The sequence below is a fragment of the Nocardiopsis codii genome, from assembly GCF_036327455.1.
Classification (GTDB): domain Bacteria; phylum Actinomycetota; class Actinomycetes; order Streptosporangiales; family Streptosporangiaceae; genus Nocardiopsis; species Nocardiopsis codii.
Genome location: NZ_JAUZMY010000018.1, coordinates 115,344 through 158,981, shown reverse-complemented (window position 1 = coordinate 158,981; position 43,638 = coordinate 115,344). Strand labels below are relative to the sequence as shown.

At 71.1% G+C, this 43,638-nt stretch carries 43 protein-coding genes and 1 pseudogene (1 of these 44 cut by a window edge); 29 read left to right on the top strand and 15 right to left on the bottom strand.

Annotated features, from left to right (window positions below; all coding sequences use genetic code 11):
• Window positions 1-295, top strand: a pseudogene (locus Q8791_RS18930) (ABC transporter ATP-binding protein); the annotation flags it as partial.
• Window positions 296-390: 95 nt separating this feature from the next.
• On the opposite strand, the gene Q8791_RS18925 reads toward Q8791_RS18930, so the two are convergent.
• Window positions 391-1,008, bottom strand: coding sequence for a TetR/AcrR family transcriptional regulator (locus tag Q8791_RS18925; RefSeq protein WP_330093069.1), 618 nt, complete (start codon window positions 1,006-1,008; stop codon window positions 391-393).
• A 65-nt stretch (window positions 1,009-1,073) separates the two neighbouring features.
• Here Q8791_RS18925 and Q8791_RS18920 point away from each other — a divergent pair, with 65 nt between their 5' ends.
• From Q8791_RS18920 to rpmF, 5 genes are all read left to right on the top strand, one after another.
• On the top strand, window positions 1,074-2,375 hold the full coding sequence (locus tag Q8791_RS18920; RefSeq protein WP_330093068.1) for an amidohydrolase family protein: 1,302 nt from the start codon (window positions 1,074-1,076) through the stop codon (window positions 2,373-2,375).
• Window positions 2,372-3,103: a YqeB family protein gene (locus Q8791_RS18915; RefSeq protein ID WP_330093067.1), complete on the top strand. Its 732-nt coding sequence runs from the start codon at window positions 2,372-2,374 to the stop codon at window positions 3,101-3,103. The genes Q8791_RS18920 and Q8791_RS18915 overlap by 4 nt, the downstream gene beginning before the upstream one ends.
• Window positions 3,104-3,278: 175 nt before the next feature.
• On the top strand, window positions 3,279-3,443 hold the full coding sequence (rpmG, locus tag Q8791_RS18910) for a 50S ribosomal protein L33 (protein WP_330093066.1): 165 nt from the start codon (window positions 3,279-3,281) through the stop codon (window positions 3,441-3,443).
• 77 nt (window positions 3,444-3,520) lie between these two features.
• Window positions 3,521-3,769, top strand: a complete 249-nt coding sequence (locus Q8791_RS18905; protein ID WP_330093065.1) for a type B 50S ribosomal protein L31 — start codon at window positions 3,521-3,523, stop codon at window positions 3,767-3,769.
• 70 nt (window positions 3,770-3,839) lie between these two features.
• Complete coding sequence (rpmF, locus tag Q8791_RS18900; protein WP_330093064.1) at window positions 3,840-4,010, top strand: 50S ribosomal protein L32; 171 nt, start codon at window positions 3,840-3,842, stop codon at window positions 4,008-4,010.
• A 65-nt stretch (window positions 4,011-4,075) separates the two neighbouring features.
• On the opposite strand, the gene Q8791_RS18895 is transcribed toward rpmF, so the two are convergent.
• Window positions 4,076-5,014 carry an NAD(P)-dependent alcohol dehydrogenase gene (locus Q8791_RS18895; protein WP_407942026.1) on the bottom strand — a complete coding sequence of 313 codons (939 nt, stop codon included), beginning with the start codon at window positions 5,012-5,014 and terminating at the stop codon, window positions 4,076-4,078.
• Between the two features lie 141 nt (window positions 5,015-5,155).
• Here Q8791_RS18895 and Q8791_RS18890 point away from each other — a divergent pair, with 141 nt between their 5' ends.
• From Q8791_RS18890 to Q8791_RS18880, 3 genes are all read left to right on the top strand, one after another.
• Entirely contained in the window at window positions 5,156-5,890 is a 735-nt protein-coding gene (locus Q8791_RS18890; protein ID WP_330093062.1) for a TetR/AcrR family transcriptional regulator, read from the top strand.
• 89 nt (window positions 5,891-5,979) lie between these two features.
• Entirely contained in the window at window positions 5,980-8,373 is a 2,394-nt protein-coding gene (locus Q8791_RS18885; protein ID WP_330093061.1) for a lysylphosphatidylglycerol synthase transmembrane domain-containing protein, read from the top strand.
• A 449-nt stretch (window positions 8,374-8,822) separates the two neighbouring features.
• Window positions 8,823-9,656 carry a MetQ/NlpA family ABC transporter substrate-binding protein gene (locus Q8791_RS18880; protein ID WP_330093060.1) on the top strand — a complete coding sequence of 278 codons (834 nt, stop codon included), beginning with the start codon at window positions 8,823-8,825 and terminating at the stop codon, window positions 9,654-9,656.
• 279 nt (window positions 9,657-9,935) lie between these two features.
• Here the strand turns inward: Q8791_RS18880 and Q8791_RS18875 are convergent, their stop codons facing one another.
• Window positions 9,936-10,865 (bottom strand): alpha/beta hydrolase fold domain-containing protein, encoded by a 930-nt coding sequence (locus Q8791_RS18875; protein ID WP_330093059.1) that lies wholly within the window; start codon window positions 10,863-10,865, stop codon window positions 9,936-9,938.
• Window positions 10,866-11,532: 667 nt separating this feature from the next.
• On the opposite strand from Q8791_RS18875, the gene rox reads away from it, so the two are divergent.
• A complete protein-coding gene (gene rox, locus Q8791_RS18870; protein WP_330093058.1) occupies window positions 11,533-12,969 on the top strand; it encodes a rifampin monooxygenase in 1,437 nt (478 codons plus the stop codon).
• Between the two features lie 27 nt (window positions 12,970-12,996).
• Here rox and Q8791_RS18865 read toward each other — a convergent pair whose 3' ends face one another.
• From Q8791_RS18865 to Q8791_RS18855, 3 genes are all read right to left on the bottom strand, one after another.
• Window positions 12,997-13,899, bottom strand: a complete 903-nt coding sequence (locus Q8791_RS18865) for an aminoglycoside phosphotransferase family protein (RefSeq protein ID WP_330093057.1) — start codon at window positions 13,897-13,899, stop codon at window positions 12,997-12,999.
• A 315-nt stretch (window positions 13,900-14,214) separates the two neighbouring features.
• Complete coding sequence (locus tag Q8791_RS18860) at window positions 14,215-15,234, bottom strand: LLM class flavin-dependent oxidoreductase (protein ID WP_330093056.1); 1,020 nt, start codon at window positions 15,232-15,234, stop codon at window positions 14,215-14,217.
• Between the two features lie 45 nt (window positions 15,235-15,279).
• Entirely contained in the window at window positions 15,280-16,500 is a 1,221-nt protein-coding gene (locus Q8791_RS18855) for an MFS transporter (protein ID WP_330093055.1), read from the bottom strand.
• A 217-nt stretch (window positions 16,501-16,717) separates the two neighbouring features.
• On the opposite strand from Q8791_RS18855, the gene Q8791_RS18850 reads away from it, so the two are divergent.
• Window positions 16,718-17,989, top strand: a complete 1,272-nt coding sequence (locus Q8791_RS18850; protein WP_330093054.1) for a TetR family transcriptional regulator — start codon at window positions 16,718-16,720, stop codon at window positions 17,987-17,989.
• Between the two features lie 29 nt (window positions 17,990-18,018).
• Here the strand turns inward: Q8791_RS18850 and Q8791_RS18845 are convergent, their stop codons facing one another.
• Window positions 18,019-19,002 carry a phosphotransferase family protein gene (locus tag Q8791_RS18845; RefSeq protein ID WP_330093053.1) on the bottom strand — a complete coding sequence of 328 codons (984 nt, stop codon included), beginning with the start codon at window positions 19,000-19,002 and terminating at the stop codon, window positions 18,019-18,021.
• Between the two features lie 361 nt (window positions 19,003-19,363).
• Between Q8791_RS18845 and Q8791_RS18840 the strand changes: the two genes are divergently transcribed.
• Complete coding sequence (locus tag Q8791_RS18840) at window positions 19,364-19,678, top strand: hypothetical protein (RefSeq protein WP_330093052.1); 315 nt, start codon at window positions 19,364-19,366, stop codon at window positions 19,676-19,678.
• Window positions 19,679-19,919: 241 nt separating this feature from the next.
• On the opposite strand, the gene Q8791_RS18835 is transcribed toward Q8791_RS18840, so the two are convergent.
• From Q8791_RS18835 to Q8791_RS18820, 4 genes are read right to left on the bottom strand one after another with little or no spacing between them, the layout of a single operon-like run.
• Window positions 19,920-20,666 carry a sulfite exporter TauE/SafE family protein gene (locus Q8791_RS18835; protein ID WP_330093051.1) on the bottom strand — a complete coding sequence of 249 codons (747 nt, stop codon included), beginning with the start codon at window positions 20,664-20,666 and terminating at the stop codon, window positions 19,920-19,922.
• Entirely contained in the window at window positions 20,650-21,564 is a 915-nt protein-coding gene (locus Q8791_RS18830) for a sulfotransferase family protein (RefSeq protein ID WP_330093050.1), read from the bottom strand. The genes Q8791_RS18835 and Q8791_RS18830 overlap by 17 nt, the downstream gene beginning before the upstream one ends.
• Window positions 21,561-22,871, bottom strand: coding sequence for an aminotransferase class III-fold pyridoxal phosphate-dependent enzyme (locus Q8791_RS18825; RefSeq protein WP_330093049.1), 1,311 nt, complete (start codon window positions 22,869-22,871; stop codon window positions 21,561-21,563). Before Q8791_RS18825 ends, Q8791_RS18830 begins: the two co-directional genes overlap by 4 nt.
• 9 nt (window positions 22,872-22,880) lie before the next feature.
• Complete coding sequence (locus Q8791_RS18820) at window positions 22,881-24,377, bottom strand: GMC family oxidoreductase (protein ID WP_330093048.1); 1,497 nt, start codon at window positions 24,375-24,377, stop codon at window positions 22,881-22,883.
• Window positions 24,378-24,827: 450 nt separating this feature from the next.
• Between Q8791_RS18820 and Q8791_RS18815 the strand changes: the two genes are divergently transcribed.
• Together Q8791_RS18815 and Q8791_RS18810 are read left to right on the top strand one after the other, a co-directional pair.
• Window positions 24,828-25,250, top strand: coding sequence for a Scr1 family TA system antitoxin-like transcriptional regulator (locus Q8791_RS18815; protein ID WP_330093074.1), 423 nt, complete (start codon window positions 24,828-24,830; stop codon window positions 25,248-25,250).
• On the top strand, window positions 25,243-25,419 hold the full coding sequence (locus tag Q8791_RS18810; RefSeq protein ID WP_330093047.1) for a DUF397 domain-containing protein: 177 nt from the start codon (window positions 25,243-25,245) through the stop codon (window positions 25,417-25,419). The genes Q8791_RS18815 and Q8791_RS18810 overlap by 8 nt, the downstream gene beginning before the upstream one ends.
• A gap of 371 nt (window positions 25,420-25,790) precedes the next feature.
• On the opposite strand, the gene Q8791_RS18805 is transcribed toward Q8791_RS18810, so the two are convergent.
• Complete coding sequence (locus Q8791_RS18805) at window positions 25,791-26,435, bottom strand: hypothetical protein (RefSeq protein WP_330093046.1); 645 nt, start codon at window positions 26,433-26,435, stop codon at window positions 25,791-25,793.
• 523 nt (window positions 26,436-26,958) lie between these two features.
• Between Q8791_RS18805 and Q8791_RS18800 the strand changes: the two genes are divergently transcribed.
• The 9 genes from Q8791_RS18800 to Q8791_RS18760 all read left to right on the top strand — a co-directional run bounded on the left by Q8791_RS18800 (window position 26,959) and on the right by Q8791_RS18760 (window position 33,804).
• Window positions 26,959-27,294 carry an ArsR/SmtB family transcription factor gene (locus tag Q8791_RS18800; protein ID WP_330093045.1) on the top strand — a complete coding sequence of 112 codons (336 nt, stop codon included), beginning with the start codon at window positions 26,959-26,961 and terminating at the stop codon, window positions 27,292-27,294.
• Entirely contained in the window at window positions 27,291-27,680 is a 390-nt protein-coding gene (locus Q8791_RS18795; RefSeq protein ID WP_330093044.1) for a VOC family protein, read from the top strand. Before Q8791_RS18800 ends, Q8791_RS18795 begins: the two co-directional genes overlap by 4 nt.
• 150 nt (window positions 27,681-27,830) lie before the next feature.
• Entirely contained in the window at window positions 27,831-28,460 is a 630-nt protein-coding gene (locus Q8791_RS18790; RefSeq protein ID WP_330093043.1) for a dihydrofolate reductase family protein, read from the top strand.
• A gap of 298 nt (window positions 28,461-28,758) precedes the next feature.
• On the top strand, window positions 28,759-28,956 hold the full coding sequence (locus tag Q8791_RS18785; protein WP_330093042.1) for a hypothetical protein: 198 nt from the start codon (window positions 28,759-28,761) through the stop codon (window positions 28,954-28,956).
• Between the two features lie 99 nt (window positions 28,957-29,055).
• A complete protein-coding gene (locus Q8791_RS18780; RefSeq protein WP_330093041.1) occupies window positions 29,056-29,589 on the top strand; it encodes a PadR family transcriptional regulator in 534 nt (177 codons plus the stop codon).
• The gene (locus tag Q8791_RS18775; protein WP_330093040.1) at window positions 29,573-30,205 is read left to right on the top strand and encodes a GyrI-like domain-containing protein; all 633 of its coding nucleotides are present in this window, start codon (window positions 29,573-29,575) and stop codon (window positions 30,203-30,205) included. The genes Q8791_RS18780 and Q8791_RS18775 overlap by 17 nt, the downstream gene beginning before the upstream one ends.
• 322 nt (window positions 30,206-30,527) lie before the next feature.
• Window positions 30,528-31,658, top strand: coding sequence for a methyltransferase domain-containing protein (locus tag Q8791_RS18770; RefSeq protein WP_330093039.1), 1,131 nt, complete (start codon window positions 30,528-30,530; stop codon window positions 31,656-31,658).
• Between the two features lie 174 nt (window positions 31,659-31,832).
• A complete protein-coding gene (locus Q8791_RS18765) occupies window positions 31,833-32,513 on the top strand; it encodes a DJ-1/PfpI family protein (protein WP_330093038.1) in 681 nt (226 codons plus the stop codon).
• A gap of 184 nt (window positions 32,514-32,697) precedes the next feature.
• Window positions 32,698-33,804, top strand: a complete 1,107-nt coding sequence (locus Q8791_RS18760) for a methyltransferase domain-containing protein (protein ID WP_330093037.1) — start codon at window positions 32,698-32,700, stop codon at window positions 33,802-33,804.
• Between the two features lie 66 nt (window positions 33,805-33,870).
• On the opposite strand, the gene Q8791_RS18755 is transcribed toward Q8791_RS18760, so the two are convergent.
• Window positions 33,871-34,347: a MarR family transcriptional regulator gene (locus Q8791_RS18755; protein ID WP_330093036.1), complete on the bottom strand. Its 477-nt coding sequence runs from the start codon at window positions 34,345-34,347 to the stop codon at window positions 33,871-33,873.
• A gap of 224 nt (window positions 34,348-34,571) precedes the next feature.
• Between Q8791_RS18755 and Q8791_RS18750 the strand changes: the two genes are divergently transcribed.
• The 4 genes from Q8791_RS18750 (at window position 34,572) to Q8791_RS18735 (ending at window position 39,112) form a co-directional block, all read left to right on the top strand.
• Complete coding sequence (locus Q8791_RS18750; RefSeq protein ID WP_330093035.1) at window positions 34,572-36,389, top strand: flavin-containing monooxygenase; 1,818 nt, start codon at window positions 34,572-34,574, stop codon at window positions 36,387-36,389.
• Between the two features lie 93 nt (window positions 36,390-36,482).
• Window positions 36,483-37,487 carry an SMP-30/gluconolactonase/LRE family protein gene (locus Q8791_RS18745; protein ID WP_330093034.1) on the top strand — a complete coding sequence of 335 codons (1,005 nt, stop codon included), beginning with the start codon at window positions 36,483-36,485 and terminating at the stop codon, window positions 37,485-37,487.
• Window positions 37,488-38,035: 548 nt separating this feature from the next.
• A complete protein-coding gene (locus Q8791_RS18740; RefSeq protein ID WP_330093033.1) occupies window positions 38,036-38,329 on the top strand; it encodes an RHS repeat-associated core domain-containing protein in 294 nt (97 codons plus the stop codon).
• Between the two features lie 36 nt (window positions 38,330-38,365).
• Window positions 38,366-39,112: a hypothetical protein gene (locus tag Q8791_RS18735; RefSeq protein ID WP_330093032.1), complete on the top strand. Its 747-nt coding sequence runs from the start codon at window positions 38,366-38,368 to the stop codon at window positions 39,110-39,112.
• Window positions 39,113-39,201: 89 nt separating this feature from the next.
• Here the strand turns inward: Q8791_RS18735 and Q8791_RS18730 are convergent, their stop codons facing one another.
• Window positions 39,202-39,843 carry a TetR/AcrR family transcriptional regulator gene (locus tag Q8791_RS18730; protein ID WP_330093031.1) on the bottom strand — a complete coding sequence of 214 codons (642 nt, stop codon included), beginning with the start codon at window positions 39,841-39,843 and terminating at the stop codon, window positions 39,202-39,204.
• A 213-nt stretch (window positions 39,844-40,056) separates the two neighbouring features.
• Here Q8791_RS18730 and Q8791_RS18725 point away from each other — a divergent pair, with 213 nt between their 5' ends.
• Complete coding sequence (locus tag Q8791_RS18725) at window positions 40,057-42,321, top strand: glycoside hydrolase family 3 C-terminal domain-containing protein (protein WP_330093030.1); 2,265 nt, start codon at window positions 40,057-40,059, stop codon at window positions 42,319-42,321.
• A gap of 396 nt (window positions 42,322-42,717) precedes the next feature.
• Complete coding sequence (locus Q8791_RS18720; RefSeq protein WP_330093029.1) at window positions 42,718-42,864, top strand: hypothetical protein; 147 nt, start codon at window positions 42,718-42,720, stop codon at window positions 42,862-42,864.
• Between the two features lie 269 nt (window positions 42,865-43,133).
• On the opposite strand, the gene Q8791_RS18715 is transcribed toward Q8791_RS18720, so the two are convergent.
• On the bottom strand, window positions 43,134-43,638 hold the 3' portion of the coding sequence (locus Q8791_RS18715; protein WP_330093028.1) for an aldo/keto reductase. 485 nt of this gene lie beyond the right edge of the window; only the last 505 of its 990 coding nucleotides appear in the window; the start codon falls outside the window, past its right edge; the stop codon is at window positions 43,134-43,136.

Here is a 43,638-nt window from a genome sequence, read left to right as displayed (position 1 = left end):
CGTGTCGACGCAGGACCAGGTGTTGCGGTTGCTGTCGGAGTTGCAGGACGACTTCGGTCTGACCTACATCTTCGTGGCGCACGATCTGGCGGTGGTGCGCCAGGTCAGCGACCGCGTCGCCGTCATGCGCTCCGGCGAGGTGGTCGAGTCCGGCGACAGCGACTCCGTGTACGAGAACCCGCAGAGCGACTACACGCGCCAGCTGCTCACGGCCGCGCCCGTCCTGGACCCGGACGAGGCCCGCCGCCTGCGCGCCGAGCGCGTGGAGAAGCGCGCCAACAGTGAGGCCGCCTGAGGGCCCGCCCGGAACGGGTGGGCCGTGAGGACGGCTGACCGGCAGGACACCGCGGCGCCGTGGGGAATCCCCCACGGCGCCGCCGTCGTCGCGCCTCACCCCCGGCCGGTGGCCGCCTCGGCGAACAGGTCCGCCATCTCACGGGCGTAGGCCCCGTGCTCCTCGGCCGGACGCCGCCTCACGGACCTCGGGGCGGAGCTGAGCGCGGCGAACAGGGCGTCGGTGAACACCTCGGGGTCGAACGAGCGGAACTCCCCGTGGCGCTGGCCGTCGGTGAGGAAGGCGATCAGCTCGGCGCGGCCCGCGTCATCCCCCCGGGCGACGTGCTCCTGGAGTGCGGGCGGGAGGGCGGCGGAGAGCACCTCCCGGCGTGCCGCCATCTCCTGGGGGTGGCTCGCGCAGTGGGTGATGTGGCCGGTGACGATCCGGCGCAGGCCGTCCTCGAAGCCCTCCAGCGGTTCGGGGCCGCCCTCCATCGCGCGGTCCAGACGGCCCTCGATGTGGGCGAGGACCTCCCTGATCAGCCTCTCCTTGGTCTTGAAGTGGTACGTGATCAGCCCCGGGCTGATCGAGGCCCGTGCGGCGATGCGCACGAAGGACGCGCGGGAGTACCCGTCCTCCGCGATGGCCTCGATCGCCGCCGTGACGATCTGCTTGCGGCGGGCCTCCTCGATGAAGGACCGCTCTCCGTCCGCGTTCTCGGCTGGTTGCATGTATAGAAGACTATATGCTCAACTAGGGTGGTGGCCAACGCCTGGAGAGAGGACCCCACCATCCCGTGACGAACGACCGCGAACTCGCCCTGACCGGAGCGACGGTGCTCGTCGGCGCCTCCCTCGCCCCGCACCGGGACTGCACCGTCCTGATCGGGGACGGCCGCGTCCGCGACGTCGGCGCCGACGTGCGGATCCCGCCCGCCGCCCGGGTCCTCGACCTGACCGGGCACACCGTCCTGCCCGGCCTCATCGACACCCACGTCCACCTGGGCGCACCCGAGACCGCGGCCCGCCGGCCCGCCGGCGGCCGGAGGGGAGGTCCCGGCTCCGAGGGGAGCGGGAGGCCTCGGAAGGCCGGTCCGGGCCTCGCGGACCGGCTCGCGGCCGGAGCCGCCCAGGTCCGGGCGGTCGCCGACTGGCTGCGCTTCCAGCCCCGCAAACGCCGCGCGTTCCTCGGCCACGGGGTCACCACCGTGTGCAGCCTGGGCGACGACAACGCCTGGGTGCACGACTTCCGGCGGCGGACGGCCCAGGGCGGCCTGGTGGGGCCGCGCCTGCTCATCGCCGGACCGGTTTTCACCGCCCCGGGCGGCCACCCCGTCGCCACCCTGGGCGCCGAGCCCGACTCCGACTGGGTCCGGGTGCCCGCCGACCCGGAACAGGCGCGCGACCAGGTCGCGGCGCTGGTCGGCGGCGACGACCCCGTGGACGTGGTCAAGGTCGTGCACGACCGGGGCGACCCCCGCCGACGAGACCTGGAACCGATCGATCCGAGGATCCTGGCCGCGATCGCGGACGAGGCGCACCGGTACGGCAGACCCCTCGTCGCCCACTGGGGGACCGTGGAGGACCTGGCCGAACTCCTCGACGCGGGGGTCGACGTGCTCCAGCACCTCGAACCCCGCGGCCCCCTCAACGGGTGGCCGCCCCACCTGCTCGACGCCATGGTCGAAGGCGGCGTCGCCCTCGCCCCGACCCTGGCCGTCACCGAGGCGCTGCTGGACGCCGCCACCGCGGCGTCCCTGCGCGCGCGGGTGGCCGACTTCCTCGACGCGGGCGGAACCCTCCTGGCGGGCAGCGACGCCGGGATGCCGGCGGTGCGCGCGGGCGCGGGCCTGGTGCGCGAGATCGAACTCCTGGCCTCCTGCGGATCGACTCCGCGCCAGGCGCTCGCCGCCGCCACCTCGGCCGCGGCCGGCGCCTTGGGCGCACACCACCTCGGCGCCGTCGAACCCGGCCGCGCCGCCGACCTCCTCGCCGTGCGCGGGGACCCGCTGACCGGCCTCGACGCGCTGCGCGAGGTGGCGTTGGCACTGCGCGACGGACGAGCCGTCGTCGACCGAACCCGAGAGAAGGCGTCATGAGCGGCCCCGAGCCCGCAACGAACCAGCCGTCCGTCGTCCGCGAGGGCGCGGCGACCCATGTGCTGCTGTGGACCGGTTTCCCCCTCCTCGGAGCGGTGGCGGGCTGGGTCCTGTCCCTGGTCCCCGGGTGGCTCGGGATGCTCCCGGGGTGGGTCGCGGCGCTCCCCGTGCTGCCGGAGCAGGAGCAGCTCGACGACCTGGCCGGGCTCCAGGGTCCTGTCCTCACCGCCGTCCTGGTCGCCGTCGGCGTCCTGGCCGGATGCGTGCTGGCGCTGCTCTCCTACAACGACATGGTCGCCGTGGAGGTCAGCGGCGAAGGGGTGCGGATCACCCGCTCCGGACAGGACGCGGAGTTCGGGCGCGACCGGATCGCGGCGGCCTTCCTGGACGGCGGGAACCTGGTCGTGCTCGGCCCGGACACCGCCGAACTCGCCCGGGAGCGCACCGGCCACGGCGCCGACCGGCTCCGCGCGGCCTTCGAGGCGCACGGCTACCGGTGGTGCGACACCGATCCGCACGCGGACGCGTTCCAGCGCTGGGTGGACGGGATGCCCGGTCTCGAACAGCATGCGCAGGCGGTTCTGAGGGCGCGCCAGACCGCGTTGGAGGCCAAGGACGCCGACGACGGCGCGGAGCTGCGCACCGAGCTCGCCCGGCTCGGGGTGGTCGTGCGCGAGGAGGGCCACCGGCAGTACTGGCGTCCGGTGGGCGGCGCGCACGACCGGTGACCGCCGCGGGGAGCCCCCGCGCACCGGTCCGGCGGTGGTCGCCGCCAGCCGGGACCGGGCGAGCCGTCCCGCAGGGGGAGCGGTGCCGGGGTGGCCGCCGTTGTCGGTCGGGCGATCCGGGAATGAAAACGGTTATCATTGGCTTGTACGACGTGACCACCCCGAGGAGGCATCCATGGCACGCAACGAGGTCCGCCCCATCATCAAGCTCAAGTCCACGGCGGGCACGGGCTACACCTACGTGACCCGCAAGAACCGGCGCAACACCCCCGACCGGCTCACCCTGAGCAAGTACGACCCGCGGGCCCGTCGCCACGTCGAGTTCCGCGAGGAGCGCTGACCCCGCAGGGACGCCCGCACCGCCGCCGGTCCGCCCCCTTCGGGGGCCGTGACCCGAGACACCGCCAGGAGGCACGCATGAAACCCGGAATCCACCCCGCCTACGGGCCCGTCGTCTTCCGCGACCGCGCGGGGGACTTCTCCATCCTCACCAGGTCCACCGCCACGAGCGAGAAGACCATCGAGTGGAGCGACGGCAACACCTACCCGCTGATCGACGTCGAGATCTCCAGCGCCAGCCACCCCTTCTACACCGGCACCAGCCGGGTGGTCGACACGGCCGGCCGCGTGGAGCGCTTCCAGCGCCGCTACCAGCGCAAGGGCTGACACCCGACGGCGGCGGGGCGAGGACCCCGCCGTCCGACCCACCCCCACGACAACGACGAGGACAGGGCCGATGGCCGTACCCAAGCGCAGGATGTCGCGCTCCAACACCCGCACGCGCCGCTCCCAATGGAAGGCCGTCACCCCCGACCTGGTGCGCGTCACCCTCCGGGGGCGCGAGCACCTGGTGCCGCGCAACCTCGTCCGCGCCTACCAGCGCGGACTGATCACCCCGCCCGTGTGACCAGGGCATGAAGCGACCGCAGCCGCGCGCCGGGACGACCACGTCCCGGCACGCGGCGCGTCCGTTCAGAGCACGCGGACGACGTGCTTGCCCCGCACGCCCCCGGCCTCCAGAGCCCGGTACGCGGCGGCGATGTCGGAGAGCGGGTGCACCGTGTCCACCACGGGACGCAGCGCGCCCTCCTCCACGTATCGGGTCAGCTCCGCGAACAGCGCGTGCTTCGGCTGCCCGCTGAAGAACCGCACCCGCCGCGAGCCGAACACGTACGAGGCCAGCACGTAGCCCACCGAGGCCATGGAGTCGAAGGACAGACCGACCATGCGCCCACCGGGCGCCAGCAGCCGCCGGTAGGCGGCGAGGTCCGACCCGGCGGTGTCGACGATGACGTCGAACCTCCCCAGGTCGGCCGGGGACGTCGTGGCGTAGTCGAAGGCCTCCTCGGCGCCGAGATCGCGGACCAGGTCGAGGTTGCGCGCGGACGCGAGCCCGGTGACGCGCCCGCCCATCGCCTTGGCGAGCTGGACCGTCGTGTTGCCCACGCCGCCGCTCGCGCCCCGCACCAGCACCCGTTCCCCCGGCCTGAGCCGGGCCTTGTCGCGCAGGGCGGTGATCGAGGTCGTGCCCACGGGCAGGGCCACGGCCTCGACCAGGTCGAGGCCCTCCGGCGCAAGGGACAGTTGACGGGGCTGAACCGCCACGTACTCCGCCGCGCTGCCGAACCTCATGGTCGGCATCACGCCCCACACCCGGTCGCCCACCCGGTAGCCGGTCGCCCCCGGGCCGGTCGCGGCGACCTCGCCGGTGAAGTCGAGGCCGACCCTCTTGGGGAACCTGCGGCCCGCCACCCACCGGAGCCCGCCCGAGCGCATCAGCCACTCGCCCCCGTTCACGCTGACGGCGTGGACCCGCACCAGCAGTTGCCCGGGGCCTGCCGTCGGGGTCGGGACCCGGCCCTCGTACAGCACCTCCGGGGGGCCGTAACCGTCGTACAGCGCCGCTCTCATCAGGCTCACTGGTCCCATCCCTCACACTTTCGGCTGTGCGCACGATCCACCGCCCGCACGATGTGGGCAGGGTCGTCCGCTTCTCCATCACGCTATCCCTCCAAACGGGCAGTGCCGCCCGTTTGTCGTAAAGTGAGAGGCATGGCAGCTCATACCTCTCGGATGGCGCCCGACGGCGACCCCGCCCCGAAGGACCCCTCGGCCCGAGCGGTGGAACCGGCCGGCTCCCGGGCACTCCCTCCCGACGCGGGGCGCGGGCTGCGGTCCGACGCGCGGCACAACCGCCACCGGATCCTGGAGGCCGCCCGGGAGGCGTACCGCGAACGCGGGATCGACGTGCCGATGGTCGCGATCGCCCGCCGGGCGGGAGTGGGCACCGCGACCCTGTACCGCCGCTTCCCGACCAGGGAGGCCCTGGTCGCCGAGGTCTTCGCCGACGAGATGGCCGAGTGCGCCGGAGCGGTGGACGAGGCCCTCGCCGACCCCGACCCCTGGCGGGGTTTCTGTTCGGTGATCACCAAGGTGTGCTCCATGCAGGCCGCCGACCGCGGGTTCACCGACGCCTTCCTGGCGGCCTTCCCCGACTCGGCCGAGTTCGGGGAGCGGCGCGCACGCGCCGAGGGCGGCCTGGCCGAACTGGTCCGCAGGGCAAAGGAGGCGGGGCGGCTGCGCGCCGACTTCGCGCAGGCCGACCTCGTCCTGTTGCTCCTGGCCAACGGCGGCGTCGTCACGGACACCCGGGAGACGACCGAGGCCGCCTCGCGGCGCCTGGTCGCCTACCTGCTCCGGTCCTTCGAGAGCACAGCCGGGGCCGGGAGCCTGCCGCCGGCGCCTCCGATCGGCCTGGGCCAGCTGTACCGTCTGCCCGGAGACTGAGGCCCTCCGGGAGAACATCCTGAACCGGTCGGACGAAACGCCCTCACCCCTGCCAACCGAATCCCTGCTGGTCGGGCAGGCTTGGAGCCGTGACCAGCCGAACCGATTCTGAGGCCCCCGCCCCCGGCCCCAGTACCGTGCGCACCCCGCGCAGACCCGTCGACCTCCTCCTGGGCGCGGCGGGCCTGCTGCTGGTGACGGCGATCATGCTCGCCGTCAGCGTGGCCACCGGCAGCGACGACGCGACCGACCCCGCCCGCCTGCGCTCCCTCCTGCCTCCCAGCCTGCTCTTCCTCGTCGCGGTGGGCGCCAACCTGCTGCTCATCGTCCTGGTCTGCTACGTCGTCCTGCGCATCCTGTTCACCGGCAACCTCCGGGACCTCGTACGCACCATGACAGCGGGCATCTCCGCCTACACCCTCGCCTCCCTCATCAACGCGGCCCTCATCGCCCTGATCAGTCCCGACCTCGTCCCCAACACCCTCACCGCCGCCCCCGACGACGTCTTCCCCAGCGCCACCCTCGGATACGTGGCGGCGGTCATCGCCTTCCTGCGCACCATGCCCACGGGCCTGCCGCGCACCCGCTCCGTCCTGTGGGCGGGGAACACCACCGTCGCGGTCTGCTCCCTCCTCGCCGGGGTCACCAGCCTGCTCGCCCTCGTCCTCACCGTCCTGGTCGGCATGATCTGCGCCTTCCTCACCTGGTACGCCATCGGAGCGGGCAGCCGCGTCCCGGCCGACGACGGGCTCCTGCACACCGAGTTGCGCCGCTTCGGCCTGACCGCGACCACCGTCGCCCAGGCGGGCACCGACAGGGAGGGCAACCCCCGCCACCTCGCCGAACTCGACGACGGGGGGCGGGCGGAGGTCACCGTGCTCAGCTCCGAGAACACCTCGGGGTTCTGGCGGCGCCTGCGCGACATGGCGTTCCTGCGCGGCCCCGTCGCACCCCGGATGCTCTACGGCGTGCGCCGCCGGGCCGAGCACGCCGCGCTGATGAGCTACTCCGCCCGCGACGCGGGGGTGACCGTCCCCCGGGTCCTGGCCGTCGGCGAACTCGGCCCCGGCACGGTCATCCTCGTCCGTGAACTCCCCGAGGTCCTGCCCCTGGACGAGCTGGACGACGAGGCACTCACCGACGATCTCCTCGACCTGTGCTGGCGCGGTCTCGGGACCCTGCACCGTCACCGCATCGCCCACGGCGGCCTGACGGGGGCCACCGTCGGGGTCCTCGGCACCGTTCCCGAGAGCGCGGGGTTCACGGGCATCGACCGGGGTGCGGTGGCGGCTCCGCAGATGAGGATCGCCCTCGACCACGCCGCCATGGTCACCCTGCTGGCGATGCGGGTCGGCGCGGAACGCGCGGTGGCCTCGGCCGTGCGCTCCCTCGGGGTCCCCGCCACGACGGCGATCCTGCCGTTCCTGCAACCGCCCGGACTGCCCTACCCGCTGCGCGCGGGTCTGCGTGCCGACCGCGGGCTGCTGGGGCGGCTGCGCGAGCGCATGGTCGAGCTCGCCCCCGAGGCCACCTTCGAGCCGGCCCGCCTCGAACGCATGCAGCCCCGCACGATCGTCAGCGTCGTCGTGGCGACCGCCGTCGGACTGGTCCTGCTGTACCAGCTCACCGGGGTCGACTTCAGCACGATCGGCCAGGCGGACCCGCGGTGGGCGGCCGCCGCCTTCGCCATGTCCACGGTGTGCATGGTCGCCGCCGCGATGGTCCTGGTCGGGTTCGTGCCGATCCCGCTGCCCTGGTGGCGCACGGTCATGGCCCAGTACGCGGCGTCGTTCGTGCGGATCGCCGCCCCGGCCGGGCTCGGGTCGATCGCGGTCAACACCCGGTTCGTCACGAGGGCCGGCGCCCCCACCCCGCTGGCGCTGTCGGCCGTGGGCCTCACCCAGCTCGTCGGATTCCTCATCCACGTGCCGCTGCTGCTGGTGTGCGCCTACCTCACCGGTACCTCGTACTGGACGGGTTTCACCCCGTCGCCGACCGTCGTGGTGATCAGCATCGCGGGGACCGCCGCGGTCGCCGTGGTCCTGATCTCGCCCCGCATGCGCCGGACCATCGCCTCCCGGACCCGCCCGTACCTGCGGGGGGTGCTGCCGCGACTGCTGGACATGCTCCAGAGCCCGGCCAGCCTGATCCTGGGCTTCGGCGGGACGGTGCTGCTGACCGTGGCGTTCGTGCTGTGCCTGTACTTCTCGGTGGCCGCCTTCAGCCCTCCGGGCACGCACGTGAGCCTGGTGGCGGTCGCCGTGGTCTTCCTGGCGGGAAACGCGATCGGCTCGGCGGCGCCCACCCCCGGAGGGCTGGGCGCGGTGGAGGCGGCGCTGATCGGCGGGCTCACGACCGTGGCGGGTGTGACCGCGGCCGTCGCACTGCCCGCCGTGCTGCTGTTCCGGCTGCTGACCTTCTGGTTCCCGGTCCTGCCGGGCTGGGCGGCCTTCAGCCACCTCCAACGCCGCGAGGCGATCTGACCCTGCCGAACGCGGCCGGGGCGGTCCGGACCCGCAGGCCGTGCCGGGACCGCGCGGGGGAGTCCGCAGGCCGCCCCGGATAACCTGGAGGGGAGGGGCCTGCACGGGCGGGCGGTGCGCGGCGCGGTCCGCTGTCCGCCGCCCCGGCGGGACCCCGCAGTCCCGGCCCCGTGGGACTTTCGCGAGTGAGGGGCGCCCGCCGACCACTGCGGCGGGACCCGGGCGGGCGACCGCCCCGGCGTCGGGGAGGCGCGTCACCCCGGCCCCCGCACAGCGAAGCGGCCGGTTCTGGCAGGTCAGGCCAGGGGTCCTATCATGTGCCGTTTGTCACTGACGGGCATCGCCCAGGGTAATCCTGAATTAAGATCGGGAAAATAGGAAATTCGGGTGGTAAGTCGGGTTCGTCCCCGGCTTCGCCCGCCGCACCGCACCCGTGAGGATCCCCTTTCATGCGCCGCACCGCCATCGCCGTCCCCGCCACCGCAGTACTCCTGGCGGTGGCCGCCTGTGGCGCCCCGTCCGAGAACGCCGCCGAGTCCAGCGGCAGCGAGGAGACCCTCGTGGTGGGCGCGACGGCCGTCCCCGCCGGGGACATCCTGGAGTTCATCGACGCGGAACTGGCGGAGGGGGCCGGGCTGGACCTGGAGATCGTCGAGTACTCCGACTACATCGCCCCCAACGCCGCACTCGACGAGGGCCAGCTGGACGTCAACCTCTACCAGCACGCCCCGTTCCTCGACGAGTACAACGAGGGCAACGGCACCGACCTGGTCTCGGTCCAGGAGATCTACCTGCCCCCGCTGGGGCTGTACTCCAACAAGGTCGACGCGGTCGAGGACCTGGAGGACGGCGCCGAGGTGGCGCTCCCCAACGACCCCACCAACGAGTTCCGGGCGCTCCTGCTGCTGGAGGAGGGCGGCCTGATCACCCTCGCCGAGGGCGTCGACGAGGCCACGTTCTCGCTGTCGGACATCGAGGACAACCCGAAGGACCTGGAGTTCCGCGAGGTCGAGGCCGCACAGCTGCCCCGCTCGCTGGACGACGTGGACGCCGCCATCGTCAACAACAACTACGCGCAGGAGGCCGGCCTGGACTTCGAGGAGGACAGCATCCTCCTGGAGCAGGTCGAGGGCAACCCGTACGTGAACGTCCTCGCCGCCCGCGCCGACAACGCCGACGACCCGCGCGTGGCCACCCTCGCGGACCTGCTCACCTCCGAGGAGACCGCGGCGTTCATCGAGGAGAAGTACCAGGGCAGCGTCATCCCCGTCACCGGCAGCTGACACCGGGCGTCCGCGCGCCCGACCGGGCGCGCTCCGAAGCCCTCCGCACGGCCGTCCCACCGCACCGGTGGGGCGGCCGTCGGCCGTTGTCACCGGGTCCTGCTCGGATGGCGCCATGACCAGCGTGGACACCACCCTCCCCCTGACCCCGCACCAGGGCAATGGACGGCGGTGCCGGGCGGCCGGGCACGGTCTCCGCTCCCTGTCGGGCGCCCCGCTGCGGCCGCCGCAGAGCCCGAGCGGGGAGGTGGACCGGCCGCGCCCGGTCGCGGCGGGCGGTCAGTCCTTGAGGGCGGCGGCGAAGAAGTCGAGCGAGCGGTCGACCTCGCCCAGGGAGGGGCCCCGGTTCAGGTGCCCGTGGGTCATCCCCGCCGCGACGAAGGTCCGGTGGGGGACCCCCGCCTCCTCCAGCTGCCTGGCGAGGAGCTCGCCGGAGGGCCGCAGGTCGTCGTACTCGGACAGCACGAAACTCGTCGCGGGGAGGCCGGTCAGGTCCGCCGCCCCGGGCATCGCGTCGGACGGGAGCCCGCCCACGCGCCCCACGTAGTTGCGCACCATGCCCTCGATCGACTCGGGGGTGAACCGCAGGAGCGGCGGCAGGGAGTCCATCCGGGCCGCGCTGTCCCCGTCCAGCGCCGGGTTCGGGAAGTGGAGGAACGGGTAGGCGAGCAGCACGGCGCGCGGCAGCGGACGGCCCCGGTCGCGCAGGCGCAGCGCCGTGGACAGGGCCAGGGCGGAGCCCGCGCTCGCACCGCCGATGGCGGCGGCTCCCTCCTCCACCCAACCGGTCTCGGCCAGCCACGTCCACGCGGCGTACGCGTCGTCAACGGGAACCGGGTAGCGGACGCCGCCCACGGCGAGGCGGTAGTCCACCGAGACGACCAGGGCCCGCGCGCGGACGGCCAGTTCGGCGCTGACCGTGTGCGCCTCCGGCATGTCCAGGTCGCCGTGCACGAACCCGCCGCCGTGCAGCCACATCAGAGCGCGGCCGTCGGTCTCCCGCGGGCGGTAGATCCGCACGGGGACCTCCCCGTGGGGGCCGGGAACGGTGCGGTCCTCGACCGAGACGTCCGGCAGCAACCACTCGGCGGGATCGCGCTGGTACTCGGCGAACCGGCTCAGAGCCTCCGGATCGGTCCGCAGGCCGTCCCGGTCGCCGAGGCCCGCGAGGAGGTGGAGCCTGGCGGCCAGGTAGGGGTCGAGGGTCATGCCGTCTCCGAGCTCTCGGTTCAGTGGATCAGGGGGCGTGCTCCGCGCAACCGGTGGGGGAGCGGTCGCGACGCGCGGGAGGAGCGTGTCCGCGGCACGCACGGCCGCGCGGCGGGTCGCGGTGATCCTGTCATACCAGCTGTCCCGGGCCCCGAAACGGTGGCGTGTCGGTGGGGCGCGAGGTCCGGTGCTGTCGCGGCCGGCGCCCCCGGGATCGGATCGGAGATCACGACCGGTCCGGCGTCCCCGTCTCCCGGCGCACCCGAACCGCGGGCGCAGGCGTGCGCACCTGTGGTGGCAGGAGGCAGCACGGGGGAGGACGCGAAGATCGGTGGAGACCCTCCTGGGCCGGCGTGCCGCCGCATCGGGCGCGTCGCCGCCTCGCGAGGAGGATGTCCGTCCTCGACAGGACGGGCGGGGAAGGAAAAACGCTCCCTTCCACTCTCAACGTATAGCGCACCCGGGGGCTTGCGGCAAGACCCCGGTCATGGCGCACAATCATCGATCGTGGCCGGAAGACGCGTGCGCCGGAGTCGGCGCGCACGTGGCGCGGGTACCTCGAACCGACACCGTGACCTGCGGGACTCGGTGCTCGGGCGCCGGTGTGCGCCGGTGAACCGCGCTGAGCGGCCGGCCGAGAACCGAACTCGTTGAATGGGCGTACTGAATGATTGACGTGATCGTGGTCGGCGGCGGACCGACCGGCCTCATGCTGGCCGGCGAGTTGCGGCTGCACGGCGTGCACGTGGTCGTGCTGGAGAAGGACGCGGCGCCGACCGGGCAGTCCCGAGGGCAGGGCCTGCACGCGCGCAGCGTCGAGGTGATGGACCAGCGCGGCCTGTTGGACCGCTTCCTCGCGGTCAGTGAGAAGTTTCGGGTCGGCGGCCTCTTCGGGGGTGTCACAAAGCCGTGGCCCGAGCTGTTGGACACCGCCCACCCGTACGGCCTCGCCGTCCCGCAGCCGGTCACGGAGCGGCTGCTCGGCGAGCGCGCCCTCGAACTCGGCACGGAGATCCGGCGTTCCTGCGAACTGGTCGGTCTGGCCCAGGACGAGCACGGGGTGACCGCGGAGCTGGCCGACGGCACGCGGCTGCGCTCGCGCTACCTCGTCGGCTGCGACGGAGGCCGCAGCACGGTGCGCAAACGGCTCGGGGTCGGCTTCCCGGGCGAGCCCGCCACGGTCGAGACGCTGCTCGGCGCGATGGAGGTGACCGCGGATCCGGAGACGATCGCCGCCGCCGTGGCGGAGGTCCACAAGACCCAGCTGCGGTTCGGTCTCGCCCCCGCCGGAGAGGAGGACGAGGGGGTGTACCGCGTCGTCGTTCCCGCTGACGGCGTGGCCGAGGACCGTGCGACCGGGCCCACCCTGGAGGAGTTCAAGGAGCGGTTGCGGGCCTTCGCGGGCACCGACTTCGGTGTGCACTCGCCGCGCTGGCTGTCCCGGTTCGGCGACGCCACCCGCCAGGCCGAGCGCTACCGGGTCGGGCGGGTGATGCTGGTGGGCGACGCGGCGCACATCCACCCGCCGACCGGCGGGCAGGGGCTCAACCTCGGTGTGCAGGACGCGTTCAACCTCGGCTGGAAGCTGGCCGCCGCGGTCGACGGCTGGGCGCCGGAGGGACTGCTGGACAGCTACCACACCGAACGGCACCCCGTGGGCGCAGACGTCCTCAGGAACACCCGGGCGCAGATCACCCTGCTGGGCGCCGACCCGGGCGCGACCGCCCTGCGGGAGCTGTTCTCGAAGCTGATGGACGTCGAGGAGGTGAACCGGTACGTCACCGGGATCATCACCGCGGTCGACGTCCGCTACGACTTCGGTGAGGGGCACCCACTCCTCGGCAGGCGGATGCGCGACATCGGCCTGAAGCGGGGCCGCCTCTACGACCTGCTGCACGGCGGTCGCGGACTGCTCCTCGACCGGACCGGCCGGCTCTCGGTGGAGGGCTGGTCCGACCGGGTCGACCACGTCATCGACGACAGCGACGAACTGGACGTGCCCGCCGTGCTGCTGCGGCCGGACGGCCACGTGGCGTGGGTCGGTGACGACCAGCAGGATCTGCTCGCCCACCTGCCCGGGTGGTTCGGCGCCGCCGGCGGCTGAGCACGGAGACGTGCCCGCCGCCGCGGCTCACGGCGGCGGGAGGCGCGACGCGAGCAGCCGGGCGAGTCCGGCCTCGCCCGCGGGCTTCCACGTGGGCTTGCCACCTGGAAGCCCCAGGTCACCGGCGTGACCGATGTCGATGAGTATGAGGCAGCGCAGGAGCGCCCATCCCCGCGCCCGGCGGACCGCGGCCGCGTCGGCGGGGGCGTACGCGTCGAAGAACCGCTCGGCCGCGCCCGAGGGCAGCAGGAGCCACGCCGCCGCGAGGTCGATCGCCGGATCACCGGAGGACAGGTCACCGAAGTCGATCACACCCGCCAGGGTCCCGTCCGAGACGACGACGTTCGCCGGGTGCAGGTCGCCGTGGAGCCACACCGCAGGCCGGTCCCACGCCGGGGCCGTCACCGCGTCGCTCCACACCTCCCGCATCCGGGTGATGTCGCTGCGGGAGGCAGCAGCCCGGAGGTGCTCTTCGGCCTCCCCGGCGATGTCCGCCAGGGGGACACCGCGTCCGGGGCTGTCTGGGGCGTTGTCGGGCGCCTCCTGGTGGAGGGCGGTCAGGAAGCCCGCCAAGGCCTCGGCCGCCTGCGGGCCGCGGCAGACCGGGGTGCGGTCCGCCGGTTCGCCGGCGACCCACGTCGTGACGAGCCAGGTCTCGGGGAAGCTCGCGGACGGCGTCCCCAGACGCACGGGGACCGGGACGGGCAGCGGGAGGCGGGGCGCCAGGGCCGGCAGCCATCGGTGTTCCGAACGGAGCAGGGTGGGGGCACGCGGAGTGCGCGGCAGACGAACCGCCAGATCCTCACCGAGGCGCCACATCCGGTTGTCCCAGCCGCCGTCCACGGGCCGCAGCTCCAGCCCCGCGAGGTCCGGGTGCTGTGCGTCCAGCAGGGACCGCACCAGGGTCTCGTCGACCGTCAGGTCCTCCACGCGAAAGCCTTTCGCCTCGGTACCGGAGGCCGCCGACGGCCGCTCCCGCGCCGACGACGGACCCGTGACGGGGCCCAGGGTACCGAGCCCGCGGTCCGCACCCCGTGCGTGCGCCGCCCGCCTGGCGGCTCCCGTACGCGGTGCGGTGGCCGGACTACGGCAGAAGGGTTCGGCAGAGAGAGTTCAGGAGGTCGCACCCACGTCTGCCGGTTCCGTCACGGGGATCCCCGCACCGGTGGTTCGGTGCAGGGCGGGGAGGAGTGCGCCGCAACCCGGTGGGCGCACTCCAGGTCCCGCACCATCGCTGGGTGCGGGTCAGGGGCGCGGGGCGTCGTCCGGAGAGGAGGGCCGGTCGCTGTCCAGGACCCGTCCGAGGGACCTGAGCATGGCCAAGGGGTCCGGTCCGGCGGGTGTGAGCACCACGCTCGTCGCGCCCGCGTCGTGGCGGGCCGCGATTTTGGCGCGCACCTGATCCACGGTCCCGGCCAGCGACAGCTCGTCCACCCAGGCGCGGGGCATGGTCGCGGCGAACTCCTCCGCGGACGCGCACGCGTCACGGTGCTCGGCCAGCTCCCGCGCATACGGCAGAGGGGCGATATGGGGGCTCCACGCCGCCTCCCCGGCACACGCCAACGCGGGCCGGACCTGCTCCAGGGCGGCCTCGCCGTCGTCGTCCACCAGGGCGACGTCGTAGGTGATGACCTCCATGTCGCGTCCGGGGGCTTCCGAACGGGCGTGCCCGAGAGCGGCGGAGACGTAGGCGGGGGCGGAGGGCTCGGCCAGCAGGATGCCGTCGGCGACGCGGCCGGCCACCGCCAGCGACTTGGGACCGCGCACGCCCAGGACGAGCGGGGGCGTGTGGGCGGGGGGTTGGTCGAGCAGCACGTCCTGGGCGTGCACGTACCGTCCCGGGGCGGGCCCGGGGTCGCCCCGGAGCAGGGTGCGCAGGGTGGTGGTGTACTCCTCGATGAGGGTCAGAGGGCTGGCGGGGCGGGCGTCGACCTGCCGCATCCAGTCCTCCATGCCGTGGCCGACGCCCACGGTCAGCCTCCCCGGGAAGAGCTGGGACAGGGTGGCCAGTTCCATGGCGGCGAAGGCGGCGTTGCGCGCCCCCGCGGGCAGGATCCCGATGCCGACGGTGATGCGCGCGGTGCTGGCCAGCGCCGCGCCGGCCTGGGCGACACCGCCCCGGAAGCCCAGGTCCTCCACGACCCACAGTTCGTCGAAGCCCAGGTCCTCGGCCTCGCGGACGAAGGGCAGGACCTGGGCCGAGGGCAGGTCGCGGGGGAGCATGACGCCCACCCGGCCGCGGGGGGTGGAGGGGGAGGTGTTCACGGTGGCTCCTCGTGTGGGGCTTCGGTGTGGCTGAGATCGTACGGCTCAGGGTCGGGGGCGGGAGCTGAGGACCCCGGCCAGGAGGATCGTGACGACTCCGGCGATCGGTACCAGGGCCAGTCCCGTCCGGATGCTGGACGCCTCGGCCACCAGGCCCACCAGGGGCGGCGAGAGCAGGAAGCCCAACCGCATCAGCCAGGAGACCACTGTCAGGCCGGTGCCCGGACGCAGACCGGGAAGCTCGTCGGCCGCGTGCATGGCCGCGGGCACGAGGGTCGCCACCCCCAGGCCGGCGACCGCGAACCCTGCGATCGTTCCGGGCACGCTCGGGAAGGCCAGTGCCAGCCCCATGCCCACAGCGGTGAGCAGGCCGCCGGCGCGCGCCACCGCGCGCTGTCCGAACCGGTCGACGCACCTGTCGCCGACCAGTCGCCCGACGAACTGGGCGCCGACCAGGGCGATGAAACCGGCCGCGGCCACGGCGGCCGGTGCGTGCAGCGAACCCGAGAGGTAGACCGCCGCCCAGGAGCTGCCCGCGTCCTCGACCACAGTGCCCGAGATGGCGAGGAGCACCAGTGCCGCCAGTGTCCACACGACCCACGTGCGGGTCCTCGCCGTGTCGACCGCCTGGTCGGAGAGTTCGCGGGGTGTGGCGACCGTGTTCTCTTCGACCCCCGGGGTGTCGGGGCCGGGCAGGCACCAGCGCAGTGCGAACAGCGCGACCGCCGAGAAGAGCGCGGCGCTCAGACCCAGGTGGATCTGTCGGGGGATCTCCAGAGCGATGGCGCCCGCGGCCATGGTTCCGCCGGTGACGGCGCCGATGGACCACACGGCGTGGAAGTTGTTGAGGATGGAGCGCCCGTAGCGGCGTTGGACCCGCAGCGCATGCGCGTTCTGACCCACGTCGGTGAGCGAGTCCATCGCCCCGGCCACCAGCAGTGCGGCGGCGAACACCCAGAAGCCGGGGGCGAAGGCCGCGGCCCAGGTGCCCAGGCCCGTGGCGAGGGTGCCCAGGACCGCGACCCGTGCCGAGCCGAAGCGGCGGATGAGGACCGCCGCGGTCAGGCCCGCGGCGATCGCGCCGGCGGGGAAGGCCGCCACCGCCAGCCCGTACGCGGCGGCGCCCAGTTCGAGGTCGGCCTTGATCTGGGGGAAACGGGGGACGAGGTTGGCGAACAGCGCTCCGTTGGTGAAGAACAGCGCGCCCACGGCCATGCGTGCGCGTCGGTCCCGCACGTCCGGGCCGGCGGTCTCCTGCAGAATCATGAGTACGATCGTACACATCAGGGGTGGGGTCAGGAAGCCTCCGGACGCACGGATGACGTCCGGCCCCGGGCCGGTGCGCCGCGCGTGCGCCGGGCGGGGAGGCACGTCTCCGGCGGCGACGCCGGGCGGGCGGGTACGGTTTCCACAGCTCCGCCCCTCAGTCCCGCCGGGCTCCGTTCCGGGGGCGGGCGGGCCCTCCGACCGGAAAGGTGTCCTCGTGCCGCGTCGCCGCCACGACCCCCAACGCCGGGACCGCATCGTCGACGCCTGCCTGGAGGTCATCGCCACCGTCGGCGTCGCGGGCACCTCCCACCGAAAGGTCGCCGAGGCCGCCGATGTCCCCCTGGGGTCGATGACCTACCACTTCAGCGGCATGGACGAACTGCTGCGGGAGGCCCTGAGCCGGTTCGCCCAGGAGGTGGGCGACCGATTCGACCAGCGCATGCGGCGGGCCCGTGACCGCACGCAGGCCCTCGACGCGGTCGCCAGGATCATCACCGACGACGTCTTCGCCGCCCCTCGCGACCTGGTTCTCACCCACGAGCTGTACACCCTCGCCGCACGCGACCCCTCCTTCCGCGACATCACGGTGGCGTGGATGGACCGCAGCCGCGCCGCGCTGGAACGGCACTTCGACCCGCTCACCGCACGCATGGTGGACGCGCTGATCGAGGGCCTGACCATCCACAGCGCCCTGGACAGCGACCCCAAGGACCAGGCCGAGATCCGCGAGGCCGCCCTCCGCATCACCACCCTTCCGCCGCCTTCCGGTGCACTCCCCGTCCGGACCGGAGCGCTTCGGGACACCGCCGTCGACTCCGGAGGGGACCGCGGCGAACCGTCGGCGGCCAGGAGCGGGGAGGAGCCGGGAGAGCCGGTCCCGGGTCCGCCGGCGGGCGGCTACGACAAGGGGAGGCAGCGGCGCACCCAGATCCTGCGGGCCGCGCTGAAGGCGTTCGGCACGGTGGGCTACCACCAGGCCAGCATGGTGCGTATCGCCGCCGACTGCGGTGTCTCCCGGGCCGGCCTCCTGCACCACTTCCCGACCAAGGAGTCGCTGCTGGAAGCGGTGCTCACCGAACGCGACCGCGTCAACGGCGACCTGTTCTTCGCCGACCAGGACCCCGCACACGACGGCGCGGAGTACTTCTCCCGGCTGGTGCGGCTGGTGGAGCACAACGCGACCGACCCGGGCATCGTCAGCCTGTTCGCGGTGCTGTCCACCGAGGCGGGCAACCCCGCCCACCCCGCCCACGCCTACTTCCGCCGACGCTACGAGAACCTGTGCCACGACGTGCGCCGGGCCCTGGCCGACCTGGACAGGCGCGGCCTGGTCCGTCCCGGTGTGAGCGTGGAGGGGCTGGAGGTGGAACTGGTGGCGCTCATGGACGGACTGCAGGTCCAGTGGCTGCTGGACCCCGCACGGGTCGACATGGCGGACCGGCTGCGTTCGCGTCTGCGCTCCGTCGCGGAGCTGCCCGACCCCTGACCCGGTCCGCCCCGTTCAGGGTGGGCCGGTCAGCGGCGGTGGCCGAACAGGGCCATCAGGGCGTCGAGCTGTCCGCGCGTCCAGGTGTACTGCCGGTCGTCCCCGTGGCCGCGGTAGACGGTCTCGATGATCATGACCAGGATCAGGTGCAGGCAGTACAGGCGCCGACGCACCGTCTGGGACCCGGTCAGCGGCGGATGGCCGTACCCCTCCATGAACGGGGTCGGGTCACCGAAGCCGGGGAGCTGGGTGCCGGTGAAGCCCGCCTCGGCGAGCGGGTCGCCGTAGAAGGCGCGTTCGTGGTCGATGATGCTCACGATCCCCCCGTCGCGGACCATGACGTTGCCGTCCCACAGGTCCCACTCCACGAAGCGGGGTTCGGCGACCTCGTCCAAGCCCTCACCGTGCTCACGCACCAGGTTCCGCAGAAGTGCGTAGTTCCAGCCCAGGTCGACCTCGCGGTGCTCGCCGTCGCGCAGGACCGCCTCGACCATGCCGGTGAACACCCGTCGCCAACTGTCGTCCCCGGGGCCGGCCAGCGGCCCGAAGTGCGGGCCGGTGATGGAGTTGAACTCCCGGTCGGCCCTGCCCATGGCCCGGTGGTAGGCCGCGCGCTCGGCGTCGCCCAGCGTGGGGCTGATGACGCTCAGGTTGTCGGCGTCGACGTAGGGCATGAAGAAGTAGTCCGCGTCGCACACCTCACGGGTGGTGTCCGCGAAGTCCACCCGCGGCACGGGCACCGAGGTGTGCTGCTCGATCAACGCGACGGCCGCCAGCTCGTTGCGCATCATGTCCCGCTCGTAGGTCATCACCTCGACCCCGGCGGGCGGGGCGACCTTCAGCACCACCTGAGCTCCGTCGCCCAGGGTGATGCGGTAGACGGCGTTGAACCAGCCGTGGTCGAGCTCGACCGCGAAGTCCTCACCGGCGGGAACCCGTGCGCGGCCGTAGGCCCTGGCGATCATCGCGCGCAGGGTTGCGGGCCTCTGCCGGTTCTTGGTGATGCTCTCCATCGGGGGTCCTCACAGGGGGTGGGCCGGGCCGGGTGCAGGTCACCGTACAGCGATCCGTCCACAAAACCAACAGTTGTGTTGGTTTTGGTGCGAAGCTCCGGCCGCCCCATGTCCGGAGGCGCGCATCGACGTGCCCGAGGTGGTCGACGTCTTCAGATCCTTCGGCGATGCCGGGGAACATCCGGGGGAACGGCGCCGGGGTACTCATCGTCAAGAAGCCGGTCACTCCACGTCAATGACGTCGGGGCGGGTGCGAGGAACAATCGACTCAGTCACACATTCTCGCGGTGTGTGAATCCCTATGGCCCTTTCTTGAATGGATGACTTCTTGAGAAACTCGATTCGCCGTGCGGTGGCATCCGTGTCCGCTCTGTTTCTGACCGCGGGCCTGGTCGTGGGTGTGGCGCCCGCTGCCAGTGCCGACGTGCAGGCGCAGGCGACCCGGAGCATCAGCTGCGACAATCCCAGCGGGAACAAGGTCAACTTCTCCTGGAGCAACAGTGGGCTGGTCACCACGACGCTCTACTTCAACAACCACTGTTCGACGAGCCAGAGGGTCACGGTCAAACTCAACAATGCGGTCGTTGACCAGGTGTGCCTGGTGACGGGGGCGGGCGTCAAGAGCAGCGTCCGCTACAACGCCACGTCCATCAGCGATGTCACGAAGGGCTGCTAGCCGCTGCCTGCGGGACCTCGGCCGATGACGGGAGCATCGGAACGGGAACCCGCGCCGCACGGACGGGGCGGGACGCGGCCTCGCGCGTACGTCGTCCCCGGAACCTTGCGCGCCCGCCGCGCCTCCGCCCCCGACACCCGTCGGGGGCGGAGGCGGTTCCCGCGATCGATGCCGCAGAGCGCGCCCGTTTCCCCGGTTTCGGCCTTGTCGTCCTTGGGGGAGGGGACAGCGTGGAGCCAGATCACGTGATGCCGAGCGCGGCCAGTGACACGACGGCCGAGGTGGTGAGCAGCCCGAGGACGATGTGTTCGTACCGGGCGTGGCCGAAGCGGTGGAACGCCTGTGTTCCCGCGACCTGCCCCAGCAGCGCTGCGCCGACGAGTGGCGCCCAGAGGGGGTAGACCTCCCAGGCTCCCGTGACCAGGAGCGCTGTGACGCTGAGCGGCAGGCGCACCAGGGAGAGGGTGACGAGCGTGTCGCGCATGGTGTGCGGGCTCAGGCCCCGGTGGACGAGGTAGTAGACGCTGGGTGGCCCCGCCAGGGACGTCGAGGTACTCAACGCCCCTGACAGGAGGCCGGCCGGAACCGCCCAGGCCGGCTTCAGGACGGTGCCGTTGTCACGGGAGAGAATCCTCAGGACCACCGCGGCGATCACGACGCACGCGACGAACACCTGGAGCCCGAGCGCGGGCAGTGCCGTGAGCAGCCAGGCTCCGGCCAGCATCCCCGGGGCGGACCACAGCCCGAGAGCGTACGTCTCCCGCATCGCGGGCTGCGGCACGCTCCGTCGCATCGCCAGGATGGCGATGTCGCAGGCGGTGCCGGTGATCATGATGGTCGAGACGGCCTGGGGGCCGCCGAGCGTCGCCGTGAGCAGCGGTGCGCTGAGCAGCGCGTAGCCGAACCCCGAGAGGGACTGGACGGCGGCACTGAACAGGATCAGTGCGAACAGGCCCACGAACAGGGTGGTGTCATCGAGGTGGAGCAACTGCGCTCCGCTCGTATCCGCAGTCGGTCAGCAGATCCCCTGCGATGCTCTCGTACTGTGTCGTCCTCGCGTGTCCGAGTTCGTGTCGGAAGCGGCCCACGGAGCCCTGGGTGAGTCGCGCCTTCGTCTGTTCCGAGGCGGGGTGGGACCACGGGTTCCGGTGGAGGGGGTGCTCCAGTTCGTGGTGGCGGATCATGTTCGCCGACCACGCGATGCCGAGGAAGTCGCACATCCGGCGCGTGGCCGTCTCGGGTGAGCCGACCAGGTCCTCGTAGCGGACCTCGAGGTAGCGGTCGTCCGGGGCCCGGTGGCGTGCGAAGGTGATGATCTCCACCCAGTCCCGCGCCGCGATCTCGATGTTCTTGTGCCCCCAGTCGGGCACCGTGTTGAGGTGGGACGTGATGACGTCCCTGCCGTCGCGGACGATGTGGATGAAGCGCGCCCGCGGCCAGATCCTGGCGAACTCGTCCACGTCCTTGATCTTGCGCTGCAGCTTGATGCCCCACATCGTGGCGCCCTGCGCGCGGGCGCGGGCCTCGCACAGGGCCCTGATCAGCTCGCAGCGCTGCGGGAGCGTGACGAGGTTGCCTCCGCCGTGGCCGAGCCGCTCGCGGATCGTGTCGGCCAGCTCGCCGTAACCGATTCCGAACCGTTCGCACTGCTTGACGAAGTGGGCGGAGTCGTACCAGTACGGATCCCCGCTGGAGGTGCCGGGTCCGACGGCTCGCGGGTCACGCGACCGCACCAGCTCGATCGCCTCCAGGACGTGCGTGCCGAGGTTCGGGGGTTCGACGAAGTCGAGTTCCGGGCCGACGCACAGGTCGGGGTGGGAGTTGAGGACGAGGCTGAGCAGTGTGGTGCCGGATCGGTTCTCGCCGCCGAGCAGTACCGGGTTCATCGGGCTTCCCCCTTCTCGTGTGCGGGTGTCACCTGCGCGGCGACTTTGGTGGTCCACCACAGGTCCGCCACGGCGGGCGTCGTGTGGAAGCTGTCGGTACAGAAGTCGGCGAACGGCCGCCGGAGCGAGCTGTCGCCTCGGGCGTCGACGGGTGTCGTGAGGCCGGTCCCCGCCGCCCTCTCCGCGATCCCGCGGGCTGCTCGGACGGCGAGGTCCACGTGCTCCTCCGTCACTCCGGCTCCGGGCAGGACGGTGCCGCCGGTCCCCAGGAAGAGGCCGCGACCGAGCATCGTCCGGTAGAAGTCGTCGGCGAGGTCGTCGCCGGCGAAGACCAGGTGGAGGATCCCGTCGTCCCACACCGCGCACGCCGGGTACCCGGCGGTGGCGAACACGTCGTTGAGCCCGGACCCCAGGGTCGCGGTGGTGCGGTGCAGCCGTTCCGTCTCCTCGATGAGGAGGTCCATGGTCTCCAGCGCCACGACGAAGGGCGTCGTCTCACGGAGATACGTGTTCCCGAGGTCGCCGGCCTCGTGGGCGTCGGCGACCCGTGGGCCGAGCAGTACGGCGGAGAGGGCGCTGCCGTTCGCGAGCCCCTTGCTGAGAACCGTGACGTCGGGCGTGGGGTCCAGGCGCGCCGTCAGCCCGCCGGGGCCGACGCGGAACCCCGTCATCACCTCGTCCAGGACGGCGACGGCGCCGAAGTCGTGCGTGATCGCGATCAACTGCTCCAGGTGCTCCGTCGGCATGACGTCGTGCTCGGGAGAGCTGATGACGGCGGCGAGGTCGTCCGCGAACCTTCGGCAGAGTGCGAGCAGATGGTCGGCGTCGTAGCCGAAGTGGTGGACGCGGGGATCGGACGCACGCTGTCGGGTGTCGCCCTGGTACTGCAGCTGCCAGTCGTGCCACCCGTGGTATCCGCTGGTGAGGACCACGTCCTTGCCGGTCGCCACCCTGGCCAGACGCACCGCCGCGGTGGTCGCGCAGGAGCCGGTCCGCATGAAGGCGACCCTCTCGCTCTGCGGGAACAGGTCGAGAAGCCGTCGCGCCAGGTCGACACGGACCCTGCTCATGGTCCCCGGTAGGACGCCGCCTCCCGCGGTGAGGTGCCGGGTGACGGCTTCGACGATCCGGGGGTGTCCCATGCCGAGGGGTGCGGCGCCGGTACAGGAGGTGAAGTCGACGTACGACCTGCCCTGGACGTCGACGAACGTCGCGCCCCGACCCCGTTCCAGGAGCAGCGGGTTCTTGCGGTCGGCGTCCCGCGTTCGCGTGCAGGTGATGTCGAGTGCTTCTCGTGTTCCTTCCACAGGGTTCCCCTAGGATTGCTGCGCGAGCTGCCTGCTGATGCGCAGTGCGTTGGCGATCAAGGTCATCGTCGGGTTGGCGGAGGCCGCGTACGGGAAATAGGCGGAGTCGGCGACATGGACGTTGTCGCACTGGTGCAGTCGTCCCTCGGGGTCGACCACCGAGGTCCTGGGATCCGTGCCGGCACGACACCCGCCCGCTAGGTGCGCCATGCCCGTGGCGTTGAACTCCTCGTGGACGCGGACGCGGCGGTCGATGCGTGAGAGCGTGCCGACCGCGATGGACCGGAGGGACCGCAGCCGGAGTCGGTCGACCTTGTGGGTCGAATGTCTGATCACGACGTTCGGTCTCGTGGAGGCGGTCGGGCCCGGCGCCACGAAGTTCTCCGACATCGGCGCCTCCGATATGACGAAGTGCAGCCGGAGCGTGTCGGGCCGACCGGGGGCTGACGCGTCGTAGACGAAGCCGCCGCATCCGCCTTCGGGCAGCTGGTGGTAGAAGTCGGTGGTCGCCGTGGTGCTGAACAGGGTCGGGCTCTCACCGTGCAATGCCCGGGCCGGGGCGCGCACCTCGGCGTAGCCGGTGAGCTTGAACTGGATGCCCCGCCCCACCTGGTCGTTCCCGTTGGCCAGGCCTCGCGGATGGAGCCGGCTGGTGGAGCGCAGGAGCAGTGCGCAGCTGTTGAGCGCACCGGCCGCGATGACGAAGTGCCGCGCTCTGACGGTCGCGGGTCGGCCCTCGACCGTGTCCAGGCACTCGACCGAGCTGGCCCGGCCCGTGGAGTCGACACGAAGGGCCTCGGCGGTGACCGCGTGCGCCAGCCGTAGCCGGCGGTTCGAGCCGGAGCCGAGCACGAGCGGGAGCAGTGATGCCTTCGCACCTGTCTGGCAGCGCGTCTCGTTGCAGTGTCCGCAGTGTGTGCAGGCGGGGCGCCGTGCGAAGGGTCGGGAGTTGACGCCGAGAGGGGTGGGGAAGTGCCCGACTCCGAGCTCGTCGAAGGCCTCGTTGATCAGTGCGGCCCGTGCGCTGGTCCGATGCGGGGGCAGGAACGGCGCGCACGAGGGCGGCTCGGTGGGGTCGAGCCCGGAGGCGCGTGCGACCCCGAACCGCTGCTCGACCTCGTCGTAGTACGGCCGCAGGTCCTCGTACTCGATCGGCCAGCGCGGATCGGCCGAGGCGTGCGCGAAGACCGAGGACCTGTCGAAGTCCTGGAGCCGGTAGCGGATGAGGATCCCCGCGTACCGCTCCATGCCGCCGCCGGGACCGCGCAGGGTCCAGGGGTTCGCCGGATGGGTGCCGTGGTCGCTCAGGAGTACGCTGTCGGTCGTCTCGGCGCGCAGGTCCGTGTAGGGGCGTTCGGACGAGGCGACCCCCGCTTCCAGCAGTAGTGTCTCGCCGTGCCTGGAGAGCTCGTACGCGGCCATGAGGCCTGCGGGCCCTCCACCGATGACGCAGTAGTCGTAGTCGGTCTTCCGTGAGATCTGGCTGAGCTGGACGAATCGCTTCACTGGCTCGGTGCCTCCCGGCAGGGCTGGTGGTGTCATCGGCCCCACGCCGAGTCAGCCTCCCCGGCACATCACGCCCGGGCCGAAGAAGCGATGTCGGACTCCCTGGACTTTCCCTGTGAAATGCCGCTGGTTGTTTTTTTCGCTCATGGCTGATGACATTTCTAGCTGATGCCCTGACTGTCAGTCCAATGCGACATTGTGGTCATACTGCGTCAAATAACTCCCCGTACTTCAAAGGTGTCGCGCGTGACAAGTGACTCTTGTGTGTGAAAATCCGACGCACCTGAACTGCTATGAGTTGCTGAGGGTATTGAAGTGATTTCGGAGGGTCATGATGTTGCGAGGGCTCGGTAATAATTACTGACCTGGTGCTTCCTCGAAAAAAGCGGCCGTTGCTAAAAGTCTCGGTATTTGGACTGAACGCCGGTCTTCGGTGAGATGAACAGCGTGATGCTGTTGAGCGATGCGAGGCGGGTCGGCGCACGATCGCAGGGGAGGCCGTTCCACGTCGCTGGGCCCGGGGTCGGTCCGGGGAAGGTGACCGGCCCCGGGGCGGTGGGTTCAGCGGGGGGCGTGATGAAGGAACAACTCGACCACCTGTTGAACCTGGCCAGGCATCCGTTCGTTCAGATCCAGTGCGTGCCGTCTGCGCGGGGAGCGCACTCGGCGATGGACGGCTCGTTCGTCATCCTCGAAATGAGTGAGGCGGAGAGCCTGGTCTACGCTGAAGTTCCGGGTGCGGGGCACGTGATTGTCGACGCTCAGACCGTGGCAAACTCCCTGAGGAAGTTCGGTGCGTTGCGGTCGCAGGCACTCCCACATGAGGAGACCGTACGTTCCATAGAAGCGAGAAGAGGGCATCTCGATGACTGACGACGGAGTGTGGCACACGTCCAGCTACAGCGGTCAGCAGGGCCATTGCGTGGAGGTTGCCGAGGGGTTGTTCACCGGTCTCCGCGACACCCAGAACCGGGAGTCGGGCGAGCTCTCCGCCCCGGCCACCGAGTGGATGGCGCTGCTGGCGGCGGTACGCGCCCCGTAGCGGGTCAGCGCAGAGCGGCCCCGCCCACAGGGCGGGGCCGCTCTCATGTCCGCACCCGAGGGGCTGCGCCGGGTCAGGACTCCTCACCGCGATCCCCCTCCTGTCGGAGCACCGTCCACCGGTCCCGGCCACCTCGCCGAGCAGCGGGAACGGCCCAGGACCGCGCGACGATGGTGATCACCGTGCCGGACCGTGCCCGAAGCCGTATCCGAGGTGGTGGTCGGGGCCGCGTTGTCGCCGGGGGTTCCTCGGCGCCCCACACGCTTCGGCGTTCGGCTGGGCGCTCTGAGGACGGCACACAGGTGGGGCAGCGTTGCGAGGGAGGACCCCGGGCGTGGCTCCGGTCGCCCGGGCCGTGGCGATGACCGGGCTCAGGCAGTTCCCCGGGCAGCGGCACGCAGCAGTCGGGTGCCCGACCGCAGAGCCTCCAAAGCCTCCCGGACCTGGGGGCGTACGTCCTCGACGCTCTCGTCTGCTTCCCGGCCCACCTGGTCCAGCAGGTCGTCGATGTGGTCCGCGGTACTGACGAACGGGCCCTGGTACTCCCTGAGGCGTTGGTCGAGGAGGCCGATGGCCCGGTCGCCGACGTTGCGCAGGTCGTGCACGCGCCCGTCGGCCCGCGCACGCCTGATGTGGTCGATGAACACCAGGCCGACGCGTTGGAGGCTGTGCCCCAGGTTGGTGCCCACGGTGTTGTGCCCCAGCCAGTGGATGAGACTGCTCGGCTCCATCTTGGGGCACCCGGGGAGACAGTCCACGGGCGGGCAGGTCGGCTGACGGTGCACGAGCCGAAGGGTCGTGCCGGTGGGCAGGACTCCGCCCCTGGAGGCGATGATGTGCTCGCTCAGCTCCTGGGGGCTGCTGACGCCGTCCGCTTCCAGGGCGGTGTTCAGGTCGCGCTTCAGGTCGTCGTCGGAGTAGCGCCCGTAGGCGCGGTGGATGTAGTCGTTCCAGGTCTGACCGTTGACGGAGGATTCCACGACGGTCCACCGATGCACGTCCAGTGGGTAGGCCACGGCTCCCTCTCCTTCCTTGGGTCGGATCAGGACGCTAACAGGACGGTCCGCCGCTCGTCAGGCGAATCCGCGAGTCCGGGCGAAGTCTGTGCACCCTGGTGCGGGACGGGACCGTCCCGTCGGCCTCCTCCGGGTGTTCGCAGGGTCTTCCGTCCGGATCGGGCGGAGAGCGGAGGCTGTTCGGCGGTGGTTCGGTGGACATCCGGGGTTGTGCGGGCCGCGGCCGTGGGCGAGTCCCGCGGGACCCAAGGGGTGACTCAACCGGTGGTCAACCGATCTTCGACCCGGAACCAAGCAGGTGCGACCGGTGCGGCCGCCGTCATCAGGCCCGTCGGGTGCTCCGTGTGGTTGTCCTGCGGGCGAGGCCCTCGGACATGTTGTGCGCCTGGTGCCGGGAGCGGCGTTTCGCGGGTTGTGACGGAGACGGATCGTGCGAACGTGAGCCGTGGTCGAGGCCGCGCGGGTTTCGGCTGGGATGTCCGATCTTGACATGCAAGTAATTGCTTGCCTAACATGCTTGAGCATGGGAGACGTCTTCAAGGCACTGGCCGACCCCACGCGGCGCACCATCCTCGACGAGCTGACCGACCGGAACGGGCAGACGCTCTTCGAGCTCTGTGCCCGTCTCACGACCAGGCACCGGCTCAGCTCCTCGCGGCAGGCGATCTCACAGCACCTCGACGTTCTCGAGGCCGCCGACCTGGTCGAGACCAGACGCGAGGGCCGGTACAAGTTCCACTACATCAACACCGGGCCGCTCGAACCGATCGTCGAGCGGTGGCTCGGCAATTCCGACGACGCAACCGGAGGCGGCCCCGACAGCGGCGCCGTCACGGACGAGACAAGGGGACCGACATGAGGATCAACCTGGCGAGTGTGCTCGTCGACGACCAGGAGAAGGCGCTGCGGTTCTACACCGAGGTGTTGGGCTTCGTGAAGAAGCACGACATCCCGATGGGTGAGGCCCGGTGGCTGACCGTGGTGTCCCCGCAGGACCCCGACGGCACCGAGCTGGTGCTCGAACCCAGCGGACACCCGGCGGTGAAGCCGTTCAAGGACGCCCTGGTCGCCGACGGCATCCCGTTCACCTCGTTCGCGGTCGACGACGTCAAGGCCGAGTACGAGCGGATGCGCGGACTCGGTGTGCGCTTCACCCAGGAGCCCGTCGACATGGGACCGGTGACCACGGCCGTCCTCGACGACACCTGCGGCAACCTCATCCAGATCGCCCACCAGGCGGGCTAGCGCCGTGACCGCCTGGGTTCGCCGGGCCGCCGGTCGGCGACCGAAGCGGCCGGCGGGCGGTCGATGCTTCTCTTTCCCGAACGCCGATGATTTTCCTCCCGATGCCTGGTCGATCACGACGTAGGCGGACGAACTGATGGGAGAGGCTCCATGGGGCCGCTGGTCGTGGTCAACTTCGTGTCGCTGGACGGTGTCATGCAGTCGGTCCTCTCCGCGGACGAGGACCGGGACGGCGGGTTCGACGAGGGAGGCTGGGTGCTGCCCTACGTCGACGACGTCGTGGAGCGGGTCATGAGCGAGTCCACGGCCGGAGCAGGCGCGCTGCTCCTCGGCCGCAGGACGTACGAGATCTTCGCCGACACCTGGCCGTACGGCGACATGGACGACCCCGCTGTGGCGGCGATGAACGCGATGCCCAAGTACGTCGCCTCCCGCACCCTCGAGGACCTTCGGTGGGCCAACTCCGTTCTCCTCGGCGCCGACCTGGCGTCGGAGGTCAGCCGGGTCAAGGCCGCGACGCAGGGGGAGACCGTGGTACTGGGCAGCGGCGATCTACTGCGGACGCTGATCGAGCACGACCTCGTCGACGAGTACCGCCTGCTGGTTTTCCCGCTCATCCTGGGCAGCGGCAAGCGGCTCTTCGCCGACGGCAGCACCCCGCGCCGCCTGACCCTGACCGCAGTACGGTCGACACCGTCCGGCGTCCTGATCAACACGTATCACCGCACGTCCGACCGCGCCGACCACGAACACGGCGAACCCACGCGGTCACAGCACTAGGGAGTGTTTTCAGGACGCTTCCGGGTCGGAGAGCGGCCGTCCGGGCGATCTCTCGCAAGACGATGTGCGACGTTCAGCCTGGAGGTGCTTCACGAGCGCAGAGGCGCAGCGAGAGGAAGCCCGGCGGACACGAGCCCGGAAGGAGGCAAAGAACACGACCTAGCCCTCCGCCTCGCTCTCCACCGGGCCCGGACGACCAGGCGGCGAGCTCTTCGAGGACGTCCACTCGCCGGACCTGCTCACCGAGCGGCGAAACCGGCTGGGCAACATCCCCGTCCTCCGGTACGGACTGGGCACCGTGTTCTTCCGGGTCGGTCGGCTCGCCGCGCCGGGAGATCGGCCTGTCACGCTCGTCGGCCACTCGGGGGCGACCGGGACCTGGCTCTTCCACTGCCCGGAACTCGACCTGCACCTGGCCGGCACCGTCGACCAGACCAAGGGGCAGGCCGTCCCCTGCCGGTTCATGGTGCGGTGCCTGGGGGCCTGGCGAACGTGAGGCGAGGAGCCTCTTCCGGTCAGGAGGCCGGTACCCCGACCGGCGGCCCTCACCGGAGCAGGTCTTCACGGCTGGATATTCTAGTACTAGAATAGCCGCGTGGAGCTGACACCCGCCGAACTCACCGTCCTGGGCCTGATCGTCGAACGCCCCCGGCACGGCTACGACCTGGAACAGGTCATCGAGCAGCGCGGCATCCGCCAGTGGACGGACATCGGGTTCTCCTCGATCTACTACCTGCTCACCAAGTTGGAGAAGCGGGGCCTGGCCCACGTCCCGGAGGCCCCCGCTGCGGCGAAGTCCCGCCGCGTCTTCCACCCCACCGCCACCGGCAGGCAGGCCGCCGAACGCGGAGCGCTCGACCTCCTCCGGGAGTTGCGGCCGGTGCCGCACCCGCTGCTGGTGGGAATCGCCAACCTGCCGCTCCTCCCCGAGCACGAGTACACCGAGGCGCTGCGCACCAGGCTGGCCCGGGTGGAGGAGCGCATCGCCTCGGTCCGGGAGGCCGAGCGGGCACAGGCCCCCTTCGCGCCGGCGGCGCGGGAGGTGTTCTCGTTCTCACTGAGCCTCCTGGAGGCGGAAAGGTCGTGGCTCGCCGGTCGAGTCCAGGTGCCCGATGACGAACAAGGCTGACTTCAAGAAGACCCTCGATGCCTACCAGGCGAAACGGGACAGGTTCCGGATCGCGGAGATACCGGATCTGCAGTACCTCATGGTCGACGGCCACGGGGATCCGAACACCTCGCCCGCCTTCGCCGAAGCGGTCGAAGCCCTCTACCCCGTCGCCTACAAGCTGAAGTTCGCCAGCAAGCAGGACCTCGGGCGCGACTACGTCGTCATGCCGCTGGAGGGCCTGTGGTGGGCCGAGGACATGGACGCCTTCACGGCGACGCGTGACAAGTCGCGGTGGGACTGGACGCTGATGATCATGACCCCGGACTGGATCGGCCAGGACATGTTCGCCACCGCCGTCGAGCGGGCCGCGGCGAAGAACAGGCCCGTCCGTCTGCGAGACGTCCGGCTGGAGACGCTGTCCGAGGGCCGTTGCGTGCAGACGCTGCACGTCGGCCCCTTCGACCACGAGGCGGACGTGCTCGCGCGGATGCACCACGGGTTCATCCCGGACAGCGGGCTGCGCATGGTCGGCAGGCACCACGAGATCTACCTCAGCGACTTCCGCAAGGTCGCGCCGGAGAAGCTGCGCACCATCCTCCGGCAACCGGTCGCCGCCGCGGCCTCGGACGGGTAGCCCCCCTGTCCGATGCGCAGGAAGGCGGGGCGGTGACTCCCGGGACCTCCGAAGGTGACCAGGACATATACGCCGGGACCGTGCCGTGCGCGCCGGAGAACCTGGAATGCCAGGAGCACTCCGACTGACCCCACCCGGCCGTTCCTTCTGACAGTCCGCGCACGGTGCGTTACCGTCAGCCTGTCTCGTCTCTCCGAGTGGCAGGACGGTGCCATGAAGGCCGAGCACCAAGGTGCCCCCGAGCCCAGTCAGCCGTACGAATCGTCGCCCCAGTCCCCGGACGCCCCGCCCCGGGCGGCGGTACCCGCGAGAGGCCGGAGCAATGGCCGAACCCGCTGATCTGGTCGCCGCGCTGGTGCGGTCGGGGCATCTGACCGAACCACGGTGGCGCGACGCGTTCCTGGCCGTTCCGCGTGAGCAGTTCGTCCCGCCCGTGGCGTGGGCGGTGCCCACCGACGGCGCCCCGCCCTACCCCATCGACAGGCGGACCGGGCCCGCGCGCTGGCGTGAGGCCGTCTACACCGACACCGCCGTCGTCACCCGGCAGGACGACGGTGAGGGCGACCTCGTCACCGCCACCGTGCCGGGCTCCAGTTCCGCGTCGGCGCCCGGCACGGTGGCGGCGTCCCTCGAACTGCTCGACCCCTACCCGGGCGACCGCGTCCTGGAGATCGGCACCGGTTCCGGGTGGACGGCCGCGCTGCTGTCGAGCGTGCTCGGCTCCGACGCGGTGGCGTCGGTCGAGGTGGACGACCAGCTCGCCGAGCAGGCCTCGGCGAACCTGGGGCGGGCCGGCTTCCTCCCGACCCTCATCAGGGGTGACGTGGCACTCGGGTGGGAGACGGGAACCCTCTACGACGGGATCCACGTCACCTGCGGGGTGCGGGAGGTCCCGATGCCATGGGTGGAGCAGACCCGGCCGGGCGGGACCATCGTGGTGCCGTGGGTGCCCGGGTTCAGCCACGGCCACCAGGTGAAGTTCACCGCCGTCGGTGACGGCCGCGCGGTCGGCCGGTTCGCGGGCGGCAGTACCCGCGTGCTGTTGCGGGCCCGACGACCGGTGAGCCCCGACTTCGAGGGCGACGGCTGGCGCGGGGGAGCGACACTGCTCGACCCCCGCCGGGTGATGCGGGCCGCGCCGGGCGCCCACATCACCATCAGTGGGATGGTGCCCTTCGTCCGGGCACACGGCGCCGCCGGGGCGGAGGGCACTTTCCGGGTGCGGATGTGGGACGGCTCGTCGCAGGCCCGGGTCGCCTACGATCCCGGGTCCGAGAGGGCGGGTGTGGAGCAGCGGGGTCCGCGTGATCTGTGGGACGAGGTGGAGGCCGCCTACCTCACGTGGGCGAGGTGGGGACGACCGGACCGGGACAGGTTCGGCCTCACCGTGACCGCTATCGGCCACCAGGTCTGGCTCGACGAACCCGACAACCGGGTCGCCCCGCCACCGTAGAGCTCCTCGCGTCCGCCCGGTCCGAAGGGATCAGCGTGCGGAGAGCCGGAGCAGGCTTCCGGTCGGCCCTCCGCGCGAGGGGAGGCCGGGCCGCACCGACCTGCACCCCACGATTGCGGACGTGCCGTTCCCATGCCCTTGTCCTCGTACTGCCGCGGACCGGAGACTGGCCGCATGACCAAGACCATCGCCTACGTCCTCTATCCCGGCCTCACCGCCCTGGATCTGGTGGGGCCCCTGACCGTGACCGCCGCCCTCGGACCCGAGTTCGAGACCGTCGTCGTGGCACGCGACCTCGAACCAATCGACTCCGACGCCGCCCTGCGGCTGGCCGCCACGACGACCTTCGCCGACCTGACCGACCCCTACTGCGTCGTGGTGCCCGGCGGCACGATCGGTACTCTCGCCGCCTGCGCCGACGAGGAACTCCTCGACTGGCTGCGCGCCGTTTCGGCGACCGCCGAGGTCATGGCGTCGGTGTGCACGGGTTCGCTGATCCTGGGCGCGGCGGGGCTGCTGGAAGGGCGTCCCGCCACCACCCACTGGGGGTTCCGCGACCTGTTGCCGCGGTTCGGGGCCGTTCCGTCCACGGAGCGCTGGGTGGACGACGGAGACGTCGTGACCGCCGCGGGTGTGTCGGCGGGCATCGACATGGCCCTGCACCTGGCCCGCAGGTTCGCAGGGGAGGACGCGGCCCGCGCCGCGCAGCTGGTGATCGAGTACGACCCCGAGCCGCCGCTGGGGCCCATCGACTGGGAGGCCGCGGACCTGCCCTCGTACCAGCCGATCATGCGGGAGGTCGTGCGCACGGCGCTGGCCGACCACCCCGACCTGCTGGCACGCCTCACCGGCTGAGCCGTGTGAACGGCGGGCCCGAAGTACGGCTACGGCTCACCTGCTGAGCCGTGGTCCGGGACAATGGGCTCGCCGTGTGGTCCTGCGTTGCCGGATCGCCCGCGCCGCCGGCGGTGACAGCGGCGGCAGGCCGGTCGCACAAGGAGGTCGTCACGTGCACCGGCTGCAACGGAACGGGGGAGAAGTGACAGCAGACCTCGCCGCGCTCCACTCCGCCCTGGTGGAGCGCCTCGACACCCGCGACGCGATCCGCGCGGCCTTCGCCGCGCACCCCCGGCACCGCTTCATTCCCGACATGGTCTGGCCCGACGCGACCGGTCTGCCGCTGTACCGGACCACCGACCCCGACCGGTGGACACGGCTGGTCTACGGCACCGACGCGGTCACCACCCAGGCCAACGACGGCGGCCCAGGGCCGCGCAACGAACCCTCGTCGTCATCATCGGCCCCTCAGGTCATGGCGGACATGATCGCCGCGGCCGGGGTCGACGAGGGGACGCGGGTGCTGGAGATCGGCACCGGCACCGGTTGGAACGCAGCGATCCTCGCCTCCCTGGTGGGCGAGAAAGGCGCGGTCACCAGCATCGAGATCGACCCGGGGGTGGCGGCCCTGGCACGGGAACGGCTCGCCGGAACCGGCGTCACCGTCCGCACGGCAGCTGAACCGCCGGCCGGTGAGGTCTACGACGCGGTCATCGCCACCTGCGCGGCGACCCGGATACCCGGGGGTTGGCTCGCAGCCGCCGAAGGTGGAACGCTCGTGCTCCCCTGGAGTCCTCACCCCGCCGCGCACAGCACACCGATCGTCTCCCTGGCCGCGGACGGCGGGCGAGCCTCGGGCCTGTTCGTCCGCGAGGCCGCGTTCATGCGCGACCGTGGACAGCGCCCGGGCGACCTGGCCTTTCCAGGGCTGGGGCAACCGCCTTCCCCGGCTCCCGACTTCCCGGTCGGCTCGGTCGAGCTGGTCGACTCGGGGATGATGACCCAGCTCACGCTGATGCTGCCCGGGGTGCGGGTGGGCGTCGGGGTCCGCCCCTTCCGAGGAGGCCACGGCCGGATCGTGTGGACGGGCGCCGGATCGTCGTGGGCGTACGTGTGGCCGGACGGCACCGTCACCGGGGGCGGCGACCGCGCGCTGGGCGACGACCTGGCCGACGCCTACCGGCAGCTCCGGGAAGCCGGACTGCCGGCGCTGGACGCCTTCACCCTGGACGTGGACCCGGGCCGGGGCTCCTACCGTGTGGCGTGCGCGAAGGCCGGCCGGCACTGGAACCACACCGTCACACCCTGACGGGGCCGTCCGCCAGGGGGTGCCTTCGTTCGGGGCCGCCCGCTTCCCACCGGACGGCGAGGGGGATCACTCCCGCTCGCCCATGAGGGCGATCTGTTCGCTCACGGCCCGGAACCCCTGTTCGAGCGCGCGCAGGTCCTCCATGCGCAGGCTCATGAGGATGTCGTCGCGGAACGGTCGGGCCACCATCAGGCGTTGTACGACCGATGCGCCGAGAGGCGTCACGCGGATACGGCGGACCCGCTGGTCGTGAGGGTCCGGTGAACGCGTGGCGACGCCCTGGGCCACGAGCCGGTCGAGCATGCCGGACATCGACGCCATGGAGACGCCGAACGAGGTGGACAGGCTCCGCCCCGTCGCCCCCTCCTCCGTGGTGACCAGGATAATCAGGACCCTGAGCTGCTGGATGGTGAGATCCATCGAGAGCAGTTGCTGGAGGAGGACGTTGAGTACCGCGTCCTCCATAGCTCCGTTCAGGGTCTGGATTTCGTGCACGATGCGTTCGCGTTCGTGTTCGCCCTGTTCAGTCACCTCGTGCCGCATGTCGCCATGATAGAGCGCTTCGCGTAGGCCCACCCCCCGCACCAATTACTTAGGACGATGCTAACCTTTTTTGCGCACGGTTCATAGACACCGCAGTCGCAGTGGGTGACGGACGCCCTGATCTCGCGCGGTGCCCCGGCGGCGGTTCAGCCGCCTTCCGCGGCGACCCGACTCCGCGCCCGCCGACCCGCCGCGACACGTCGGCAACCAAGTGAGGACGGCACATGACCACAGCCTCCGGCGCGACCTCGAACATCGGCGACCAGGTCGAGGAGATCGACCTCGACGCTCTGCGGGCCAGGTACGCGCGAGAACGCGACCGCCGCATCCGCCCCGACGGCGCCACCCAGTACCGCTCGACCACCGGCGAGTTCGGCTACTACGCCAAGGACCCGTACACACCGCGGGTCGAACGCGACGCCCTCACGGACACCGTCGAGGTGCTCGTGATCGGCGGGGGGTTCGGAGGCCTCGCCACCGGGGCGCGGCTCCGGCAGGCGGGCGTCGAGTCGATCCGCATGACGGACGAGGCAGGCGACTTCGGCGGGACCTGGTACTGGAACCGCTACCCGGGCATCCACTGCGACATCGAGTCGTACTCCTACATGCCCCTCCTGGAGGAGGTCGGCTACGTGCCCAAGTGGCGCTACGCCCCCGGCGAGGAGATCCGGCAGCACGCCGTGGCGATCGCCGAGACCTTCGACCTGTACCGCGACGCCCTCTTCCACACACGCGTCACCGCTCTGGAGTGGGACGACGAAGCGGACGAGTGGGTGGTCGAGACCGACCGCGGCGACCGGATGCGCGCCCGGTTCGTCATCACCTCGTCCGGCACGCTGACCCAGCCGAAGCTTCCGGGCATCCCCGGGATCACCGAGTTCCGCGGCCACACCTTCCACACCAGCCGGTGGGACTACGGCTACACCGGCGGCACCGCGGACGGCGGACTCGACGGCCTCGCGGACAAGAGGGTCGCGGTCATCGGCACCGGGGCGACCGGCGTCCAGGTCATCCCGCACCTGGGGCGCGACGCGCAGCAGCTGTACGTGTTCCAGCGGACACCGTCCTCGGTGGACGTCCGGGACAACCGGCCCACCGACCCTGCCTGGGCGGACTCCCTCGCACCCGGCTGGCAGCGCGAGCGCATGGAGAACTTCCTCGCGATCGTCTCCGGAGAGGAGGTCGAGACCGACCTGACCCGGGACGGCTGGACGTCGACGGCGCAGCTCCAGCGCAAGATGATCTCCGGCGCGCTGGACACGAGCGTCTCCCCGGAGGAGCGCGAACGGGTCGACGAAATCGTCGACGCGCAGAAGATGAACCAGATCCGGGCGCGCGTGGACGAGGTCGTCGACTCCCCGGAGACGGCGGAGCTGCTCAAACCGTGGTACCGCTACATGTGCAAACGGCCCTGCTTCAGCGACCACTACCTCCAGACGTTCAACCGGCCGAACGTCACCCTCGTCGACACCGCCGACCACGGCGGCATCACGCGCATGACGGAGGACTCGATCGTCGTCGGCGACACCGAGTACCCCGTCGACTGCGTCGTCTTCGCCACCGGGTTCGACGTCGGGGTGTCCGGCGTCATGTCCGGCACGATGCCGGTCCGCGGACGCGGCGGGCGGCAGCTGCTCGAGTCCTGGAGCCGTGGGCCCAGCACGCTGCACGGCTTCTACAGCAACGGGTTCCCGAACCTCTTCCACCTCGGTTCGCTGCAGAACGCCAACTCCGTGAACTTCGCGCACATCCTGACGGAGCAGGCCGAGCACATCGCCGCCGTCATCGGGGAAGCCCGCAAGAGCGGAGTCCCCGTGATCGAGCCCTCGCAGGAGTCAGCCGACGCGTGGGGTCGGACCGTCCAGGAGACGGCGCACGACAACTCCGCGTTCCGGCAGGAGTGCACGCCCGGCTACTACAACCGCGAAGGCGCCGGCGTCCACGGCGGGTTCTCGTACAGCCCCGGCCCCGTGGCCTTCCACCGGGTGCTGGAGGAGTGGCGCGGCAGTCGCCTGCACGACGTCCTCGGCTCGAAGCCGTAGCCCGACCGTCCGCGATCACGGGAGCCGACCGGTGTCCCGCCCCCGCTCGAAAGGGAAAACCGTATGGAACCGCATTGCCCCAGGTCGCCACGGATGGTGACCGCCCGCACACTCGCCCTGCTCGTCGCGGTGGGTGCTGTGGCGGGTTGCTCGAACGCCGCCGCCGACCCCGGCGTGGACCAGGAGACGGACCGGACGGCCGAGCTGCTGGTCCAGGTGACCTCCGTCCACGAGGAGACGGGGATGACCCTGCTCGAAGGGCCGACCTTCGCTCCGGACGGCGGCCTCCTCGTCGTCGACGTCACCGCCCCCGCGGGGGAGCCCAAGGTGCTGAGGGTGGACACCGAGTCGCAGGAGGTGACACCGGTCTTCACGAACGAGGACAGCGCCTACACGTCCGCGCAGTTCAGCCCCTTCGACGACCGGCTGTACCTGACGGACTTCGTCGGCGGCAGGATCGACAGCATCACCCTGGAGGGGGACGACCACACCACGTTCTTCTCGGGGGACGTCGACGGTGCGCCGATGCAACCGGACGACCTCGCGTTCGACGAGGCGGGGAACATGTACATCAGCGACTCCACCGGCTTCTCCGACCCCGCCTGGGAGGCCGGCGGCCGGGTCGTCAGGATCGACCGGGAGACGGCCGAGGCGACCGTCCTGGCGGACGAGCTGCCGGCACCGAACGGTATCTCGTTCACCGAGGACTTCGCGGGCCTCTGGGTGGGCCAGTACGCCGCGAACCGCGTCGACCACTACGCGCTCAGCGAGGACGGGACCGAGGTGGAGAACTCCCACGCCGCGATCCACTTCGACGGCGGCACCAGCCGGATCGACTCCATCGCGGTCGACGCCGAGGGGAACCTCTACCAGGCCGTCCACGGCCAACCGAGCATCTTCGTGTACAGCTCGACGGGGGAGCACCTCACGACGGTCAGCGTCCCCGACGACGCCGCCGAGGGGTTGGAGTCGGCGACGAACGTCGCCATCGCTCCGGGGACGACCGACGCGTTCATGACTGTCAGCGGGGACGACGGCGGGTTCGTGTACGCGTTCGACGCCCTGGGGGAGGGGATCCGGCAGTCCAACGGCGGCTGATCCGCCTCGGGGCATCAGCCCGGGCCGGTGTCTGCCTTTCAGGCCCCTGTCGTGCCGACCGGACGAGTCCGTGAACTCACCGACGTCGCACGGCAGGGGCCTCCTGCCGTCCTGTTGGCCACGGCGACAATTCGAGGTGGACACAGGAGCTGCTGCCCCGCATTGTTCGAGCTCGGTACTGGAGAGCACACGACGTTCGACGGATCTGCGTGAGATTCTCGCAACTGACCCGACGATCAGGAAAGACCTGGCAGTGGTGGGGGCAGACTGCGGGTCTTTCGAATCGGGACGGGAATGGGAACCGTGACTTCAGGTATCCCTGAAGTGGTGCAGCCACTTACGCCCTTTGGCGAGGCCGGGAACATGGTCTCGCGGCAGACAAGGTAACCCCCTTTCTTCCCGGAACGGAACTCACCTTCGAGAAGGAAGAGTTAGCCTTCCAGTCGACCAGGTTCTACGAACACGCCGACGAGGTCATCGCGAACCGATCCAACAACGGAGGAGTCCACTGGATCTTCTTCGACCACCACCAGACCGGACAGCTCGCAGTGGATTCCCTCACCGGGGAGGGGGTGCGGCGCAGGTTCACCGCCTTCGGCGGAGAACGAGGCATCGCCAACGGCGCCTGGCCCAACTCGCGTGGGTTCGTCGGCGGGGTCGTGGACGACCAGGCGGGTCTGACACGTCTGGGCGCCCGGTCCTATGACGCTGGGCTGGGGTCGTTCATCTCGCCGGACCCGGTCGTGGACCTGGTGGAATTCCAGCAGAGGCGCGGGTATTCCTACTCCAACAACAACCCGGTATCCTCTACCGACCCGGATGGGGTGGCTGTCTTGGGTTGAGGGCCTTGTTCATATTCTATCTTAATGAGATTATCCATGGCGCGCTCCCTTCTTTCTGCAGTAGCTGCATTGATGGTTTCCTTTGTATTATTTCTGATTTCCGGTTCAGCATCTGATCGGCTTCCCGCTTCGTTTGAGGCGGGCATCTTGGTGCTGATGACACTCTTTGGCTGTGTGTTGCTATCGACCGGTGGGAGGGTTCGGTTTTCCCTTGCGCGATATGCGCGCCCTGGTGTGTGGGCGATCCGCGTGGCTGTGGTGTCAGTCTGGATCCTTGCCTTCGGCATTTTTGCAGCTGGGGTGATCCTCTCGGAGGATTCGTTTGGCCTTAGGACGATCCTTCTGGTGTTCGTCCCCTTCTTTTTGCTAATTATATTTTCATTTCTTTATTTTCTAAACAGCAAGAAGGGGGTAGGGGTTTCGGATTCAAGCACCAAATGGATTCTTCTTGGGGATGGAAATGGATCCCCATCGGATTGGGCGAAAGTCACTATCGATAGGCCGGAGGAGTCTGGGAGGGTTGTGTCCGCTCCATGCGATGTCTATGTGGGTCACGATCAAGTTGGTAGCTTGCTTCCTGGGGGTGTGTCAACCTTCTACATAACGCCAGGAAGGCATCCGATATTTCTTGAGTTCTCCGGGTTCTCCGGTCCTGTTGAATATTTTCATGGGAGTGGCGGAGATCTTCTGAGATTTACCGTGAGAAAGGGTGAAGGTCTCGGATGGCGGGAAAGTCTGCTCAATCCGGGAAGCCATTTGACTCTTCATGGTCCGACTTGTTGAATTTTTAGGCGACGTCCAGTGGGTGACAAGGATAATATGTCAATATAATTACTCTTCTAAAAATAAAGGCGGCATCGGCCGCTCCGGGGTCACACGCCGATGGCGGGATCCAGGAGCACGGCCCGGCCCTCCATCCAGTTCTGTCCGGTGAGGCGGCGGAACGCCTGGACGAGGTGGTCGCCGAAGTCGAAGGACGGGTCGAGGAGCCACTGGGCCTGGAGCCCGTCCCAGGTCGCGAGGAACTGGCGGGCGACCTCGACCGCGTCGAACCCGGGGTGGGCCGTGCCGACCCGCTGGCGGTGGCGCACCACCCGGGCGACGTGCGCGACGGCGTCCCGGTTGTGGCGGGCGAGGAACTCCTGGGCCGGGTGGTCGGGGGAGGTGGCGCGGCCCAGGAGTGCGGTGTGCAGGCGCATGATGTGCGCCCGTTCCGTCGTCGTGTCGACGAACGCGCGCAGCTCGTCCAGTCCCATGCCGGGGTCGGTGGTGAAGGGCCGCAGTGCGGACTCCTCGTCGGACAGCTCCAGAGCTGCGACGAGGAGGTGCTCCTTGGTGGGGAAGTGGTACAGCGCGGTGGCCTCGCTGGTCCCGGCCCGCCGGGCGGTCTCGGCCGTGGTGACCCTGTCGTGGCCCTTCTCGCGCACGGTGTCGAGCACCGCGCGGGCGATGCTCCTGCGGCGCTCGGCCGAACGGGCGTAGGGGCCGCGCGACCCGGTGGAGGTGGTGCTCATGGTGATCACTCTAGGCTTTCGGCAAAACCAAGGTCTACTCAACTTTCCTTGGAGCATCGCTCTTGTGACGGCTTTCCCTTGGCCTGTATGCTGCGATCCCCTCATGAAAACCCATGTTGACTCAGGTTTGAGGGATCGTCCCGCGTCATCCGGCGCGTCGCCCCGGTGCCGTGCCGCGTGGGAGCCCACCACCGACGCGAAGGAGCTCGCGCCTTGACCGCACACCCCGGATCCGTCCCCGACCTGAGCGGGCTCACCCTCGCGGAGCAGGCCTCGCTGAGCGGCGGCGCCGACTTCTGGACCACCAAGGCGGTGGGGGAGGTCCCCTCACTGGTGCTCACCGACGGGCCGCACGGGGTGCGCCGCCAGGCCGGGGCCACCGACCACCTCGGCCTCGCCGAGAGCCTGCCCGCCACCTGCTTCCCTCCGGCCGTCGGCCTCGCCCAGAGCTGGGACCCCGACCTGGTCGGACGGGTGGGCGCCGCCCTCGGGACGGAGGCCGGGGCACTGGGCGTCGACGTGCTCCTGGGGCCGGGGATCAACATCAAGCGCGACCCGCGAGGCGGGCGCAACTTCGAGTACTACTCCGAGGACCCGTTCCTCACCGGTGTGCTCGGCGGCGCCTGGGTGACGGGGCTCCAGAGCACCGGGGTGGGCGCCTCGCTCAAGCACTTCGCGGCCAACAACGCCGAGCACGACCGGATGCGCTCCAGCTCCGACGTCGACCCGCGCACGCTGCGCGAGATCTACCTGCGCGCCTTCCAGAGGGTGGTGCGCACGTCCGCCCCGTGGACCGTGATGTGCTCGTACAACCGCATCAACGGCGTCTACGCCTCCGAGGACCACTGGCTGCTCACCACCGTCCTGCGCGAGGAGTGGGGGTTCGACGGCGTGGTCGTCAGCGACTGGGGTGCGGTGCGGGACCGCTCCGCCTCGGTCCCGGCGGGGCTGGACCTGGAGATGCCCGGCGACGGCGGCGCGAGCGACGCCCGGCTCCTCGCCGCCGTGGAGAGCGGCGACTGCTCCCCGGAGGACGTCCGCACGGCCGCCTCCCGTGTGGCCGCGCTGGCCGCGAAGGCTGCCGGGGCCGGCCGGGGCGGCGCCGCACGGGACACGGGGACGCTCGCGGTCGGAGCGGAGGACGTCGAGGCCCACCACGCCCTCGCCCGCGAGGTGGCGGCGCGGTGCGTCGTCCTGCTCAGGAACGAGGGCGGGCTCCTGCCGCTGAACCCGGGCGGCTCCGTCGCCGTCATCGGCGGCTTCGCCCAGGACCCCCGCTACCAGGGCGGCGGCAGCTCCCACGTCGCACCCACGCGCCTGGACGTGCCCCTGGAGGAGATCCGCGCCCTGGCCGGGTCCGGCACGGTCACCTTCTCCCACGGGTACACCGAGGAGGGGGACGGTGCGGGCCTGCGCGAGCAGGCGGTGCGGGACGCCGAGAGCGCGGACGCCGCCGTGGTCTTCCTCGGCCTTGCCGAGCACCAGGAGTCGGAGGGCTTCGACCGGGAGCACATCGAGCTTCCCTCCGAACAGCTCGACCTGCTCGCGGCCGTCGCGCGGGCGCAGCCCCGCACGGTCGTCGTGCTCTCCCACGGCGGCGTGCTGCGCCTGGCCCCCGTCGCCGAGCTCGCGCCCGCGATCCTCGACGGGGCCCTGCTCGGCCAGGCGGGCGGCGGTGCGATTGCCGACGTGCTGTTCGGCCGGGTCAACCCGTCCGGCCGACTGGCCGAGACGGTGCCGGTCCGGTTGCAGGACACCCCCGCGTACCTGAACTTCCCCGGGGAGAACTCCGCGGTGCTCTACGGCGAGGGCCTGTACGTGGGCTACCGCTGGTACGACGCCCGCGAGACGGACGTGGCCTTCCCCTTCGGGCACGGGCTGTCCTACACGACCTTCGCCTACTCCGACCTGCGGCTGGAGCAGGCCGCCACCGGTGTCACCGCGAGTCTGACCGTGACCAACACGGGTGACCGGGCCGGGCGCGAGGTCGTCCAGTTCTACGTCTCCAAGCCCGACTCGGCCGTGTCGAGGGCTCCCCGGGAGCTGAAGGGCTTCACCGGCGTGACCCTGGACCCCGGCGCGAGCGAGCGGGTCTCCGTCCTGCTGTCGCGCGAGGACCTGGCGTACTGGGACGTCCGCGTCGACGGCTGGGTGGTCGAGGGCGGCGAGTACACGGTCTCGGCGGGCGCTTCGAGCCGCGACCTGAGGGCGGAGGCGGTGGTGGCCGTCGAGGGTGACGAGCTGCGGCTTCCTGTCACGCTCGACTCGACGCTGGGCGAGGTGCTGGCCGACCCGAAGGCGGCGTCCGTGCTCGCCGAGGTCCTCGCCCCTTCGGCGGCGATGGGCGACTCGTCCGCCCTGGGAATGGACATGGCGCGCATGATGGCCTCGATCCCGCTGGGACGCCTCACGGCCTTCGGGTCGGTGGGACGGGAGGAACTCGAAGCCCTCATCGCCCGCATCAACCAGGAGGGGTGAGGGCGGGGCCGCCGTCCCGGGACGGCGGCCCCCGCTCCGACTTTCCCGCGCGAGCCCCGAGGCGTCCACGAAACGATGGTCGCGGGGTCGGTGTCCGCGGCGGCAGAGGGGCCGCCGCGTGTCGGGAGCGCCCCTCGCGATCGGTCCGGGGCGCCTGGCTCCGTGCCGGTTCCGGCCTGCTCAGCGGTCTTCGTCCCCGCGCGCTGCCCCGCCGTCACCGGCCCCGGGGGAGTGGATGTGGAGCCGGTCGATGTATCCCGCCTGGACGACGGTGCCCCAGCTGTCGCCGTGGAACTCGTTCCGGCTGCTCGGCGGTCCTTGGGGCGGATGCTCGATTCCGGCCGGGCCACGGTGGGGCCCGGAGGGTGCCAGCCCCGGCCACCGTCGGGCGGCCCCGTGGTTCAGGATGCGCAGGACGAGGTCTGCGGCCCCCGCGGCGACCTTGCAGGCGAACAGGCCCGCGGCGACGACCAGGAGGAGCTGGAGAAGTGTGGCGGGACTGAGCTGGAGGGCGGCTTTCCGGGCAGGCTCCGCCAGCTGTAACGGCCCCGGAAAGACGGGGCCAGAACGCTCAGAACCAGTGCCTCGATCGTCGCCCGTACCTTTCCGCTCATCCGATGGGTGACCGTGGCGACGCTACAGGAGGACGGTGACGGCGCGCGAGGGGACTCCGTGTCCGGACCCGGCCACGTGCCGACCGCCCGGTCCGCCGGAGGCCGGATCCGGGGAACGGCCGTCGAGGAGCGGGACGGAGGACCACGCTCGGTCCGCGTGGCCCTCCGTCCCGCGAACGGACGCGGCGGGCGGGCTCGTCAGAGGCCGACCATCGACATCCCGGCGGCGTTGTACCGGTCTCCCCGGACGCCCACCCGCGCGGCGAGCGCGTCCAGGTCCGCGACCTCGTCGGCGGAGAGCGCCACCCGGGTGGCGCCGGCGTTCTCCTCGACACGTCCCCGGCGGCGCGTGCCGGGGATCGGCACGATCCACGGCTGCTGGGCGAGCAGCCAGGCGAGCGAGACCTGGCCGGACGTGGCCCCCTTCGCCTCGGCGAGGGCGCGGATGTGTCCCACCAGCGCCTCGTTGGCGTCGATGTTGTCGGCGTCGAACCGCGGGATGGTGGAGCGGATGTCACCCGGCGAGAACTCGGTCGAGGAGCCCACGGTGCCGGTCAGGAAGCCCTTGCCGAGCGGGCTGAACGGGACGAACCCGATGCCGAGCTCACCGCAGGTCGGCAGCACCTCCGGCTCGGGGTCGCGGGTCCACAGCGAGTACTCGCTCTGCACCGCCGTGACGGGATGGACCGCGTGGGCGCGCCGG

What these genes read in the sequence shown, in the direction of transcription:
- Q8791_RS18925 (WP_330093069.1), bottom strand. Translation starts at nt 1,008, where the DNA reads ATGCAACCAGCCGAGAACGCGGACGGAGAGCGGTCCTTCATCGAGGAG.
- Q8791_RS18795 (WP_330093044.1), top strand. Translation starts at nt 27,291, where the DNA reads ATGAGGATCAACCTGGCGAGTGTGCTCGTCGACGACCAGGAGAAGGCG.
- Q8791_RS18880 (WP_330093060.1), top strand. Translation starts at nt 8,823, where the DNA reads ATGCGCCGCACCGCCATCGCCGTCCCCGCCACCGCAGTACTCCTGGCG.
- Q8791_RS18730 (WP_330093031.1), bottom strand. Translation starts at nt 39,843, where the DNA reads ATGAGCACCACCTCCACCGGGTCGCGCGGCCCCTACGCCCGTTCGGCC.
- Q8791_RS18890 (WP_330093062.1), top strand. Translation starts at nt 5,156, where the DNA reads ATGGCAGCTCATACCTCTCGGATGGCGCCCGACGGCGACCCCGCCCCG.
- Q8791_RS18855 (WP_330093055.1), bottom strand. Translation starts at nt 16,500, where the DNA reads ATGATTCTGCAGGAGACCGCCGGCCCGGACGTGCGGGACCGACGCGCA.
- Q8791_RS18745 (WP_330093034.1), top strand. Translation starts at nt 36,483, where the DNA reads ATGGTGACCGCCCGCACACTCGCCCTGCTCGTCGCGGTGGGTGCTGTG.
- Q8791_RS18845 (WP_330093053.1), bottom strand. Translation starts at nt 19,002, where the DNA reads ATGGAGAGCATCACCAAGAACCGGCAGAGGCCCGCAACCCTGCGCGCG.
- Q8791_RS18735 (WP_330093032.1), top strand. Translation starts at nt 38,366, where the DNA reads ATGGCGCGCTCCCTTCTTTCTGCAGTAGCTGCATTGATGGTTTCCTTT.
- Q8791_RS18765 (WP_330093038.1), top strand. Translation starts at nt 31,833, where the DNA reads ATGACCAAGACCATCGCCTACGTCCTCTATCCCGGCCTCACCGCCCTG.
- Q8791_RS18915 (WP_330093067.1), top strand. Translation starts at nt 2,372, where the DNA reads ATGAGCGGCCCCGAGCCCGCAACGAACCAGCCGTCCGTCGTCCGCGAG.
- Q8791_RS18905 (WP_330093065.1), top strand. Translation starts at nt 3,521, where the DNA reads ATGAAACCCGGAATCCACCCCGCCTACGGGCCCGTCGTCTTCCGCGAC.
- Q8791_RS18755 (WP_330093036.1), bottom strand. Translation starts at nt 34,347, where the DNA reads ATGCGGCACGAGGTGACTGAACAGGGCGAACACGAACGCGAACGCATC.
- Q8791_RS18775 (WP_330093040.1), top strand. Translation starts at nt 29,573, where the DNA reads ATGACGAACAAGGCTGACTTCAAGAAGACCCTCGATGCCTACCAGGCG.
- Q8791_RS18895 (WP_407942026.1), bottom strand. Translation starts at nt 5,014, where the DNA reads ATGAGAGCGGCGCTGTACGACGGTTACGGCCCCCCGGAGGTGCTGTAC.
- Q8791_RS18800 (WP_330093045.1), top strand. Translation starts at nt 26,959, where the DNA reads ATGGGAGACGTCTTCAAGGCACTGGCCGACCCCACGCGGCGCACCATC.
- Q8791_RS18750 (WP_330093035.1), top strand. Translation starts at nt 34,572, where the DNA reads ATGACCACAGCCTCCGGCGCGACCTCGAACATCGGCGACCAGGTCGAG.
- rpmF (WP_330093064.1), top strand. Translation starts at nt 3,840, where the DNA reads ATGGCCGTACCCAAGCGCAGGATGTCGCGCTCCAACACCCGCACGCGC.
- Q8791_RS18815 (WP_330093074.1), top strand. Translation starts at nt 24,828, where the DNA reads ATGCTGTTGAGCGATGCGAGGCGGGTCGGCGCACGATCGCAGGGGAGG.
- rpmG (WP_330093066.1), top strand. Translation starts at nt 3,279, where the DNA reads ATGGCACGCAACGAGGTCCGCCCCATCATCAAGCTCAAGTCCACGGCG.
- Q8791_RS18810 (WP_330093047.1), top strand. Translation starts at nt 25,243, where the DNA reads ATGACTGACGACGGAGTGTGGCACACGTCCAGCTACAGCGGTCAGCAG.
- Q8791_RS18770 (WP_330093039.1), top strand. Translation starts at nt 30,528, where the DNA reads ATGGCCGAACCCGCTGATCTGGTCGCCGCGCTGGTGCGGTCGGGGCAT.
- Q8791_RS18790 (WP_330093043.1), top strand. Translation starts at nt 27,831, where the DNA reads ATGGGGCCGCTGGTCGTGGTCAACTTCGTGTCGCTGGACGGTGTCATG.
- rox (WP_330093058.1), top strand. Translation starts at nt 11,533, where the DNA reads ATGATTGACGTGATCGTGGTCGGCGGCGGACCGACCGGCCTCATGCTG.
- Q8791_RS18875 (WP_330093059.1), bottom strand. Translation starts at nt 10,865, where the DNA reads ATGACCCTCGACCCCTACCTGGCCGCCAGGCTCCACCTCCTCGCGGGC.
- Q8791_RS18830 (WP_330093050.1), bottom strand. Translation starts at nt 21,564, where the DNA reads ATGAACCCGGTACTGCTCGGCGGCGAGAACCGATCCGGCACCACACTG.